Annotated in this window: 46 protein-coding genes (2 of these 46 cut by a window edge); 13 read left to right on the forward strand and 33 right to left on the reverse strand. The window is 46.0% G+C overall.

What is annotated here, in order from left to right; genetic code table 11:
- Both purD and purH read right to left on the reverse strand, forming a co-directional pair.
- Positions 1–7, reverse strand: the 5' portion of a protein-coding gene (purD, locus tag AC5O63_RS16605) for a phosphoribosylamine--glycine ligase (protein WP_494505666.1). Its footprint begins 1,283 nt before the window's first position; 7 of the gene's 1,290 nt are visible here — the first part of the coding sequence; the start codon lies at positions 5–7; its stop codon lies off the left edge, out of view.
- 225 nt (positions 8–232) lie between these two features.
- Complete coding sequence (purH, locus tag AC5O63_RS16610) at positions 233–1,825, reverse strand: bifunctional phosphoribosylaminoimidazolecarboxamide formyltransferase/IMP cyclohydrolase (RefSeq protein ID WP_494505667.1); 1,593 nt, start codon at positions 1,823–1,825, stop codon at positions 233–235.
- Positions 1,826–2,111: 286 nt separating this feature from the next.
- Between purH and zntR the strand changes: the two genes are divergently transcribed.
- Entirely contained in the window at positions 2,112–2,555 is a 444-nt protein-coding gene (zntR, locus tag AC5O63_RS16615; RefSeq protein WP_004742949.1) for a Zn(2+)-responsive transcriptional regulator, read from the forward strand.
- Here the strand turns inward: zntR and AC5O63_RS16620 are convergent.
- The 10 genes from AC5O63_RS16620 to AC5O63_RS16665 form a co-directional block, all read right to left on the reverse strand.
- Positions 2,552–3,532 (reverse strand): sensor domain-containing diguanylate cyclase, encoded by a 981-nt coding sequence (locus AC5O63_RS16620; protein ID WP_494505668.1) that lies wholly within the window; start codon positions 3,530–3,532, stop codon positions 2,552–2,554. The two genes, zntR and AC5O63_RS16620, sit on opposite strands and share 4 nt — an antisense overlap.
- A 177-nt stretch (positions 3,533–3,709) precedes the next feature.
- The gene (gene fis, locus AC5O63_RS16625) at positions 3,710–4,006 is read right to left on the reverse strand and encodes a DNA-binding transcriptional regulator Fis (protein WP_000462885.1); all 297 of its coding nucleotides are present in this window, start codon (positions 4,004–4,006) and stop codon (positions 3,710–3,712) included.
- 71 nt (positions 4,007–4,077) lie between these two features.
- Positions 4,078–5,040, reverse strand: coding sequence for a tRNA dihydrouridine synthase DusB (gene dusB, locus AC5O63_RS16630; protein WP_486786925.1), 963 nt, complete (start codon positions 5,038–5,040; stop codon positions 4,078–4,080).
- 139 nt (positions 5,041–5,179) lie between these two features.
- On the reverse strand, positions 5,180–6,067 hold the full coding sequence (gene prmA, locus AC5O63_RS16635; protein ID WP_494505669.1) for a 50S ribosomal protein L11 methyltransferase: 888 nt from the start codon (positions 6,065–6,067) through the stop codon (positions 5,180–5,182).
- Between the two features lie 128 nt (positions 6,068–6,195).
- A complete protein-coding gene (accC, locus tag AC5O63_RS16640; protein ID WP_171323715.1) occupies positions 6,196–7,539 on the reverse strand; it encodes an acetyl-CoA carboxylase biotin carboxylase subunit in 1,344 nt (447 codons plus the stop codon).
- Positions 7,540–7,554: 15 nt separating this feature from the next.
- Positions 7,555–8,019: an acetyl-CoA carboxylase biotin carboxyl carrier protein gene (gene accB, locus AC5O63_RS16645; protein WP_239826950.1), complete on the reverse strand. Its 465-nt coding sequence runs from the start codon at positions 8,017–8,019 to the stop codon at positions 7,555–7,557.
- 100 nt (positions 8,020–8,119) lie between these two features.
- On the reverse strand, positions 8,120–8,569 hold the full coding sequence (gene aroQ / locus AC5O63_RS16650) for a type II 3-dehydroquinate dehydratase (RefSeq protein ID WP_004742955.1): 450 nt from the start codon (positions 8,567–8,569) through the stop codon (positions 8,120–8,122).
- Positions 8,570–8,870: 301 nt separating this feature from the next.
- The gene (gene acs / locus AC5O63_RS16655; protein ID WP_494505670.1) at positions 8,871–10,820 is read right to left on the reverse strand and encodes an acetate--CoA ligase; all 1,950 of its coding nucleotides are present in this window, start codon (positions 10,818–10,820) and stop codon (positions 8,871–8,873) included.
- A gap of 211 nt (positions 10,821–11,031) precedes the next feature.
- Entirely contained in the window at positions 11,032–11,664 is a 633-nt protein-coding gene (locus tag AC5O63_RS16660; RefSeq protein WP_004742957.1) for a 3'-5' exonuclease, read from the reverse strand.
- 10 nt (positions 11,665–11,674) lie between these two features.
- Positions 11,675–13,501, reverse strand: a complete 1,827-nt coding sequence (locus AC5O63_RS16665) for a DUF294 nucleotidyltransferase-like domain-containing protein (protein ID WP_494505671.1) — start codon at positions 13,499–13,501, stop codon at positions 11,675–11,677.
- Between the two features lie 236 nt (positions 13,502–13,737).
- On the opposite strand from AC5O63_RS16665, the gene AC5O63_RS16670 reads away from it, so the two are divergent.
- Both AC5O63_RS16670 and AC5O63_RS16675 read left to right on the forward strand, forming a co-directional pair.
- Entirely contained in the window at positions 13,738–14,922 is a 1,185-nt protein-coding gene (locus AC5O63_RS16670) for a 3-phenylpropionate MFS transporter (protein ID WP_171323709.1), read from the forward strand.
- A gap of 93 nt (positions 14,923–15,015) precedes the next feature.
- A complete protein-coding gene (locus AC5O63_RS16675; protein WP_494505672.1) occupies positions 15,016–18,444 on the forward strand; it encodes a PAS domain-containing hybrid sensor histidine kinase/response regulator in 3,429 nt (1,142 codons plus the stop codon).
- Between the two features lie 257 nt (positions 18,445–18,701).
- Here AC5O63_RS16675 and AC5O63_RS16680 read toward each other — a convergent pair whose 3' ends face one another.
- The 15 genes from AC5O63_RS16680 to aspA form a co-directional block, all read right to left on the reverse strand.
- Positions 18,702–19,184: a hypothetical protein gene (locus tag AC5O63_RS16680; protein WP_494505673.1), complete on the reverse strand. Its 483-nt coding sequence runs from the start codon at positions 19,182–19,184 to the stop codon at positions 18,702–18,704.
- A gap of 93 nt (positions 19,185–19,277) precedes the next feature.
- The gene (locus AC5O63_RS16685; protein ID WP_004742962.1) at positions 19,278–21,005 is read right to left on the reverse strand and encodes a sodium:solute symporter family protein; all 1,728 of its coding nucleotides are present in this window, start codon (positions 21,003–21,005) and stop codon (positions 19,278–19,280) included.
- 12 nt (positions 21,006–21,017) lie between these two features.
- Positions 21,018–21,281, reverse strand: coding sequence for a DUF4212 domain-containing protein (locus tag AC5O63_RS16690; RefSeq protein WP_004742963.1), 264 nt, complete (start codon positions 21,279–21,281; stop codon positions 21,018–21,020).
- A 216-nt stretch (positions 21,282–21,497) separates the two neighbouring features.
- The gene (locus AC5O63_RS16695; RefSeq protein ID WP_494505674.1) at positions 21,498–22,124 is read right to left on the reverse strand and encodes a MarC family protein; all 627 of its coding nucleotides are present in this window, start codon (positions 22,122–22,124) and stop codon (positions 21,498–21,500) included.
- Between the two features lie 105 nt (positions 22,125–22,229).
- Positions 22,230–22,865, reverse strand: coding sequence for a response regulator transcription factor (locus AC5O63_RS16700; protein ID WP_239826959.1), 636 nt, complete (start codon positions 22,863–22,865; stop codon positions 22,230–22,232).
- 334 nt (positions 22,866–23,199) lie between these two features.
- The gene (locus AC5O63_RS16705; protein ID WP_494505675.1) at positions 23,200–24,993 is read right to left on the reverse strand and encodes a protein-disulfide reductase DsbD; all 1,794 of its coding nucleotides are present in this window, start codon (positions 24,991–24,993) and stop codon (positions 23,200–23,202) included.
- 147 nt (positions 24,994–25,140) lie between these two features.
- A complete protein-coding gene (locus AC5O63_RS16710; RefSeq protein ID WP_171323701.1) occupies positions 25,141–25,629 on the reverse strand; it encodes an arginine repressor in 489 nt (162 codons plus the stop codon).
- 304 nt (positions 25,630–25,933) lie between these two features.
- A complete protein-coding gene (gene pyrI, locus AC5O63_RS16715; protein WP_004742968.1) occupies positions 25,934–26,398 on the reverse strand; it encodes an aspartate carbamoyltransferase regulatory subunit in 465 nt (154 codons plus the stop codon).
- Between the two features lie 17 nt (positions 26,399–26,415).
- Complete coding sequence (pyrB, locus tag AC5O63_RS16720) at positions 26,416–27,345, reverse strand: aspartate carbamoyltransferase (RefSeq protein ID WP_494505676.1); 930 nt, start codon at positions 27,343–27,345, stop codon at positions 26,416–26,418.
- Between the two features lie 557 nt (positions 27,346–27,902).
- Positions 27,903–28,913: an ornithine carbamoyltransferase gene (locus tag AC5O63_RS16725; protein WP_494505677.1), complete on the reverse strand. Its 1,011-nt coding sequence runs from the start codon at positions 28,911–28,913 to the stop codon at positions 27,903–27,905.
- Positions 28,914–29,095: 182 nt separating this feature from the next.
- Positions 29,096–30,007: a carbamate kinase gene (gene arcC / locus AC5O63_RS16730; protein ID WP_004742779.1), complete on the reverse strand. Its 912-nt coding sequence runs from the start codon at positions 30,005–30,007 to the stop codon at positions 29,096–29,098.
- A gap of 58 nt (positions 30,008–30,065) precedes the next feature.
- Entirely contained in the window at positions 30,066–31,289 is a 1,224-nt protein-coding gene (arcA, locus tag AC5O63_RS16735; protein WP_171323699.1) for an arginine deiminase, read from the reverse strand.
- Positions 31,290–32,095: 806 nt separating this feature from the next.
- Positions 32,096–33,544, reverse strand: a complete 1,449-nt coding sequence (locus AC5O63_RS16740) for a YfcC family protein (protein WP_486786916.1) — start codon at positions 33,542–33,544, stop codon at positions 32,096–32,098.
- A gap of 480 nt (positions 33,545–34,024) precedes the next feature.
- Positions 34,025–35,332 (reverse strand): anaerobic C4-dicarboxylate transporter, encoded by a 1,308-nt coding sequence (locus AC5O63_RS16745; RefSeq protein WP_004742782.1) that lies wholly within the window; start codon positions 35,330–35,332, stop codon positions 34,025–34,027.
- Positions 35,333–35,486: 154 nt separating this feature from the next.
- Entirely contained in the window at positions 35,487–36,938 is a 1,452-nt protein-coding gene (gene aspA / locus AC5O63_RS16750) for an aspartate ammonia-lyase (RefSeq protein WP_004742783.1), read from the reverse strand.
- 317 nt (positions 36,939–37,255) lie between these two features.
- Here aspA and AC5O63_RS16755 point away from each other — a divergent pair, with 317 nt between their 5' ends.
- The 8 genes from AC5O63_RS16755 (at position 37,256) to AC5O63_RS16790 (ending at position 49,927) form a co-directional block, all read left to right on the forward strand.
- On the forward strand, positions 37,256–37,771 hold the full coding sequence (locus AC5O63_RS16755; protein WP_004749081.1) for an FxsA family protein: 516 nt from the start codon (positions 37,256–37,258) through the stop codon (positions 37,769–37,771).
- A gap of 315 nt (positions 37,772–38,086) precedes the next feature.
- Positions 38,087–41,062, forward strand: coding sequence for an ExeM/NucH family extracellular endonuclease (locus tag AC5O63_RS16760; RefSeq protein WP_494505678.1), 2,976 nt, complete (start codon positions 38,087–38,089; stop codon positions 41,060–41,062).
- A gap of 352 nt (positions 41,063–41,414) precedes the next feature.
- Entirely contained in the window at positions 41,415–44,012 is a 2,598-nt protein-coding gene (locus AC5O63_RS16765; RefSeq protein ID WP_494505679.1) for an ExeM/NucH family extracellular endonuclease, read from the forward strand.
- 138 nt (positions 44,013–44,150) lie between these two features.
- The gene (locus tag AC5O63_RS16770) at positions 44,151–44,738 is read left to right on the forward strand and encodes an aminodeoxychorismate/anthranilate synthase component II (RefSeq protein WP_494505680.1); all 588 of its coding nucleotides are present in this window, start codon (positions 44,151–44,153) and stop codon (positions 44,736–44,738) included.
- Positions 44,739–45,140: 402 nt separating this feature from the next.
- On the forward strand, positions 45,141–46,355 hold the full coding sequence (locus AC5O63_RS16775) for an aspartate aminotransferase family protein (RefSeq protein ID WP_004745848.1): 1,215 nt from the start codon (positions 45,141–45,143) through the stop codon (positions 46,353–46,355).
- 84 nt (positions 46,356–46,439) lie between these two features.
- Positions 46,440–47,459 (forward strand): arginine N-succinyltransferase, encoded by a 1,020-nt coding sequence (astA, locus tag AC5O63_RS16780; protein ID WP_494505681.1) that lies wholly within the window; start codon positions 46,440–46,442, stop codon positions 47,457–47,459.
- A gap of 35 nt (positions 47,460–47,494) precedes the next feature.
- A complete protein-coding gene (gene astD, locus AC5O63_RS16785; RefSeq protein ID WP_494505682.1) occupies positions 47,495–48,952 on the forward strand; it encodes a succinylglutamate-semialdehyde dehydrogenase in 1,458 nt (485 codons plus the stop codon).
- Between the two features lie 183 nt (positions 48,953–49,135).
- Positions 49,136–49,927 (forward strand): DUF1338 domain-containing protein, encoded by a 792-nt coding sequence (locus tag AC5O63_RS16790; RefSeq protein WP_494505683.1) that lies wholly within the window; start codon positions 49,136–49,138, stop codon positions 49,925–49,927.
- Between the two features lie 198 nt (positions 49,928–50,125).
- Here AC5O63_RS16790 and crp read toward each other — a convergent pair whose 3' ends face one another.
- From crp to AC5O63_RS16820, 6 genes are all read right to left on the reverse strand, one after another.
- Positions 50,126–50,758: a cAMP-activated global transcriptional regulator CRP gene (gene crp / locus AC5O63_RS16795; protein WP_004410522.1), complete on the reverse strand. Its 633-nt coding sequence runs from the start codon at positions 50,756–50,758 to the stop codon at positions 50,126–50,128.
- Positions 50,759–51,000: 242 nt separating this feature from the next.
- Positions 51,001–51,870: a phosphoribulokinase gene (locus AC5O63_RS16800; protein ID WP_171323674.1), complete on the reverse strand. Its 870-nt coding sequence runs from the start codon at positions 51,868–51,870 to the stop codon at positions 51,001–51,003.
- 88 nt (positions 51,871–51,958) lie between these two features.
- The gene (locus AC5O63_RS16805; protein WP_171323672.1) at positions 51,959–52,171 is read right to left on the reverse strand and encodes a YheU family protein; all 213 of its coding nucleotides are present in this window, start codon (positions 52,169–52,171) and stop codon (positions 51,959–51,961) included.
- A 40-nt stretch (positions 52,172–52,211) separates the two neighbouring features.
- Entirely contained in the window at positions 52,212–53,189 is a 978-nt protein-coding gene (locus AC5O63_RS16810) for a hydrolase (RefSeq protein ID WP_494505684.1), read from the reverse strand.
- Positions 53,190–53,210: 21 nt separating this feature from the next.
- A complete protein-coding gene (locus AC5O63_RS16815) occupies positions 53,211–53,690 on the reverse strand; it encodes a TIGR02444 family protein (protein ID WP_004745855.1) in 480 nt (159 codons plus the stop codon).
- Positions 53,687–55,609 (reverse strand): ABC transporter ATP-binding protein, encoded by a 1,923-nt coding sequence (locus AC5O63_RS16820; protein ID WP_494505685.1) that lies wholly within the window; start codon positions 55,607–55,609, stop codon positions 53,687–53,689. The genes AC5O63_RS16815 and AC5O63_RS16820 overlap by 4 nt, the downstream gene beginning before the upstream one ends.
- Before the next feature lie 171 nt (positions 55,610–55,780).
- On the opposite strand from AC5O63_RS16820, the gene kefG reads away from it, so the two are divergent.
- Both kefG and kefB read left to right on the forward strand, forming a co-directional pair.
- Complete coding sequence (gene kefG, locus AC5O63_RS16825; protein WP_239826987.1) at positions 55,781–56,368, forward strand: glutathione-regulated potassium-efflux system ancillary protein KefG; 588 nt, start codon at positions 55,781–55,783, stop codon at positions 56,366–56,368.
- On the forward strand, positions 56,358–57,671 hold the 5' portion of the coding sequence (kefB, locus tag AC5O63_RS16830) for a glutathione-regulated potassium-efflux system protein KefB (RefSeq protein ID WP_004745858.1). The gene runs 483 nt beyond the window's last position; the window shows 1,314 of its 1,797 coding nt (coding positions 1–1,314); it begins with the start codon at positions 56,358–56,360; its stop codon lies beyond the right edge, outside the window. The genes kefG and kefB overlap by 11 nt, the downstream gene beginning before the upstream one ends.

Genomic DNA, 57,671 nt, shown 5'->3' on the forward strand with positions numbered 1-57,671 from the left:
CATTCATTTATTTATCCTTTGATAGCTGCGCCATATTGCTAATCTCTGTGTCGAGCTTGCTCATTTATACTTATAAACTCCGCGAGCTCTCCTTGACCTTATCAATATGGCTTTGCTCTAAAATGAAAGTTTCTAAAACTAAGAGTATTTCAAATTAGCTAAATTAGATTCGTTTTGCTCTTCTCGGAGCGCCGCGGTCCCGTTTCCAGAAGCGAAGCGATCTCGCCTCTATTTAGTGGCGGAAGTGACGCATTCCAGTAAAGATCATCGCCATGCCATGTTCGTCTGCTGCTGCGATAACTTCGTCATCACGCATAGAACCACCCGGTTGAATCACGCACTTGATGCCTGCTTCTGCTGCCGCATCGATACCGTCGCGGAATGGGAAGAACGCATCCGATGCCATCACACAACCTTCAACTTGTAGACCTTCGTCAGCCGCTTTGATGCCTGCGATCTTCGCTGAGTAAACGCGGCTCATTTGGCCAGCGCCAACACCGATAGTCATGTCACCTTTCGAGTAAACAATCGCGTTTGATTTAACGTACTTAGCCACTTTCCAGCAGAATAGAGCGTCTTTTAGCTCTTCGTCTGTTGGCTGGCGCTTAGAAACCACTTTAAGGTCATCTAGGCTTACCATACCTTGGTCACGGTCTTGAACTAGCAGGCCGCCATTAACGCGTTTCACGTCAAAGCCCGTCGTCTTAGTTGTCCACTCGCCACATTCTAGAAGGCGAACGTTCTTCTTCGCTGCAACCACTTCAATTGCTTCAGCTGATACAGATGGTGCGATGATGACTTCAACGAATTGGCGCTCAACAATAGCGGTTGCTGTTGCTGCATCTAGCTCTTGGTTGAAGGCGATAATGCCGCCGAAAGCAGACGTTGGGTCTGTTTTGTATGCGCGGTCATACGCTTCAAGGATGTTACCACCCAGCGCAACACCACATGGGTTAGCGTGCTTAACAATCACACACGCTGGCTCATCGAACTCTTTAACACACTCAAGTGCTGCGTCAGTATCAGCGATGTTGTTGTAAGAAAGGGCTTTACCTTGGATTTGGCGAGCAGTAGAAACAGAGGCTTCTTCTGGATTAGCTTCAACATAGAAAGCTGCGTCTTGGTGGCTGTTTTCACCGTAACGCATGTCTTGTTTCTTGATGAACTGCTGGTTGAATGTGCGAGGGAATTTGCTCTCTTCGTCACCTTCTTTGTTCTCACCGTAAGATGGAACCATAGTGCCAAAGTAGTTAGCAATCATGCCGTCGTAAGAGGCTGTGTGCTCGAAAGCTGCGATAGCTAGGTCAAAGCGTGTTTCTACAGTTAGAGACGTTTCGTTCGCATCCATCTCAGCAATAACGCGGTCGTAGTCGTGCGCGTTAACGACGATAGTCACATCTTTGTGGTTTTTCGCTGCTGAGCGAACCATAGTTGGACCGCCGATATCGATGTTCTCTACCGCATCAGAAAGAGTACATCCTTCTTTTGCCACTGTTTCAGCGAATGGGTAAAGGTTCACCACAACCATGTCGATTGGATTGATACCGTGCTTTTCCATTACGTCGTCATCTTGACCACGACGACCTAGCACACCACCATGTACTTTAGGGTGAAGCGTCTTAACACGACCGTCCATCATTTCTGGGAAACCAGTGTAATCTGATACCTCAGTTACTGAGATGCCTTTTTCTGCCAGTAGGCGAGCAGTGCCACCTGTTGAGAGAATATCAACACCTCGGTTAGCAAGAGCTTGGGCAAACTCAACAATACCAGTTTTGTCTGATACGCTGATTAGTGCGCGGCGAATAGGACGAGCGTTAGTCATGCTTCCATTTCCTCAAAGTCACAGAGTTAATACGTAAGATAAAGATATTTGCCAAAAGTGAACTTGTTCTTATGCTTTGATTACAATCAGGCAGTAAGATATTGGCCAGTTTTGGTAAAGACCTTTCCAACATTTGTTGGTGGCAAACTAGTCTCTGAGTTTGATGGCGCACATTCTAACTAATTTATTACAAAAAAGCTCGCGCAATCGTTTGGCATCTCGAAAATAATTGTGAAAAGCTCAAGTTTAGGCTTAAAACGTAACGAAACAGTTAATAGGAAAAGTTATGTTCCAGATCGGAGAATTGGCTAAGCGCTGTAATGTCACAGCAGATACATTGCGCTTTTACGAAAAGAATCAGCTAATTAAACCTGCAGGTCGCAGTGATTCAGGTTACCGGCTCTATAATGAAGAAAACCAACATCAAGTCAGCTTTATCCTCAAAGCGAAAGATTTAGGCTTGAGCTTGGATGAGATTCGCGAACTTTTAGAGATAAAACTTGAGGCAACAGAACATAGCTGCGCCGAAGTTAAGGCCATCACTACAGCTAAGCTTTCTGTGATTGATGAAAAGATTATTGAATTAACTCGAATTCGCACAGCACTGAAGAAAATTAATGATGCTTGCTGTGGGCACGTAGATGACGATGCTAGCCATTGTTCGATTTTAGGTGCGCTTGCGAGCGAAGCACATCAAGACTCTTGCTGTGAGATAGAAAAGGGCGTTTAAGAGGCGCGGCGGATATTGGCTTTCAACTCAGTAGTTGATTTGATGTCCGGAAGGTTCTCATAGTAGAGAGTGACTTGGTTACGACCGGTTTGCTTAGAGTAATACATCGCTTTGTCTGCTTGGACCATCAGCTCTCTAACAGATGACACATGGCCATTCAACTCGGCAATACCAACACTCACGGTCGGCAAGATGATGTGGTCATCAACCTGACAGGGGGTTGTCTCAATCGAGTGACGGATGCGCTCAGCAATATCGTACGCTTGAATCGCGTTAGTGCGAGAAAGTACCACACCAAACTCCTCACCACCCAAACGGCCAATGTAATCACTGGAGCGAATTAACCCTTGGCAAATATGCGCAACTTGAACGATGACTTCATCACCGGATAAGTGGCCCACTTGGTCATTAATTTCTTTAAAGTGGTCGATATCAATCATCAAACAAGAGAGGTGCTGCTTGGTTGGACTATCGAACTCTCGTTCCAGTCTTAGCATAAAGGCACGGCGGTTTAATATGCCAGTCAACTCATCGGTTTCAGCCAGTTTCTTTAATTCAACTTGGTGAAGGTGAGCTTTGGTGATCTCTTTCTCTTGCCACAGAACATATTTGGCGCCACTTGCCAATGTGATGGGCTTGAGAGAGACTTCAAACCATCTTTCGTCGACGCCATTCCAAGCTTCAAGCTCTTCGATAGAAAGCAGCAGCTGTTGGCAAGGGGTCATTGAGTATTGCAGAGTTTTACGTTGACCTGAGGTTAACACTTGCTTGAAGTGTTGCTCCAAGTTCTCAGCAAGGTTTTCTGGAAGGATCTCGCTAAACGTACGGTTGAGGTACTTATTGGTTAATTCAGGATCTGATTGAGTTGCTTCACCAAAGCTATCCACGATACGTCCGTGCTCATCAATGATCAGCAGACGATCAGGTAGCTCGGAGAGCATAAGACTCAGCCATTCCTCCCTTTGCATATCAACCATGTAGATTAGTCCGAACGTAAACGTAATTGATTATTATATCGACCACTTTGAGGTTAGCAATCGCAATAGATCACAGATCGTTGAATATTCGTGCAACTAACACTGGCTCTAGTGTTAAAAAAACCGGAATTACTGACGTAAGCCCGGCTTCTTAAAATCAAAATATCGAATGAACGATTAGTTCATGCCGTATTTTTTAAGTTTCTTGCGAAGAGTACCGCGGTTGATACCCATCATAGTTGCTGCGCGAGTTTGGTTACCGCGAGTGTACTGCATGATGGTATCTAGTAGTGGCTGTTCAACTTCAGCTAGAACTAATTCATATAGTTCTGTTACTTCTTGGCCATTTAGTTGAGCCAAGTAGTTTTTAAGAGACGCTTTAACAGAGTCACGTAGTGGCTTCTGAGTAATCTGGTCCTGTGACGTTACTGTAGTTACTGTTAATGCTTCTGAAGTCAGATTTTGTTCGAACATATTCGGTCTAGCTCTTCTCTTAATTATGATGCAACGTTTACCTGTCGTAGTTGGGGCGAAAGCACAACTAGTTAGGCTTTATCAAAATACTCTTCAAGCGCTTCAAGCTGCAGCTCAGCTGCCTCAATGGCGTTGAAGGTACGGCGAAACTCACTTGCTTGTTCATGCTCTTTTAGGTACCAACCTACGTGCTTACGCGCGATTCGTGGACCTAAATACTCTCCATAGAAAGCATGCAGTGCATTCACATGGCCAAGCAGGATGTCTTTCACTTCCGAATAAGGAAGCTCAGGCATCGTGGTGCCGTTTTCCAAAAAGTGTTGGATTTCCTGAAAAATCCACGGACGACCTTGGGCAGGGCGTCCAATCATTAAAGCGTCAGCACCGGTATATTCCAGTACATGCTTGGCTTTCTCTGGGCTATCGATATCACCGTTAGCGATAACCGGAATTGAGATAGCTTGCTTGACCGCTTTAATGCTGTCGTATTCGGCCTCACCTTTGTACATACACGCTTTTGTTCTGCCATGCAGAGCAAGGGCCTGAATGCCGCAGTCTTCGGCTAATTTAGCGATTTGGACACAGTTTTTGTTATCTGTATCCCAGCCAGTACGGGTTTTCAATGTCACAGGGACATCGACTGCATTGACCACAGCCTTCAGAATATCTTCAATGATATCTGGATACTGAAGCAGGGCAGAGCCAGCTAGCTTCTTATTCACTTTTTTGGCTGGACAGCCCATGTTGATGTCGATGATTTGCGCACCGTTTTCAACACTGAACTGAGCAGCATCGGCCATAAGCTGTGGATCAGCGCCCGCAATTTGTACAGAGCGAATGCCCGATTCGCCTTCATGTACCATGCGTTGCTTTGATTTGGACGTTTTCCATAGCTTTGGATTGGATGACATCATTTCACTGACGGCCATTCCAGCACCATAGCGGAGACACAACTCACGGAACGGTCTATCAGTCACACCTGCCATAGGGGCAACGATGAGATTATTCTTAAGTTGGTAGTTTCCGATTTTCAAAACGTCTTCACAGCTTAGTACCAGCAAGGGCGCGCATTTTACGCATTTTTTAGCGCTGTGAAAAGACTAATATTTGAGCATTTACAAATTGTTTTCGCAAAATGCCCAAAAATCAGTCAATTAGCTCGCAAAGTCTTGTCTAGCCTTGCTTTCGACCAGAGATGCGACACCATTCACTTTGCTCTTTGATAGGATCAATGTGAAGCTCATCACGGTAATAGTTAGCCACATCTTCAGCTTGAGTATCAAGCACACCTGACATCGCAAGCTCACCGTTTGGCTTAACTAAAGACTTAATGATTGGTGAAAGTTCGCGTAGCGGACCTGCTAAGATGTTAGCAACCACCACGTCAGCAATTAGACCTTCAGGCTGATCTTGAGGAAGGAATACTTCTAACTGGTCGGCAACACCGTTACGCTCAGCGTTGTCTTTAGAGGCAAGCAGTGCTTGAGGATCAATATCGATCCCGATAACTTTTTCCGCGCCCAGTTTGATCGCAGCGATCGCAAGAATGCCAGAGCCACAACCAAAGTCGATCACGGTTTTGCCCGATAAATCTAAGCCTTCTAGCCATTCAAGACATAAAGCGGTAGTTGGGTGGGTACCAGTGCCAAAGGCAAGGCCCGGATCCAGCATCACGTTCACAGCCTCAGGCTCAGGGATCTCACGCCAGCTAGGGCAAATCCACAAACGCTCGCCAAACTTCATTGGGTGGAAGTTATCCATCCACTCGCGTTCCCAGTCCTTATCTTCCAACTGCTCGACTTTATAAGCGAAATCATCCGCCAGTAGACCGCTGAGTTTGGATTGCTCAATGATAAAGTTAGTATCCGCTTCCGCGTCATACAGCGCTAGGATATCCGTATCACCCCAAAGACGAGTTTCACCAGGTAGAGGTTCGAATACAGGTGTATCCTGCGCGTCTAAGAAGGTCACAGACAGCGCACCAGTCTCTTCCATTAGCATGTCGCCGATCTGTTCAGCGTTTTCATTGGTCGCATTGAGTTTGATTTGAATCCAAGGCATGAGTATGAGCTCTTTACATTGATTGATGTGATTTGGCGCAGAGTGTAGCAGAAAAGGCTAACAAGTGCGCGAAAACAAAAATGCTCACCGAAGTGAGCATTTTTTATTATGACTAAAGCGGAAATCGCTTATTGCAGACCTAGTTTCTTCTCTAGGTAATGAATGTTGGCACCACCGTGTTGGAAGTTTTCATCATTCATAATGCTTTCTTGTAGAGGAACGTTAGTCTTGATGCCTTCAACGATCATCTCGCCTAGCGCGTTCTTCATACGTGCAATAGCTACATCGCGATTCTCCCCGAAAGTGATCAGCTTACCGATCATTGAATCGTAGTGAGGAGGCACTGTGTAGCCTGTGTAGATGTGCGATTCCCAGCGAACACCCATGCCGCCTGGGGCGTGGAAGCGTTCAATCTTACCTGGTGAAGGTAGGAAGCGCTCTGGGTCTTCTGCGTTGATACGACATTCGATAGCATGGCCGCGGATCTTGATGTCATCCTGAGTGAATGACAAAGGTTGACCTGCTGCAACACGCAGTTGCTCTTTGATTAGGTCTACGCCCGTTACCATTTCAGTTACTGGGTGCTCAACCTGAATACGAGTATTCATTTCGATGAAGTAGAATTCGCCGTTTTCGTATAGGAACTCAAACGTACCTGCGCCGCGGTAACCGATTTCTAGACATGCACGTGTACAACGTTCACCGATGTACTTACGCATCTCTTCAGTGATACCTGGTGCTGGCGCTTCTTCAACAACCTTCTGGTGACGACGCTGCATAGAACAGTCACGCTCACCTAGATGGATAGCACCGCCTTGACCATCAGCAATAACCTGAACTTCAACGTGACGAGGGTTCTCTAGGAATTTTTCCATGTAAACCATGTCGTTGTTGAACGCTGCCTTTGCTTCAGCACGCGTCATAGCGATGGCTTCAATTAACTCGCCTTCAGAGCGAACAACACGCATACCACGACCGCCGCCGCCGCCAGACGCTTTGATGATTACTGGGTAACCAATACGCTTAGCGTGTGCTTTGTTTGCCTGCTCGTCGTCATCTAGTGGGCCATCAGAACCCGGTACACAAGGTACGCCAGCTTTCTTCATTGCCGTGATAGCAGAAACCTTGTCACCCATGATGCGGATTGTTTCCGCTTTAGGACCAACAAAGATAAAGCCGCTGCGCTCAACTTGCTCAGCAAAATCTGCGTTTTCAGATAGGAAACCGTAACCCGGGTGGATTGCCACCGCGCCAGTCACTTCCGCCGCTGAAATGATGCGTGGAATATTTAGGTAGCTATCGATGCCACGTGCAGGACCGATACAAATCGCTTCGTCTGCAAGTAGTACGTGTTTTAGGTCACGGTCAGCAGTTGAGTGAACAGCTACTGTTTTGATGCCCAATTCTTTACATGCGCGAAGAATACGAAGTGCAATTTCACCTCGGTTCGCGATGACTAATTTATCTAGCATAAGAGAGAGCCTCTATTATTCGATAACAACAAGTGGTTGGTCGAATTCAACTGGTTGGCCGTCTTCAACTAGGATAGCGGTTACAACGCCAGACTTGTCTGCTTCGATTTGGTTCATCATCTTCATCGCTTCAACGATACATAGTGTGTCGCCAGCGTTTACTGCTTGACCAACTTCAACGAAAGATTTCGCGTCTGGGCTTGGAGAACGGTAGAAAGTACCTACCATTGGAGAAAGAACTTGGTGGCCAGCTGGAGTTGCAGGAGCCGCTGCCGCTTCTGGCGCTGCTGCAGGAGCAGGTGCCGCTGCTGGTGCAGCCGCTACAGGAGCTGGAGCTGCTGCGTATTGAACTGGTGCTACAGGTGCAGCAGTACCGTTACGGCTGATGCGTACCGACTCTTCACCTTCAGAGATTTCTAGCTCAGCAATGCCAGACTCTTCTACTAACTCGATAAGCTTCTTGATTTTACGGATATCCATCTTTTCTTTCTCTTTTATCTTGTGAATAAGACAGCTCAAAACGAGCTGCAGAGTGTTTATTTACGTTGAGCATCTGCGAAGGACTTCAACGTCAGTTGGGTTACTTTGCCTGCAGCTTATTCAGCGCGGCAGACAGAGCGAATTCGTATCCTTGCGCACCTAAACCACAAATCACGCCCTCAGCCTTATCTGAGAGATAAGAGTGATGACGGAATGGTTCACGAGCATGCACATTGGATAAATGTACTTCGATAAACGGGATAGCCACACCTAATAGTGCATCTCTAAGTGCAACACTGGTGTGGGTAAAGGCGGCAGGGTTGATGATAATAAAATCCACTTTGTCGTATGCCGCATGGATAGCTTCGATCAGCTCATACTCACGATTGGATTGAAGATGTTGGAGTTCAACATTGGCTTCATTCGCTTGCTTAGTTAATGTGTCGATAATCTGTGGTAGTGTTGACGAACCGTAATGTGCGGGTTCGCGTAGACCTAACAGGTTTAAATTTGGACCATTTAAGACAAGAATGCGTGATTTTGCTGTCATTGTGCTGCCATCTTCCTACTTCATGATATGAACTGGAATATTCCCATATTATCTCGGATTCATCATGCAGTTTTTACTAAAAATAGCAGTGAATCTTTGAAATAGACCCAGATTATAGCTAATTCAGCGCATTTAGCAGCAATTTACTGGTCTAATCTCCCAGCTTGAAGCCGGATTTTTGTAACCGAGGTAACATTTTTTGCTCAATAAGAAAGGGCGAGAGAGGAGTACTTTAGACGGTAAAAACAAAAAACCGCCACATAGTGTGACGGTTTGAAGTTCTACATAGTGGTGCTGATAATTATGCTAATTCCGCTTTTTCTGCAATCAGCTTATCAACCACACTTGGATCCGCTAGGGTTGAAGTATCGCCTAAGTTGCTAGTATCGCCTGTAGCAATCTTACGTAGAATACGGCGCATAATCTTACCAGAACGAGTCTTAGGTAATGAGTCTGTCCAGTGCAGTACATCAGGTGTTGCGATAGGGCCAATTTCTTTACGCACCCAGTCTTTCACTTCTTTATGCAGTTCTGCACTTGGGAACTCACCGTCATTGAGCGTGATGTAAGCGTAGATTGCTTGGCCTTTAATATCGTGCGGGATACCAACAATCGCTGCCTCAGCAATCTTATCGTGAGCGACGAGCGCCGATTCGATTTCTGCGGTACCCATACGGTGACCAGAAACGTTTAATACGTCATCCACACGACCGGTAATCCAGTAGTAACCATCTTCATCGCGACGCGCGCCGTCACTGGTGAAGTACATGCCTTTAAACGTAGAGAAGTAAGTTTGCTCGAAGCGCTCATGGTCGCCATATACTGTGCGCATCTGACCTGGCCATGAATCAAGGATGACTAGGTTACCGTCAGTCGCACCTTCGATAATGTTACCCATGTTATCAACCAGAGCAGGCTGAACACCGAAGAATGGGCGAGTCGCAGAGCCTGGTTTAAGGTCTGTTGCGCCTGGTAGTGGAGCAATCAAGATGCCGCCTGTTTCGGTTTGCCACCAAGTATCCACAATCGGTGAATCTTCATTACCGATGGTTTTGTAGTACCACTCCCACGCTTCAGGGTTAATAGGTTCACCTACCGAGCCCATAATACGTAGGCTGCTACGTGAAGTGCCTTCTACGGCTTCATTGCCTTTCGCCATAAGGGCACGAATCGCTGTTGGTGCCGTGTATAGGATATTGACTTGGTGTTTATCCACCACTTGGCTCATGCGGTTTGTGCTTGGGTAGTTAGGTACGCCTTCGAATAGGATTGTTTTTGCACCGTTAGCCAGTGGGCCGTAAATCAGATAAGTGTGTCCGGTAATCCAACCCACATCGGCAGTACACCAGAAGGTTTCGCCTGGCTGATAATCAAATACGTACTTGAATGTCATGGTAGCGTAGACAAGGTAACCGCCTGTGGTGTGGAGAACACCTTTTGGTTTGCCTGTCGAGCCAGAAGTGTAGAGGATGAAAAGAGGGTCTTCTGCTTTCATCTCTTCTGGTGGGCAGTCAGCAGAAACATTTGCGGTTGCTTCATGCCACCAAACATCACGATGCTCATGCCAATCAATGTCACCGCCCGTACGTTTCATGACGATGACTTTATCGATGGTTTTTACTTCCGGATTAGTCAGTGCTTCATCGACATTCTTTTTCAGAGGAACGGCACGACCACCACGCACGCCTTCGTCAGCGGTAATCACCACTTTAGCGTCTGAATCAATAATACGACCAGATAGTGCTTCTGGAGAGAAGCCTCCGAATACAACAGTATGTACCGCACCAATACGGGTACAGGCTAGCATAGCAACCGCTGCTTCAGTCACCATCGGCATGTATAGACAAACCACATCGCCTTTACGCACGCCTTGTTCTTTCAGTGCGTTAGAAAACTCACACACTTCTTTATGCAGTTGGTTAAAGGTCAGTGTTTTATCGTCGTTTGGATCATCACCTTCCCAGATGATGGCGACGTCATCACCACGTTCAGCAAGGTGACGGTCAATACAGTTTGCAGATACGTTTAGCGTGCCGTCTTCGAACCAACGGATATCAACGTGACCGGTATCAAAGGAAGTGTTCTTTACTTGAGTGAAAGGCTTCATCCAATCGACGATTTTTCCGTGCTCACTCCAGAAACCAACAGGGTCTGTCACCGACTGTTGGTACATAGCTTGGTAGGTATCGTTATCCGCGTGGGTATTTTTTTTGATGTTTTCTTTTACCGGATAAATATGGGCTTCACTCATTGCTTATCTCCTTGTGCTTAATTCCTTGTGAATTGAGCAAGTGTCCGTTTAAAACGATAAGGTCACCTGACCCTGACGTCGTAAAATCCCTATACCCATAACTTTCAAGCACAGGCGAGAATTCGACAATTAGACTTTAGGATGAGAGAGATAGATCTGCTTTGAAATGAAGGAATTAAAACGCAAATTGAGAACTTGGTCGTAAGTTAGGTTAGCGGGTATAGGGCAGATTTAAGCTAGGGAGGTCACCTTTTGTTAATCGAACAAACACTAAGGCGGCGGAAATCGCATCTTGTAGGGCATCGTGTTTGTCTTGCAAAGGCAAGTCGAGATGCTTACAAATGGCATCCAAGCTGAGATCAAAGTAGGCGTTAGGCAGATGCTTTTCTAGTTTGTCATGATAGATCTGGCTGACTTCGATTAAAGGGTTGGGTAGAGGAAAGCCCAGTTGTTTGCGACAAGCGAGATCGAGAATTTTTTTGTCATAGCGAATGTGATAGCCGACTAATGGACGATTACCTATGAACTCCAGCAGTTGCATCAAGGCTTGTTTTTCATCGATACCATCAACGAGATCCTGATGGCGGATGCGGTGGATTTTGATTGAGCCAGAGTCCAGTGATTGCGGGGCTCTAAGCCTGACTTCAAACGGTTTGCTGGTAATAATTCGATTGTCGATGATTTTGGTCGCCGCAATGGTAACGAGTTCGGCACGATTAGGGTCGAGGCTGGTGGTCTCACAATCTAACGAGACGTACTCACCTTTTTGCACCGAGGCAAAAAGAGGCTGGTAAGGAGATCCCTTGAGTTTGTAAAACCAATAACGGCGTTGCAACCAATTCATACACCAGCCTCTAATCTCTTATCTGATAATGATAGCCCAAGAACTGCTTAAACTTTTTCACTACATGCAAACTATGACGTAGTAAATCTCGCTCGGTACGCTCTATCTGTTTCAGGTCGATGCGATTGTGGCTGTGTTGATTTGTCAGTTGTTGATTGAGGCGCAGCTTGAATAGCAACTTAAGCGCTTCACTGAGGTTGTCGGCGGTCTCTGGTTCAAGTATCCGTTTTACTCTTAAAGCTTCTATGCGTTCAAAGGTGTTTTTCTCTTCAATGCCATATTCTAGCGACAAGGTACGGATCCCATGAACGATAGGGAAGATGCCGCCACTTTTTACGTCGACACCTTGTTTGTCTTTCTTAACATTGCCAAATAGCGTCAATGGTAGAGAAAACTGTAACGCAGGGCGTGAGAAGTCTTGCAGCGCGAGCATATTGTTCAGCATGGTTTGCTTAAGATGTTGCGTGATGGGGTCGAGTAACGATTTGTTGCCCGCGACTGCATGAGCATCGGTGAAAATCGCTAGGTCCATGACGTTTTCTGCACTACTAGGTTTAGACCATTGGCTGATCGTGCTTTTCCACTCTGACTGAGTCTTGACCCATTTCGGGTTATTGACCATGACATTACCAGGGCAAAGTGGGTAGCCAAGTTGCTGTAGCGTATGGGTTAGCTGACCCATAACGGTTTCACATTGGTGCCAATGAAGACCATCTTTGATGATCAATGCGTTGTCTTGGTCAGTTTTCAGTATTTGTTCCCCACGCCCTTCTGAGCCTAGAACGACCAAACAACAGTGATCGTGAAGGGCAGGAGGAACAATCAGTTCAAAGGCTTTCTCTATGATCTGCTCGTTGACCGCTGAGATCAGTTCCATGATAAAGCGGGTGCGAATGCCGTTGTTAAGTAGACTTTCGACTAAGTTTCGTTGCCTGTTCGAGGCGAGAGCCAACTCTTCAATACTGGTCGAGCGGGCAATACTTAACGTTAATACGTGCGAGTGGGTAGAGAAAGCACTGAGGATCTGGGTCATATCGAGCATGCCGACCGCTTCTTTACCATCGGCGACCATCACGCGTTTCATTCGGTGACGTGTCATTTTAATCATCGCATTAAAAAGAAACTCACCGTCCTCTACATGCACCACAGGGAAAGTGGCAATTTTGCCTACAGGAGTGTCGAGTGGATGACCTTCAAGCATAACGGCATGCAGCATATTGGTTCGAGTAATGATCCCATACGGCATTGAGTGCTCATCTTCGACGAGGCGAACGTCAGAGTCGTTTAATCGCACCAACGCAGAGTCGATACCATTTTGCTTGAGTGTCTGCGTGACTTCATTCAGTGGTTGCTCGGGAGAGAGTATCATCGGCGGGTGATAGATCTCTTTGTCGACCTTGGTCAGGATAAACTCGGCCAGGTTTTGCTGTTGCTGGGCCGCATCGATCAGCTCTTGGCGCTTGGCAAGGTTGTTGTCGAAATAGGCGGCAAACTGACCATTCTCGTTATATAGCTCAATGAAAACTGATTTGGGCAATAGGTAGCAAAGGGTATCTTCTAATGCGATGTAGCGATGCTTTACCGTCTCTTCAAATAGAGCACGCACATCAAACAAATCATCATTAGCGTAGTGAGCAAAGATTTCTTTGTCGTCTTCTGAGCGCTCTTCGACTGCTCCCTTGATCAGGATGTGCAGGTGCTGACTCTGTGTACCGGGCTGAAGTAAGGTTTCTTTGGCACGGTAATAAGCGACATCCAATGAACTACGCAGCCGGTTCTGCTGCTGGCTGTCCAATCGATCAAACGGTGGGGAGTGCATATTAAATTTATCTGGCATTGCGGAACCCTACTTCATTGCCACTCTATAGGTTAAGTGTGCAGGATTGGCATAATTGTTCCAGACGACTTTGGTCGAATCTATTAATGAAACAAGTCCGCTTATTTCGTTGCTAATGATGAAAATAGTGAGAATAGGGAAACGCAGTTGTGACGATTATTCCCTTTTTATTCTCAGCAAAGCAAACGATAATATCGCCGCTTTGTTCCAATTTATTCACGCATTCAGAGGTAATGATGCTCACCCCATCTCCATATGGCTGGATTTCCCAGTATTTTGTCGGTTTCTTTTTCGCTTATGGTGTTTATCTACCATTTTGGGCGTTGTGGTTTGAAGAGCAAGGGGTATCGGCAACAGATATCGGATTACTGGTCGGTATTGGTTTTGCGACCCGATGTGTCGCCAACATGGTGTTAACACCACGTATCCATAAAGTCGAACACTTGATGCCAGCACTGCGATGGCTCAGCTTCGCCTCTATTCTTTTTGTTGGTTTCCACTTCTTTACAGGTGGTAGTTTTTGGTTAATGGCATTGGCGACTGTGTTGTTCAACTTGTGCTGTGGCCCTATTGTTCCCTTGTCTGATGCCATGGCGAACTACTATTCACGTTTGCAAATGCTGGATTATGGCCGCACTCGCTTGTGGGGTTCGATTGCCTTTATTGCCGGTTCAACGGTGGTTGGCTTCTTAGTTGCGCAGTATGGCAGTGACATGATTATCTTCACCGCGCTGGCTGGTGTGGTTGTGGCTTTGTTGTTCTCGATGCGCAACATCAATCCAATGCCCGTTACGACGGAAGATGAAGATGCCGAGCGGCCTAAGTTGACAGAGCTGCTGCGTGAACTTCCCGTGGTGAAATTCCTGATTTTGGTTTCTCTAATTCAAGGTAGTCACGCTGCGTATTACAGCTTCAGTTCGATTTATTGGAAAGAGGCGGGCTACTCTGAAGATATCATCGGCTATCTCTGGAGCTTAGGCGTCGTGGCTGAAGTGGCGATTTTTGCGTTGAGTAAACGTCTGTTCTCGGGTTGGACGCTTCGAGCGCTGTTTATGGTTGCTGCACTTGGTGTGGTGGTACGTTGGGGTTTGACTGCTTCCACAACAGCATTAGTGGCATTGGTGATGATCCAGCTTCTACACGGCGTGACTTTCGCAATCGCACATATTGCCGCGATTCAATATATCCAACACTCTGAGCAAAGAAAAATGGTGGCGCTGCAAGCACTGTACAATGCGATTCCTTTAGGGGCATTCATTGCCTTGATGACAACCTTAAGTGGCTGGGGCTATGAAAACTGGGGTGCAAACGTATTCTGGGCGATGGCTGCTATGGGTGTATTGGCTCTATTTATCAAAGTTGACCCTCAAAAACATCAAGTTAGTGATATGTCGAAAGCGGAGCCTAATGCACAGAATTAAGCCTAGCTGATTGAGTTGATAGCATATCCTTAGTTAAATGAAACCTCTCCAGTATGGAGAGGTTTTTGTTTTGGCGCATGATAAGGATATCTGATGCAAGGCTGGCTAGTGATCACCGTATCACTGATGTATCTCGGACTACTGTTCCTCATTGCTTGGTATGGCGATAAACAGCATAACTGGTTGGCAAAATGGCGACCTTGGATTTACAGCCTTTCTATCGCAGTGTACTGCACATCGTGGACATTTTACGGCACCGTCGGACAGGCCAGTAACAATCCTTGGGCATTCTTGCCTATCTACATTGCTCCAATACTCGTCTTTACTCTCGGTTGGCGAATTCTGGCTCGACTGATTATTACCGCCAAACGAGAACATATTACCTCTATTGCTGACTTCATCGCTGCGCGTTATGGCAAATCCCAAGGCTTAGCTGTGGTCGTTACCTTGATTGCCGTGGCTGGTATTTTGCCTTACATCGCACTGCAATTGCGCGGTATTACCATGGGGTTAGAGATCATTTCACCTGAACTGCCGCGAAGTTTCGAAGGCTCAAGCCTTGATGTGTCTTGGTTCGTGGTCGGAGCATTGGCCATTTTTACCATGCTGTTTGGTACTCGCCATATTGATAATACTGAGCATCACCGTGGCATGATGATGGCGATTGCGTTTGAATCTATTATCAAGCTGGTGGCGTTTCTTGCCGTTGGTCTGTTTATTCTGTTCTTGGCGCTTAATCGCAATGACGTTGAGCTAGCACAGATTGCGCGTCAGACCTACCAATCACCGAACATACCGACTCTAGTTATTCACACCGTGCTAACCATGTTGGCGATTGTCTGTCTGCCACGTCAGTTCCATACCATGGTGGTAGAAAATGAGCGCGCGCAAGATTTGCATACTGCGCGTTGGTTATTTCCCGTATATCTGATTTTGATGGGTATTTTTGTCTTGCCGATTGCTTGGGTCGGGCAATCTCTGCTGACCGACGCTAGTCCAGATACCTATGTAATTAGCTTACCTATGGCGGTTGGCGCGCAGGATATTGCTTTACTCGCTTTCCTAGGCGGCACGTCTGCGGCCAGTGGAATGGTGATTGTTTCAACCATCGCTTTGGCAATCATGGTTTCCAATGATTTAGTCATGCCATTGCTGTTGCGCCGAATGCGACTCTCGCAGCGCAATCATAGGCACTTTTCTGGTCTGCTGTTGATTATTCGCCGCGGACTAATATTGTTGCTACTGCTCGGAGCTTGGGGTTTTTATCAAGCTCTGGGTAACATTCACTCCCTTTCTGCGATTGGCTTCCTCTCCTTTGCGGCTATCACCCAGTTTGCCCCAGCTTTGATAGGTGGCATGTATTGGCGTCAGGGTAACCGCAAAGGGGTATACGTTGGTTTGGCGGTAGGCTTTACCTTGTGGTTGATTACCTTAATGAGCCAAACCGATATGTTGGCGGGTAGCGCGCAAGACAACTTCCTATTGTGGATGATCACTCCGCCTGAATGGCTGCAGAATCTCAATGTCAAAAATTCAGACTGGGGCATTGTACTCAGTGTTGCGCTCAACACCCTTTGTTACGTCGTTGTCTCGCTGCTTACTCGCGCCAGTCTAAGTGAGCGCTTACAGTCGGCTTCGTTTGTGGGGACGCCTCTACCTGAAAGTGAAAACATGAGCTTGTATCAAAGTCGTGTCACTGTGGGTGAGTTAGAGATGCTGGCGTCGCGTTTTGTTGGTAGGCAACGGGTGCGAAGTGCATTCAGGCAATATTGGCAACAGCAAAGAGAAACCTTACTGCCCAACCAACAAGCACCTTCTACTTTAATTCGCCATACCGAAAGGGTGTTGGCTGGGGTTTTTGGTGCCTCATCGGCTAAGTTAGTCCTTACTTCTGCGCTACAAGGTAGAAACATGCAGCTGGAAGAAGTCGCTACCATTGTTGATGAAGCTTCAGAGCTGTATGACTTTAGCCGAGGACTACTGCAAGGGGCAATTGAACATATCGGGCAAGGTATTGCAGTGGTCGATAAGCAGCTTCGTCTTGTGGCGTGGAACCAGCGTTACTTAGAGCTGTTTACGTTTCCGGCCGGCTTGATTCAGGTGGGGAGGCCGATTGCCGATGTGATACGACACAATGCTGAGTGCGGGTTGTGTGGCCCGGGTGACCCTGAGGAGCATGTGCGCCGACGGGTTTATCACCTAGAACAAGGAACACGTCATACTTCTTCGCGTGTACGACCTGATGGTCGAGTGATAGAAGTGCAGGGCAACCCAATGCCAGGTGGAGGGTTTGTGATGAGCTTTACCGACATCACCGTCTTCCGCGATGCTGAACAAGCCCTAAAAGATGCTAACGAAACCCTTGAAGAGCGCGTCCAAGAGCGTACTCAAGAGCTAGAGCAACTGAACAAAAAACTGGTCTCAGCCACCCAACGCTCTGAACATGAATCACAATCCAAATCGCGCTTTTTAGCCGCAGTCAGCCATGACTTAATGCAGCCACTCAATGCTGCTCGCCTGTTCGCCTCATCTTTGTCTGAAGTTGCAAAAGAGCCTGAAACTAAACAGCTTTCCCAACATATTGAGAGTGCCTTAGGAGCCGCCGAAGATTTGATTGGCGATTTACTGGATATCTCGCGTCTAGAATCTGGCAAGCTAGATATCAACGTACATGGTTTTGCGATTAACGATGTTTTATCCAACCTCAATGCGGAGTTTAGTGCGCTTGCTAAGCAGCAGGGTATTGAGTTCACCATGATTCCGAGTCAGCTATTGGTTCAGTCTGACCCGAAACTCTTACGTCGTGTGGTACAGAACTTCTTAACTAATGCGTTTCGCTACAGTCCAAAAGGTAAAGTGGTTCTCGGTGTAAGGCGAGTGGGAAGCCAAGCACGTATCGATGTGTGGGACAATGGTATGGGCATTGATGAGGACAAGCAGCAAGAGATATTTGAAGAGTTTAATCGTGGAACTCAAGTCCGGTCTGATCAGGGCTTAGGACTTGGCCTGGCGATTTCTAAAGGGATAGCTCATGTTCTTGGTCACCAAATCACTATGCGTTCATGGCCGGGTAAAGGCAGCGTGTTCTCGATTACGCTCGCGCGCAGCGAAAAAGCCCTAGAACCAGTAAAAGCTGTACCGACAAGCTCTACTTCAGACTTGAGTCATTTGAAAGTTCTGTGTGTGGATAACGAAACCGATATCTTGGTTGGTATGGAAACCTTGCTCGGCCGCTGGGGGTGCGACGTACGAACCGCTGTGGACTTGGTTAACAGCTTGCAGGCAATAGAAGAAACCTGGGTGCCGGATGTGATTTTGTCTGATTATCGACTCGACAATGGACGCACAGGATTAGAAGTGCTTCAGCAATGTCGCCTGCGTCTAGGTGATAGCTTTATCGGCGTCATTATTAGTGCAGACCGCACTGACGATATGCTAGATGGTATCAAGTCGAATGGATTTAGCTTTATTCCCAAGCCTGTCAAACCGCTAAAACTCAGGGCGGTTTTGAATCGGGTTTAGAGGAAACAGAATCGGGAACGGGCTGCGCCCTATGGAACGCTCCGCTAGAGAACGGACTTCGTCCTTCGAGAGGGATAGTTGTTAGTGGGTTGGCAACTTTTGATAGTGCCTGCTTACTAGGAGCGTAGAATGAGCCGTATCCCGTATCCCGTATCCCGTATCCAACGAAAAGGGTCGACGCAAAACGCCAACCCTGAAAAATTCTCCAGCTCTCCAGCTCTCCAGCTCTCCAGCTCTCCAGCTCTCCAGCTCTCCAGCTACTCCGTAAACAAAGTCTCGTATTTAACAAACGCAGTTTGAGTTTCGCCGTAATACAAGGTTCCTTCAGACTGAATCGCGACGCGTAGCCAGCTTTCAGCCGATGTTGGTTTCGCTACAGAGATTGCCCAGTGTTGGCCTGTGCTGTCTGTTGGCTGCATATCCAAAGGTTGAGCACTTTGTTCTTGGTTATCGACAATGGATAGCTTTACACCCTCTAAAGGGAAAGCGGCTTTTAAAGATAAATCCAAACCGTTGGCGGTTAGTTTCTCGGAACGAAACTGCACTTTAAAGTCGCCGTTGGCCATATCACACAGTCCGCTGGTGTAGCGGCAGTTAGACTTGGCGGCTAGCTTATAGGTTTCGCCTTCTTTCGCGGCATGAGGCTTTTCACTCAGCGCCATATCTGTACCAAAGTAGGCAATCAGAGAAAGAATTGGGGCGATCAATAATGCGATTAGAAAGTGCTTATTTTTGAACATCTTGCGTCCTTGCTACAACGTTAAAGGGCTAAGTTAACTCAATTTAGCGAATAAAAAAGCCCCCGAGGGGGCTTTTGTGGCTTAGGTATTATTTTAGTGGTCTACTGCACCGCCAGCACCTGCTGGTACACGTACGTGTTCAACCAAGTCTTTCACTTCTTGTGGTGTTTCCGCTGTTACTTTCGATACAGCGAACGCGACTGCGAAGTTAAAGACTGCACCAATTGCACCGAATGCGTTTGGCTCAATGCCTAGGAACCAGTTGCTGCCCCAGCTTTCTAGGTAAGTCCAGTCAGCAACAAACAGGATGCCTTTGTGCTGGAATACGTAGAATAGAGTGATACTGATACCTGCAATCATACCTGCGATTGCGCCTTCCTTGTTGATACCTTTACTGAAGATACCCATCATCAGTGCCGGGAAGATTGAGGACGCCGCAAGACCAAATGCCAGTGCTACCGTACCTGCTGCAAATCCTGGCGGGTTGAGGCCGAGATAGCCTGCCACCGCAATCGCCACCGCCATGGAAATCCGACTGGCGAGCAGCTCTTTCTTCTCGGATATATTCGGATTGATGACGCCTTTGATTAAATCATGGGATATCGCAGAGGATATCGCGAGCAATAGACCTGCCGCCGTTGATAGTGCCGCTGCCAGACCACCGGCTGCCACCAAGGCAATCACCCAGTTTGGAAGCTTAGCAATCTCAGGGTTAGCCAATACCATGATGTCACGGTCAACTTTCAGTTCGTTAGTTGCTGGGTTTGACGTGTATTCAATCAGACCATCGCCGTTCTTATCATCAAAGCCTAGTAGACCTGTTTTCTCCCAGTTTTTGAACCAGTCAGGGCGCTCATCATAAGCAAGGTGCTGACCTGGAGCTGGATTTACGGTATCCATTAGGTTTAGACGAGCCATTGCCGATACAGCTGGTGCAGTTGTGTATAGGATAGCGATGAAGACTAGTGCCCAACCTGCTGAAGTACGTGCATCACGCACTTTAGGTACCGTGAAGAAACGGATGATTACGTGTGGTAGACCCGCAGTACCGATCATTAGCGACATAGTGTAAACAAACATGTTGAGTGTATCGCCACGGACTTGAGTGGTGTATTCACTAAAGCCGAGTTCGGTGACCACTTGGTCGAGCCTATCGAGTAGATAGACGTCAGTGCCTTGGATGGTACTACCGAGACCAATCTGAGGAAGAGGGTGACCAGTTAGTTGCAGAGAGATAAAGATTGCAGGAATAGTGTAAGCTAAAATGAGTACGCAATATTGAGCAATCTGCGTGTAAGTAATCCCTTTCATGCCACCCATTACAGCGTACATGAATACGATACACATACCGATCAGAAGACCAGTAGAGTAATCAACTTCTAGGAAACGACCGAACGCAACACCAACGCCTTTCATCTGACCGATAACGTAAGTGACCGACGCGATGATAAGACAGACAACTGCTACGATACGTGCTGCGTTTGAGTAGAAACGCTCACCTACGAACTCTGGTACAGTAAACTTGCCGAACTTACGTAGGTAAGGTGCAAGTAGTAGTGCAAGAAGTACGTAACCGCCAGTCCAACCCATTAGGAATACCGAACCGCCGTAACCCATAAAGGCAATCAGACCTGCCATAGAGATAAATGATGCGGCTGACATCCAGTCTGCTGCGGTTGCCATACCGTTGGCGATTGGGTTTACACCACCGCCTGCAACATAAAACTCTTTAGTTGACCCAGCACGTGCCCAAATCGCAATACCGATGTAAAGGATAAAGGTCGCACCAACAACGAGGTAAGTGATAGTTTTCAAATCCATCTGAGTTACTCCTTACTCATCTACGCCGAATTCACGGTCGATTTGGCGCATTTTCCACGCGTAGTAGAAAATAATACCCAGGAAGGCATAGATTGAGCCTTGTTGAGCAAACCAGAAACCAAGCTTGTACCCGCCTAGTTGAAATTGATTGAGTTCATCTACAAATAAAATGCCGCAGCCGAAAGAAACGACAAACCAGATAACCATAAGGCTAATCATCAGTTTTACGTTCTTATCCCAGTAGGCTTTGGCTTTATCCTGACTTTCAAACGCCATTGCCGTCTCCTTACGTGTTCGTTGTTAAGAAAATGTTTCAATATCTACATTAGCAAGGGTGGGACAAGAACTCTTTTCAACTTTAGTCGCGGTGAGAAAAACAAAAAGCGCCTAAAAATAAGGCGCTTAAGGATTAATGATAGATTTTTGTGATGTTAATGGTGTGTTAAATTAGCCTAAAGTCTAACGTTTTATTGTTAGTCTTATCTATTTTAGTTATCCGGCGTAAAAATCTTTGATCCCCATCAGCAGGTTGCTTACTGCCACGGCCGCAAGAATAAGCCCCATCACACGACTGATAATGGCGGCACCGACGTTGCCAATCCACTTCTGAATATGAGTCGCACCAAGGAGTAACAATAGGGTGATAAGTAAAACCGTCACCATGACAGCGGCAGTAATTCCCTGATCGATAAGTGCGTATCTATGATTGTCCGTCAGCATGACAATCGCCATCATTGCTCCCGGTGAAGCGATAGAAGGAATAGCTAAAGGGTAAACCGCCAAATCAGCGAGATCGGAATGGCTCACTTCTTCAGAAAGCTTGGTTTCTTGTTCAGGCTTAGACTCACCAAAGATCATGGTTAGGGCAAACAGTAGTAGCACTAAGCCACCTGCCGCCTGAAATGCTGGCAAAGGTATCTGCATCGCTTCAAGGAGCAACTGACCTGCGACGAGGAAAAACAGCAGTACACCCGTTGCAATAGCCACAGCTTTTAACGCAACCAAACGGCGCTGTTTAGCAGTGAGATGCTGAGTTTGAGATAAGTAAACCGGGACTGAGCCAATAGGATCGATGACAGCCCACAGGACGACGAATTGAGTAATTAGAACGCTTAGCAAGAGAAGTACTCCCAGAGTTTGTTGAACAGAGGGGTAAATCAGATTGTTGCCTGATGCCTCAAGTGTAGCAATTTTCTAGGAGTACTTGTGTCAGAAACTGGTGAGTTAAGCTTCTGATTCGAGTTGTTGAAGTAAAATAACCGCCTGAGTGCGATTTTTTACACCTAACTTACGGAATATCGCCGTCATATGAGCTTTTATTGTCGCTTCTGATACATTTAATTCATAAGCAATCTGCTTGTTCAGTAAGCCATCAGATAGCATTCCTAAGACTTTGTATTGCTGTGGAGTCAAAGTGGCAATTTTTTCTGCTAAATCATTACATGCTGCGTTGTTGGTAATGGAACCTTCAGGGAAGAAAGGTTCGCCATTGAGCACCTGATTGAGAGCACTGACGAGCTCACGCATATCACTGGACTTGGGAATAAAACCGAATGCGCCATGACTCTTAACCTGAGTCACTACCGACGGTTCTTCGCTAGCCGAGACAACCACAATGGGTAAATCAGGATATTCAGCACGCAGTTGAATCAAGCCGGACATGCCGTTTGCTCCAGGCATCTTTAAGTCGAGCAGAAGTAGGTCTGGTTCGTCTTCTTTAGCGAGCAGGGTAAGAAGGGCATCTAATGAGTCGGCTTCTAGCAGATTTGCGCCACTCACCGCCATATGCACCGATTGGAACAGAGCATTGCGAAACAGCGGATGATCATCCGCAATGATAATGGTGTAGGTCGAATCCATGACGTTAACTACTTATGACGGTTTAGTTAATAGAATTATTGTCATCTTTGCGATTGTGGACAATGTTTATCCGCTAAAAGTCTGAACTGTATCGGGTTTTATTAGCGAAATTGCATATAGATACCAGCCAAAGCAAACAAATGCCCATTTCTGCTGGTTAAAATTGCTTATAACGTCGTTATGGCTTTTGAAGTTAGACCCGCTAGCTCGCTACAAGCCATGCCTAGTTCTAAGCAATTTTTCCTACGCAGTTTATAGACATTTGCTCACTTTAGCTGGTATTTGGTTGCTGATTACAAAAGCACTAATGAGTAACCGGTGCTGTTTGAATAGCTTAAAGGTTATGGGTGTCCAAATGCTGTAGGAATGTCTCTGCGTTCATAAAACCAGTAATGCGAGCGTTTGAAACGGACTCTCCATTAGTATCCCAGAACTCGATAGTCGGAAGCCCTAGCACGCTCATCTCTTTCATTAAAGCAATGTCTTGTGGTTGGTTTCGAGTTACATCCGCTTGCAGTAACACAAAATCCTTGAGGCGCGACTCAACGTCAGGCTGGTGGAAGGTGTATTTCTCGAACTCTTTACAGGCCACACACCAGTCAGCGTAGAAATCGAGCATGACCGCTTTACCATCCGCTTTTGCTTTAGCAAGTTGTGTGTTGAGCTGCTCAACATTGGCGATCCGGATAAATTCTATCTGATTTTGTTTCTGTTCTGTGCTGATCGCGCTCTTACCAAAGTAGTGGTTCAATGCAGGTTGAGCTGAGGCAAATAGACCCAGTACAGCAATGATTCCTACCACGCTTTGTTTCCAACCACCAAATGGCAGTGAATTTTTGACATGGTAGAGCCAACCAAACGCAGCGATGCCGAGCACTGACCATAGTCCAGTCGCCCACACCTCAGGCAAGATGCGCTCAAGTAAGAATATTGGCGCAGCCAGTAGAATGAAGCCAAACAGAGTCTTGACCCGATCCATCCAATTGCCCGCTTTTGGTAGCAACTTGTTGCCAAAGACAGCGACTAGCATCAATGGGATGCCCATACCTATAGCTAATGCGTATAGAGCGATACCACCAGTGAGTAGATCGCCACTTTGAGCTACATACAGTAGAGCTCCAGACAGTGGTGCTGTAGTACAAGGTGAACAAACTAAGCCAGAAATCGCTCCCATGGCGAACACGCCCAGTGAGCTTCCACCTTGCTGTTTATTGCTTAAATTGTTCAACCACGTCTGAACGCTGCTAGGCAGTTGTAAGCTATAGAGACCAAACATGGAGAGTGCCAGAGCGACAAATAAAACACTTAAGCCAATTAAGACATAAGGGTGCTGCATAGCCGCTTGAAATTGCATACCTGCTGACGCAACAACTAGTCCGAGTAAGGTATAAGTCAGTGCCATGCCTTGCACGTAGATAAAGGCCAACCCTAGGGCACGTCCATGGCTAAGCTTACCGCTACCCAAAACAATACTGGTTAGAATTGGGTACATTGGCAGTACGCATGGTGTAAAGGCGAGACCAACCCCTAAGGCCAAAAATAGTAGAGGCGTCCACCAGTTGTCACTGAGCTTAGAAGCAAGGTTTGACTCGCTTGAAGCGGGTGTTTGCTTTGTTGCTGCTGTTGATGCGGTTGGTTCTTTTTGAGTTGGAATGACAGCATTCGTTTCTTGGAAGTCGAAGCTAGTGACATCGATAACTCGGGTTTCTGGTGGGTAGCAAAAACCGGCTTTGGCACAGCCTTGGTATTGAACGATCAGGCGCGCCCCATCTTGGTAATTTGCGAGCGGAACTTCGACAAATAGCGGTGTCGTGTAAATATTTACCTCGCCAAAGAACTCATCTTTGTAAGGTTCTCCATCTCGCATTTCAATATCACCCAGAGTGACATTTTCGCCACTGACAGAAATACGATGTTGATAGAGGTAGTAATCTTCTTTGACTTGCCAATCGAGGAAAACGCGATTCCCTTGTTGGAAAGAATTGAATGGGAAAGCTTGGTCTACCGGAACAAAAGTATTGTTGTTAGAACCAAAGCTTGGCGCAGAGTTTGATTGCTCAAAAACGGCCAAAGCAGGTGCAGAAACAATAGAAAAACACAGCAGAATTAGAGATAAAGCGAAGCGCATAAAAGAGTCACTTAAGTTAAATTTTCATCATTTTAACTCAATCAGACAGAGGAAAGGGGGAATAAGTTTCAACTTGCTATCATTTAGAACATTTTTTGTGTGATTCCTCCCCAAAGAAATGGGGCTCTTCGAGGAGGCAATAAAGTACTAAGCGACACCTAATCGCGCACGAACCACACGCTCACACGCATCAATGTTGTCGGTATCTTTAGGGATGACAAGTACAGTGTCGTTACCGCCAACCGTGCCTAAGATCTCGGTATGAGGATCAATGTCGACTAATCGAGCGACAAGTTGCGCGCTACCTGGGTGGGTTTTGACCACCACCATGGCTTGGTTATGAGTAATGAATTCTATCTGGGAAGAGATAGAAGACTCGACACGTACCGGAGCCGTTTCAACGGTAATGCAGTAAACCTTCTTACCGCACGCATTCTGGACTTTCACTACACCTAACTGAGACAGCAATCTAGAGACGGTAGATTGACTGATACCTTCGAAACCAATATCTACCAAGGCTTCACGGAGCTCATTTTGAGTGCTAAAACTTTGCTGTTGCAGCAGACGTTTGCATGCCGCAGTTAGCGTTTTGTCTTCACTGTAGTCAATAGTGGTTGGGTTTAGAGTTTCACTCATGGGAACTCCTTAAAAAACATGACGTAGGGATGATTCGTCCATGTAACTATCAGCACTTAACTCCATCTAGGTGCCGTACCATTTGATTGAGCGGTCACTTCTTTTTTTGGTGACTTATATTTGATGCGATCATAATACCACCAAAGTATATGTGGCTTTGTGAGAATGATCGCCAAATAAATAACTGCTTTAACGGATGTTTTTTGGAGAAATGTTCTGGTTTGAAGTGGATATTTATTCCTGATTGGGAATAAATATCCAGCTTAATTTTAGAGGGAGCGTAGCGAGATTAAGCACTGATTGCTTAGCGCGCTTCCGTCATGATTTCGCGTGAGAATACTTTTTCACAGTAATGGCATTTTAGCTGCACATTCTCTTTCTTTTGCTGCACATTAAAGCGACTTTCTACCGGTTCTCCGTGTGAAATACAGTTGCTATTCGGGCACTCAAACACACTTTCAATGCTTTCTGGAAGCACAAGATTAAGCTTGTTGACTACCTTGTATTCTTCAATCTGATTCACTGTAGCCTTTGGTGCATAAAGCGCCAGTTGGTTCGCTTGCTCTTTAGTCAGGTAGATGTTTTCAATCTTGATCAGGTCTTTGGCACCTAGCGCTGAAGAAGGCAGGTTTAAACCTATCGTAATACGCTCATTTGACTTGTGCATCTTGAACAGTTTCAGCACCTTGATGCCGATGTTTGCAGGAATATGGTCAATGACAGAGCCGTTGCGAATCGCTTCTACTTGTAGTTGAGTTTCTTTTACCATGATAGTTCTCCTGCGGATTAAAGAGTTTCGTTCAAGACTAGGGCTAGCAGAGCTTCGCGCGCATAAACGCCATTTTCAGCTTGCTCGAAGTAGTAAGCGTGTTTGGTCTTATCGACATCTGTGGTGATCTCGTCAACACGTGGTAGTGGGTGAAGCACTTTTAGGTTGTCGCGCGCGCCTTCTAGGGTTGCTGCTGTAAGGATGAAGGCTGATTTCATGTGCGCGTACTCTGACTCATCAAAGCGTTCTTTTTGCACTCGCGTCATGTAAAGCACATCGAGCTCAGGTACCACTTCTTCAATGTTGTTGTGCATGCTGAACTTGATACCCACTTCCTCTAACTCTTCGCAGATGTAGTCAGGCATAGCCAACGCATCTGGCGCGATAAAGAAGAAACGTACATTGTTAAATTTTGCCAGTGCTTGAGTCAGTGAGTGCACAGTGCGGCCATATTTTAGGTCCCCAACGAAAGCAACGTTGAGGTTATCAAGCGTGCCTTGCGTTTCGTGGATAGAGAATAGGTCGAGAAGAGTTTGGGTTGGGTGTTGGTTTGCGCCGTCGCCACCGTTAATGATTGGCACACCATTAGAGAACTCAGACGCTAAACGCGCAGCTCCTTCTTGAGGGTGGCGCATCACAAAGGCATCAACATATGAAGCGATGACTTGAACCGAGTCAGCCAAGGTTTCCCCTTTTTTAGCCAGAGAGGTGTTACCCCCGTTATCGAAGCCAATCACGCTGCCGCCTAAACGCTCAACGGCGGTTTCAAACGACAGGCGGGTACGCGTCGATGGCTCGAAGAAGCAACTCGCCACGACTTTGTTTTTTAGTAGCTCAGGGTTTGGTTCTGCTTTTAAGCGTGCTGCAGTATCGACGATAAGTTCAAGCTCGCTGCGGCTGAGCTCAGGGATGGAGATGATGTGCTTGTTAAATAACGAATGCGCCATAGCTGTATTTCCTCGCCTCATAGATGACAGACAAAAAAAAGCCCCCTAACAATAGGAGGCTGATAAAGGATCGATGGAGACCAAAAATAAAACAGCTGACGTCCCTGATTCAGGGCGCGTTTTGTAGCAACGATGGGTTACTAGTGGCTGAAACATTTTGTACTCCTTAGACAAATTGCGGAGGATTATACGGACAAAATCACGCGACGCAAGCGTTTGCGCAAAGTATCCAGAAATTGGATTTTTATGCGAAATTGACTGTTTTTGATGGGGGTTTCGCAGCCGTTGGCAGAACTTGCTTGGAGGGTGATTGCGAGTTTATTTGTAGTAAGTGCGATGAAAAAAAATGCGGGCTTTATTCAGCATGCTTTTTGAAACATGGTGAACGCCACCCGCATTTCCCTGCAAAAAATACTCTGCATATTTGGAACTGTATCTGCGTTAACTGCATTTCCTCCCTCCAATCACTTAGCGGACTAAGCTCATGGAGAGTCGTAAATTTGTCGCCTTGTTACAGCTCCAACTATTTTGAGTATTATCACTCTTAGTAGGAGATATTAGTCGCCTAGTGTTGCTACCATCACTGCTTTGATAGTGTGCATACGGTTTTCTGCTTCATCGAAGACGATAGAGTGTTTAGATTCAACAACTTCATCTGTCACTTCTACGCCATCTTTAAGTTGTGGGTACTCAGCCGCTAGTTGCTTACCGACGGTAGTGTCTTCACCATGGAATGCAGGTAGGCAGTGCATGAATTTCACATGTGGGTTACCTGTCGCTTTTAGCATTTCCATGTTCACTTGGTAAGGCATCATTAGGTTGATACGCTCAGCCCATGCTTCTTTCGCTTCACCCATAGATACCCATACGTCTGTGTATAGGTAATCACAGCCTTGAACGCCTTCTTGTACGTCTTCAGTCAGAGTGATTTTCGCACCGGTTTCTTCAGCGATTTCGCGACAAATCGCTACTAGCTCTTCTTCTGGCCAGAACGCTTTAGGAGCCACTAGGCGGATGTCCATACCCATCTTCGCCGCACCAACCATTAGAGAGTTACCCATGTTGTTGCGAGCGTCGCCTAGGTAAGCGAACTTCATTTCATGTAGCTGTTTACCACGGCCGTGTTCCATCATAGTTAGGAAGTCAGCGAGGATTTGCGTTGGGTGGAATTCGTCTGTTAGGCCATTCCATACAGGAACACCAGCGTATGCGCCTAACTCTTCAACGATTTCTTGACCAAAGCCGCGGTACTCGATGCCGTCGTACATGCGACCAAGAACGCGAGCAGTATCTTTCATTGACTCTTTGTGACCGATTTGAGAACCCGATGGGCCTAAGTAAGAAACTTGAGCGCCTTGGTCAAATGCTGCAACTTCAAATGCACAACGAGTACGAGTAGATGTTTTCTCGAAAATTAGGGCAATGTTTTTGCCTTTTAGACGAGGTTGTTCATAGCCGTTGTATTTCGCTTTTTTAAGTTCCGCAGATAGATCCAACATGTGTTGAATTTCACGTGGAGTAAAGTCTAATAGTTTTAGGAAGTTACGGTTGCGTAGGTTAAAAGCCATGATGTTTTCCTTCTTTGTTTTGATTGCGCTCTCTTGGTTGCAGGGAAAGAGGTAAGAAAGCGCATAAATAAGTAATGTTTGTATAACTTCTGCTTCCACAGTGGGGAGCGAGATATGAATACCTTAAGTTCAACGAGGGTCTGGTTATTCAATCTCGCTCCAGTTGTGGAGTAACGAGTCGGTTAGCCTTTGGTGATATTGGTACCCGCAGTGCCTTGAAGAATGCGTAAACCATCTTCTAGAGAACCAATGCCGACCACTTTGCCACCTTGTTTAATGAACTCGCATGACGCTTCGATCTTCGGTCCCATTGAGCCAGCATCAAATTGGTATTGAGCCAGTTCAGATGGGTTAGTGCTGCGTAAAGCATGTTGAGTTGGTTTGCCCCAATCTAGGTAAACTGCATCAGCGTCAGTCAGGATAAGTAGCGCATCTGCGTCCAGTTGTTTTGCTAGGAATGCAGCAGACATGTCTTTGTCGATAACCGCTTCAACACCAACTAATTTTCCGTTTTCACGTTTGACTGGAATACCGCCACCGCCAGTACAGATAACCAAGTGGCCTTGCTCGATCAGTGCGGTAATCGCTTCATGTTCAATGATGCCTGTAGGTTGTGGGCTTGGGACTACGCGGCGGAAGTGTTGGCCGTCTGGCTTGATTGTCCAACGGTACTTCTCTGCTAGTTCACGCGCTTCTGCTTCTTCGTAAATTGGGCCGATAGGCTTGGTTGGATCGGCGAATGCAGGATCGCTTGGGTCAACCGTCATTTGAGTCAACATGCAAGTCGCGTTGACGTTAGGCATTTGGTTTTTAAACTCTTGCATCAGCATATAGCCGATCATGCCTTGAGTTTCACTGCCCAGTACATCGAGTGGGTACGGAGCGACTTTCTTGTATTCCAGACCTTGTAGAGCAAGTAGGCCAACTTGTGGGCCGTTACCGTGCACAAGCACTACGTTGTACTCTTGTGCGATTTCAGAAATTGTCTTAACCGCAATCTCAATGTTTTGGCGCTGAACTTCAGCTTCTAATGGCTCGCCGCGGCGAAGTAGGGCGTTACCACCAAGTGCTACAACTACTGTTTGTTTAGTCATTGCTTTAATCTCTCTGCAGGGGGCAGGAGCAAAGGGCTCCCGCCAACTAATCACTTACTTAAATACCGTCACGCTCGATTGGGCAGCTCATGCAGCGAGCGCCACCACGACCACGGCCTAGCTCGTCACCTGGGATAGGTAGAACAGTGATGCCCGCTTTATCGTATTTCTCGTTGGTGTAAGTGTTACCTTCGTAGCCAACAACCACGCCTGGTTTCACAGTCAGTACGTTGTTTGCGTCGTTCCACTGCTCGCGTTCTGCGTGGAAGTTGTCACCACCTGTAGTGATTAGGTTTAGCTTGTCTACGCCTAGTGCTTTCTCGATAGCTGTTACGAAGTAGCCCTCTTCTTTCACATTAACCGCACCAGACTCATCGCCAGTTAGGCTCCAACATTTCACGTCTTTACGCACCACTTCTGGGTAAACAGAGAAGGTATCTTCGTTCATGTGAGTCATAACGGTGTCTAGGTGCATGCAAGAGCGGTGTTTAGGTAGCTCCATCGCAATGATTTGTTTCGCTTGGCCGTGCTTGAATAGACCAGAAGCTAGGTGCTCAACACCTTGTGCGGTTGTACGCTCAGACATACCGATAAGTACCGTGCCACGACCAAGAACTAATACGTCGCCGCCTTCGATAGTCGAGTTGTCGTAGTTGATTGTCTCTTCGTCGCCGAAGTACTTAATGAAGTCTTGACCTGCGAAGGTTGGGTGCCAGCGGTAAATCGCACGAACATGGTTTGTTTCACGTTGACGAGCAGGTTTTGCCATTGGGTTGATTGATACGCCACCGTATACCCAGCAAGAAGTGTCACGAGTAAATAGGTGGTTTGGTAGAGGCTCAATGATGAAATCAGTTGGAGCGTGCAGACCTTGCATCATTGAAGAAGATTTCATTGGCATTTCAGCGTAAGAAAGGCCACCAGTCAGAATTTTTGCTAGCTCTAGATTAGGTAGGTCACCTAAGTAGCAGCGTACATCGTTAGCGAAGGTTTTGCCTAAGCGGTAATCTGATACTTGGCGGCTAAGTAGCCAGTCTTTTGCTTCTGGAACAGCAAGCGTGTCTGCAAGTAGGTCTGTAAGAAGTAGCACTTCCACACCTTGATCACGCAATGTTTGAGTGAATACGTCGTGCTCTTTACCTGCACGCTCAACTGCCAATACGTCATCAAATAGCAGATCGTGACAGTTAGAAGGTGTCAGGTGAGTCAGAGCTCGTCTAGGGCGGTGAACAAGAACGCGACGTAATTGACCGATTTCAGAACCTACGTATAACTTACTCATGATCGTATCTCTCTTATATTTTAATTAGTCTTAATATTTAAAAACTAATATTTAATTTGTAGGGAATAGAATCGTGAATTTATTTATTCACTTATTTTGTTTCTGGAACTCATATTACGCCTGTTGGCGGGGGAATCTTAGAGGTCAATCACAGTTCGATTTTTATGCTCCAGGCCTTGATTTACAAGGGTTTTAACAATATCTATGCAGTTGTTATTGAGCTGTAACACCCCTAATTAGCCACTCAGTGTGGAACTTTATGCAGGTAAATATCCAAGATGCTAGATAAACAATAACTAGTCGGAAAAATATGCACTAAAAATTTAGTGACAATAAATTGAATAAAGCGGAAATATGCAATGAATCTTTCTAGATAAGTGCTTTTGAGGTGTGAATTAATCGTTTTATAACAAAATATTTGGTAATAATTGTTGTGCTGATCACATATTAATATTTGCACCGATTTAATTAGAGGGATTTATTTAATTAATAAAGTTTATTGGTTGGGATACTTTTTCTAATTAAAAAATAGTATTGAGATCAGACTTCGTCTTCTAGAACGCTTCGCTGCGGGAACGGGCTTCGCCCTATGGAATGCTTCGCTACAGGATCGGGTTTTCCCTATGGGAAGACTAGGACTGGAGCAAGTAATTAAGTGTCCCAGTCTAGTTCTCCGTAGAACGAAGTTCGTTCCCACATCCTTCCTCTGTAACGAAGTGTTCCCAAAAAAAGAAAAGCCGCACTAAGGCGGCTTTGAGGGCGGCTCACTTCCTGTGAGCCAGGGTAAGGAAAAGAAGGTTTATCAATTAGATAAGTGCACCAATACTTAGAACCACGATGCAGAACAGAGTTAGAATCGCGAGTAGCGGTGCGACCCATTTCACCCAGCGCACGTATGGGACACGTGCGATAGCCAAACCACCCATAACCACAGCTGAAGTTGGTGTAATTAAGTTAACCAAACCTGACGCTGATTGGTATGCAGTGATAACGAGTTCACGACCAACACCTGCAAAGTCTGCGAGTGGTGCCATGATTGGCATAGTAAGTACCGCTAGACCTGATGTAGAAGGTACAAGGAACGACAGTAGAATTTCGAGGAAGAACATCACGTTGATAAACACCACAGACGATAGACCCGTCACCATTTGTTCTGCTGAGAACAAGATAGTATCTGTGATCATACCGCGGTCCATTACCACGACAATACCACGTGCGATACCGATAATCAGTGCAACACCAAGTAGGTCACGAGCGCCATCAATAAAGCTGCTTGTAAACTCTTCTTCACTCATGCGTGCGACTAGGCCAACAATGATAGTGGCTGCTAGGAACATTGCAGAGATCTCTGCCATCCACCAACCTGCAACCGATACGCCGTAGATCATCACACCAAACGAGCCACCGAAGATAGTTAGGATAATCTTACGAGTAGTCGTGAACTCCATTCCTTCTTCAGATTGGTTACCAAGGAAGTGAGCTTTGTTTTCTTCGTACTTATCGTAAACGATAGATTTAGATTGGTCGGCGCGAACCATGCGTGCATAGCGCATAACGTAAGCAACACAGATAGCGTAACCAATCACTAGCATGATAACGCGCAGCATGATGCCGTCAGTGAATGGAATGCCCGAAGCGTTAGCTGCGATAACCGTTGCGAAAGGGTTAATGGTTGAACCGAGTACACCGATACCTGCGCCTAGTAGTACCGTAGCGGCTGCAACTAATGGGTCAAAGCGCGCTGCCATCATCACAGGAACAAGCAAGGTGTAGAAAGGTAGTGACTCTTCCGCCATACCGTAGACAGTACCACCTGCAGCAAACAGTGCCATCAGGATAGGTATCATCATCTCTTCACGCCCTTCAAGGCGATGGGTTACACGCTCGATACCCGCGTCAATCGCTCCGGTTTTGGTTACTAGACCTAAGAAGCCACCGATAACAAGGATAAATAGCGAAACGTCGATAGCGGCTGCTTCATAGCTGTTGTGGTCGTAGAAGCCATCAATTGGCGCGAGCAGAACATCAATCACGCCTTGTGGGTTGCCTTCAACTGCTTGATAAGTGCCTGTTACAGGAACTTCACGACCGAGATCTTCGTTCATTGCTCGGTCGTATTGGCCAGCAGGAACTATCCAGGTCAGCATTGCTACAAGTGCAATTAAGACAAAAAGAATCGTATATGCGGAAGGGAACTTAAAGTTGGCAAAGAAGCCGCCTTTTTTTTCTTCAGTCGGTACAGTTTGGGTTGTCATGGCTATCTCCTTACTTTTATTTATATACCAATAAATAAAAGTGAATCAGCGACTCATAGTTATTAGGAATTAAATAACTTATGTAGGGTAAGTTATTGGTATTCGATTTATAGATTGGGCTTCACTGTCAAATCCGCCCTTTGACGCTATTTTAAAAGCACTCTTAACGACTAACTTTGGGGATCTTCACAAAATAAATCGATAAAAAAATAGGGGTTATTAAGTGAAAGTAATTACCCGATTAATTGTTTGAAAAGGGTGGATTAATATTCTAGAAAAATAGGATGAGATGAGGAGTAATCAGGTGAAATGGCAATGGTTTTAATTTGATGGGAATTTTATTCAAACGTTGGGATTAAAATGCATAAAGAGTTTTTGAACACTTTATTGACTAAAGTCAAAAATAAAATGTGAGCTAGATTTTTTACACGAGATAAAATAAAAAAGGGAGCCGAAGCTCCCTTAGTTTTAATATGGTTTTTAGATGAATAAACCGCCGAATGTAAAGCCCAGCGCTACCGCAGACGAGATAGTCACCACACCAGGAATAAAGAACGGATGGTTGAAAACGTATTTGCCGATACGTGTTGAGCCAGTGTCGTCCATTTCAACTGCTGCAAGCAGTGTTGGGTAGGTTGGTAGTACGAATAGCGCACTTACTGCGGCGAAAGATGCAACGGCTGTGAGAGGCGCGACACCAATAGCCAGTGCAGCTGGCATCAGTGCGACCGTAGTTGCCCCTTGTGAGTAAAGCAACATTGAAGCAAAGAACAGCACCATAGCTAGCATCCATGGGTAATCTGAAAGCAGTGCACCCGCCACTTCTTTAATGCCGTCTACGTGTGCGTTAACAAAGGTTGAACCAAGCCAAGCAACACCAAGTACACAAACACACGCTGTCATACCCGAGCGGAAGGTTGCCGCTGAAGGGATCTTAGATGCATCAATCTTAGTCACGAGAACGATGGCTGCCGCTGCTGCCAGCATCACTGTCATGATCGCTTCATTTCGGCCTAGAGCCGGATCCTTGATAAGGCCAATCGAGCCGGAAATTGCTGCAGCGTAGCAAACAACAAAACCGATCGCGGCAAGAAAGATGTAAGTCGCAGTTTTTGCCGTAGGCAGAATTTCACGCTGCTTTTCAGTTGCCAGTTTGATTAAGCCTTTTTCCAGACGCTCTTGATAGATAGGGTCATCTTTTAGCTCGCTGCCCATAAAGTTGGCAACAAATGCACCAATCATACATGCGATGAAAGTGGTTGGAATACAAACTGCTAACAGAGTTAGGTAATCAACCCCCATAGGCGCCAGCATTGCAGCAAACGCAACAACAGCCGCTGAAATCGGTGAAGCGGTAATAGCAATTTGTGAAGCAACAACTGCAATAGACAGTGGGCGCGATGGACGTACTCCTTGGCCTTTTGCTACTTCAGCGATAACAGGCAGAGTCGAGAACGCAGTGTGTCCTGTTCCTGCCATTAGCGTCATTAAGAAAGTTACAATCGGCGCATAAAAGGTGATGCGCTCAGGGTGTTTACGCAAAAAGTTTTCAGCCACTTGTACTAACCAGTCCATGCCGCCAGCAACCTGCATGGCTGCGATCGCGGTAATGACCGACATAATGATAAGAATAACGTCTACTGGAATAAAAGCTTGGCTAGTGGGTACACCAAGTACCAAAGAAAGTGCGATAACACCTGCACCACCTGCTAAACCAATGCCAATACCACCAATTCTTGCTCCTAAATAGATAAAGAGCAGAACGACAAAGAGTTCGACTGCCACCATATTGATACCTCATAAAGTTTATTTTGATTCTGATTATCTAACGACTCAGCGTCTAAATAGTTAGATAATAGGAATGAAGAGAGACCTTGATAAAATTGTGGTTAACCGTATTGAGTGCCAAAAAAGGGCTCCGAAGAGCCCTTTCTTACTGCGATTATTCGTAGCGTTTCGCTTTATACGTTGGGTGCATAAAGTTTTCAACACAAAGAATCTCATCAAGCTCTTCTTCGGTTAGTAGACCGCGCTCAAGCACGACTTCGCGAACACTCTTACCTGTTTCCGCACAGATCTTACCGACGATGTCACCTTCGTGGTGGCCGATGTAAGGGTTTAGGTAAGTCACGATACCGATAGAGTTGTATACATAGCTTTCACACGTCTCTTTGTTGACTGTGATGCCATCGATACATTTGTCACGCAGGTTGACACATGCGTTGGATAGGATTGAGATCGACTCAAACATGCTTTGAGCAATCACAGGTTCCATCACGTTAAGCTGAAGCTGACCGCCTTCTGCTGCAAACGAGATAGTGTTGTCGTTACCTAGCACTTTGAAACAAACTTGGTTAACTACTTCTGGAACTACTGGGTTTACTTTCGCTGGCATGATTGACGAGCCTGCTTGAAGCTCTGGCAGGTTCAGTTCGTTCAGGCCTGAACGAGGACCAGATGAAAGCAGACGTAGGTCGTTACAGATCTTAGACAGTTTAACCGCTAGACGTTTTAGTGCGCCGTGCGTCATTACGTATGCACCACAGTCAGACGTTGCTTCGATCAAGTCTTCTGCAGGAACCACTTCTAGACCTGTTACTTCCGCTAGGTGTTTCACAGCTGATGCTTGGTAACCTTGCGCTGCGTTTAGGCCTGTGCCAATTGCTGTTGCACCTAGGTTGATTTCTAGTAGTAGTTTTGATGTGTACTCAAGTGCACGAATTTCTTCGTTTAGAGTGACTGCCCAAGCATGGAACTCTTGACCGACTGTCATTGGTACAGCGTCTTGAAGCTGAGTACGACCCATCTTCAATACATCTTTAAACTCTTGGCTCTTAAGCTCAAAGGCACCTTTTAGGTATTCAATCGCTTCAATCAGCTTCGCTACGCTGTTGTATACCGCAATACGGAAGCCAGTAGGGTATGCACAGTTCGTTGATTGGCTCTTGTTTACATGATCGTTCGGGTTAACGATGTCGTACTGACCTTTTTCTTTGCCCATTAGTTCAAGAGCAACGTTAGCAATCACTTCGTTGGTGTTCATGTTGACTGAAGTACCTGCACCACCTTGGAATACGTCTGATGGGAACTGATCCATGCACTTACCTGTTTCAAGGATCAAATCACACGCTTCGATGATGTAGTTAGCAACATCTTTAGGGATAACACCTAGCTCTTTGTTTGCTAGTGCAGCGGCTTTCTTTGTCATCACCATACCGCGTACAAATTCAGGTACGTCAGAGATGGTCATGTTAGAAATATTGAAGTTTTCAATCGCGCGAAGAGTATGAATGCCGTAGTAAGCGTCAGCTGGTACGTGGCGCTCGCCGAGTAAGTCTTCTTCGATACGGGTTGCTTGGTTAGCCACTTGAGAGGTTTCAGTTAGGGTAGCCATACAGGATCCTTAGATATTTATTCTGATAATAAAGTTGCTTTATAGCCAATCTGTAGTCTAAGAATCCATTCGACAGAATTTTTGGCTGTATAATCCGTCCTGACTTATGTGGCACATGATACTGTACCTGCGGTATAAAAATAGTAAGTGGATCACCTTTTTTGCTTTTGTTGAGTTAAAGTTTTGTAAGATATGAATAGGTTATTAATAACCCTTTAGTGGTAGGGTTTTATTGAGTGTTTTATCACGATTTTTTACAGCTTCAATTTGAGCTAAAACCGTGGAACACGTACACTGAACCCAACAAAGGAGGGCGTGTGTTTCCTATCTTATTATTGCTGTTTATCTTCGTTCCTATTATTGAAATAGGCCTATTTATTCAAGTCGGTGGTTTTCTGGGTTTGTGGCCAACCATCGGCTTGGTACTGATCACCGCATTTGTTGGTGCCTCGTTAGTACGTAGCCAAGGACTGCAAACACTGATGTCAGTGCAAAACCGCCTTCAGCAGGGAGAGTTACCTGCTCAGCAGATCTTTGAGGGCGTGATGTTGGCAGTTGCCGGCGTGCTGCTTCTTACCCCAGGTTTTATGACCGATGCATTCGGTATGCTGGTTTTACTTCCAGCTCCTAGGGCGGTTATCGCTAAGTACTTGATGAGCAAAATGGTGGTGAAATCAGTGGGTGGTGGATTCCAAGGTGGTTTTCATGGCGAGCAGTTTGGTCAGAACCCATTTGAACAAGGTCCTTTCCACAAAGGGGACTCTAAGCAAGGCTCGACTTTCGAAGGGGAGTTTGAGCGCAAAGATGATGATGACCAAAACCGACTAAACTAATCCGTTTAACTCTTTTTAAAGGCGCTATCACAGCGCCTTTTTCTTTTTAAACACCAAACTTACGAATTAGCATATACAGGGTTCTGATATTCAATTCTGTGATCGTTGAGTAATTGCTCTATGTTTTTTGCTAAAAATATCAATAGGTAAGGAAAAGTGTTGAAAGATAAATTAACTTCTATTTATCGTGTTAATGTATGAGATCTGAATCGCAATAGAAATGAATGTAAATTTACATCTCGACATTGCAACGTGATATTTGCCACAAAACGTCAACAAGTGAATGTAGACAAAATAATGATATGTGGTGAAACAATGAATAGTAAATTTTATCCCAAACTTCTTGCCTTATGTGTATCGAGCGCGATTTCTAGTGGCGTGAATGCTGATATTTTTATTTCTCAGTACGTTGAAGGTGGAAGCTACAACAAAGCTGTAGAGATTGCGAACACGGGCTCCTCTCAGATCGATTTAACAGGTTATAAGTTGGCCAACTCATACAATGGTAGTGGCAACTGGGACAACAAACTCTCTCTTGACGGTCTTTCAATTGCCGCAAATCAAGTGATTGTCATTGCCAATACGAGAGCAAGTGATGCCATTAAAGCGTTAGCAGTAAAGCAAGATTCTTCAGTTGTAAATCACAACGGTGATGATCCCTTAGCAATTCTAGATGCTAGCGATCAAGTGGTGGATATGATCGGTGTTATGGGGGATGTTGATTGGGGGAAAGATATCACTCTTGTTCGCAACTCTAATGGTCAGGCGGCGAGTTCAACATACAATAACAAGCACTGGAACAGCTTGGTAAAAGATGACATTACAGGGTTAGGCCAGCTTGATGTTCCCGCAGCACCTGAACCATTTAATTGTCAAGTCGATGGCAATTCACCAACCTTTACTAATATTGAGGCGATTCAGGGGAGTGGTGAACGCTCACCTCTTTTAGCTGATGGCACATACATAGGTACAGATGATGTTTATGTACAGGGTATTGTTTCTGCGGTCACTACTGGTCTAACAAAAGGCTTTTATCTGCACGCCCAAACTCCAGACAACGATCCTGCAACTTCAGATGGTTTATTCATATCAACGGGAGAAGGAACCTCAGAGCTAAAAGCTGGCGATGTCGTATGTGTGAAAGGTAAAGTTCAGGAATATTACAACAATACCCAATTGGCTTCGAATGGCGACAGTTATATTAAAACTGGAACTGCAGAAGTCCCACACGGTGCGAAATTTGTTGTGAATGAAGGTGAAACTTTGCGTCAGGCTCTGGAGCGCTATGAAGGTATGCTGCTAGAGCTAGATGCTGACAGCAAACTGTTTGTTACGCGTAACTTCTCATACGACTATGACAGCAAACGCAATAACATGCTTCTTTCATATAAAGCACCACTATTTAAGCCAACTCAGTTGTATGCGGCAGAAAGTGCTCAAGCGGTAGCGCTGGCGGATCAAAATAGGAATAGTCGAGTGTTCCTTGAGTCAGATGCCAAAGCTCCAAGTGGAAAGATCCCTTATTACCCAGATTTTGCCAAGGATATAGACCAAGATGGTTCCTCTGAATATCACATACGCTTGGGTTCGCGTCTGGAAGGATTAAAAGCAGTCGTAAACTACAGCTTTAATGAATATCGTCTTATTGCCACAAACGAGCTGACAAATAGCAACTTTGTGACTTCTGGAAAAGGATTTGACGTTTCTCGAACTTCTGCCCCAAGCATTGCCAAATCGGACCTGAGAGTTGCTAGCTTTAATGTGCTCAATTACTTTACTTCGGTTGCGGCAAGTGGAGATGCTAACCCGACGGGACAGAACAGAGGTGCAACCAAAAATGAAGAGTTTCTAATTCAGCAAGCTAAAATTGTGGCTGCGATGACGAAGATGGATGCTGACATTATTGGCTTGATGGAAGTAGAGAACAATGGCTTTGGTGACGGGAGTGCGATTAAGAGTCTTACTGATGCACTAAACGCAAAGATTACCAATACCGAAGACCATTACAGCTTTGTTGAAATTGCTAAGGCAGACAAACATCAAGATGCGTACTTTGGTACAGATGCCATCATGGTTGCTATCTTATATCGTGCATCAGAAGTGACGCCTAAACAGGCAGCGCAGGTCATTGTTACTCCTGAACAGCATGTCGCCGAAAGCACCGTCACGCGTAGTGATGGTAATGGAGGAACTGAAACTAACAATCCTGCTTACGACAAGTACCAACGTCATAGTTTATTGCAAACGTTTACGCTTAAAGAAACTGGAGACGATTTATCTATCGTAGTCAATCACTTTAAATCAAAAGGCTCGAACTGTATTGAAGAGTGGATTGATAGAGCAGATAGAGAGCCAACGGATCTACAAGGAAACTGCAATAGATTCCGTGTCTCAGCAGCCAAAGCCGTAGGTGAAGCACTGAAAAACCTTCAAGGTGATGTATTAGTCATGGGAGATATGAATGCCTATGGCCTAGAAGATCCTCTGTTAGTTCTTACCGACTACAGCCAAGAAAAATATGGTCGAGAGGTGTTTACTGCAGGTTATACTACCCTAGGGAAAAATGCTGATGGTAGTAATGCTACTTATGAGCAAACGGGGTCTAAAATTATCCAAGGGTACGGGTATATTAATCTAGCGACTGCACTGCACGGCACTCACACATATTCATACACTTATGGAGGTGAATTGGGTAATTTAGATCATGCATTGGCAAACTCCAGTCTTGCGAATAAAGTTGTTGCAATTGAAGATTGGCATATCAACTCGGCAGAAACCAATATGTTTGAGTACAGCAGTAAGTACACCGCGGACATGCCCAAGTATAACGATGCCTACTCTGCGTCTGATCACGATCCAGTTGTCATTGCCATTGATCTACCGGATAAGAAAATTGAATTGCCTACGAATGGTGAGAAATTAACGGTTAATGTTACTCTACCCTTCAGCGCAAAAGTTGATGACGTAGTAACAGTGACATTGACCCAAGAGAGTTCAGTAGCAGCGTCAAGGTCAGCAGCACTGACTCAGGCAGGTGTGACTTACTCAGCTTCGGCTAAGGTAACTCAGACTGATTTAGATAAACGCAGCGTTGCTGTGAAATTTGATAAAACGCCAACGGCGGGTAGTTATAAAGTAGAGCAGAAGCTTAACGATACCGTGCTATATACTGGCAATGTTACCATTGCTGAATCATCGGCTTCATCTACAACAAATACCGACGGTGGTAGTGTTGGTTTAGGCTTCTTGATGTTCCTATCAGGGCTGACAATGTGGAGACGCCGTAAGTAATCCCTCTATATAGAAAGGCCAGTTTGACTGGTCTTTCTATAATTGCCTTTCTTGTACTTGAAAAAGTAATCAGTAGCTCAACAGGCAGCTATCTTCTTCTTTCTCTGGTTGTTTATGACTTGTGTCTCAAGAGTGAGGTGTGTGTTATCGCTATGTATTGAAAATTTGACGACGCTTCAATTATTCATCATGTCTATGAGATCGAAATCTCACTGTCACTGAATGTAATTTTTAGTTTCATAAAAAACATCAACACTGGACATGATTTATTAAAAAGTAGTCACGAAAAAAGTGATTTGGAACACGCTTTCTCGTTGTGGAGCAACATTGAAAGCGATGCATGGTGGATAACATGAAACAAAAACTAACCCCAACGCTACTTGCAGCAGTGGTAGCAGGTGCTCTGTCTTCTCCAGCAATGGCAGACATTATTATTTCTCAGTATGTAGAAGGTGGCAGCAACAACAAAGCAATCGAGATTGCTAACACAGGTGATGCTTCTGTCTCTCTTGATGGCTATGAGCTAGCCAAATCAACCAATGGCAATGGTGAGTGGGGCAGCAAGCTGTCACTCAACGGCCAAGTGCTGGCAGCGAAAAGCGTACTGGTTGTTGCTCATACTAGCGCCAGCGACGACATTAAAGCGGTTGCGGACATCCTTAATGGCTCAGTAACGGGTTTCAATGGTAATGACCCAATGGCACTGCTGAAAGATGGCAGTGTGCATGATCTGCTAGGTGACATGGGTGGCTCTGACTTTGCAAAAGATACCACTTTAGTTCGCAACTCAGATGCGATGACACCTTCTACAGCGCATAATGCTGCACAGTGGTCTTCACTGCCGAAAGATAGCATTGAAGGGTTAGGCACGTTGGATGGTGGCACAGCTCCAGAGCCATTCGCTTGTACTCAAGATGGCGCAGCGCCAACCTTTACTTCTATTCAAGAAATCCAGGGTGAAGGTGATACCTCTCCATTTATTAATGGCTACCCATACATCACAGACGAAGACTTCTTTGTTAAAGGTGTGGTTAGCGCCGTGACGACGGGCCTAACCAAAGGTTTCTACCTACAAGCACTGACTGATGACTACAACCCACAAACATCAGAAGGTTTGTTCGTTCACACTAACCAGTCAAGCTCAGAGCTAAAACCGGGCGATGTCGTGTGTGTGAAAGGTAAAGTTCAAGAATACTACAACCACACTCAGCTAAAGACAGAAAACAACAACTGGGTTAAGCAAGGCGAACAAGCAGCGCCAACGGCGACGGATATCGAGATCCTACCAACAGATAAAAACTTCGATCGCACGCTAGAGCGTTACGAAGGCATGCTAGTCAGAACAACTGAAGCGCTCGATATGCGTGTGACGCGTACGTTCGGCTACGACTACGCTGCGCGTCGTAACAACATGGTACTGGCGCAAGGTCGTATCAGCATGCAGCCAAACCAAAACTTTGCTGCAGGTTCAGAGCAAGCGAAACAGCAGAGCATCGAAAACGCGGAGCGTCGTCTATATGTAGAATCTGATGCCAAAGCGCCAAACGGCTCTATCCCTTACTACCCAGATTTTGGCCGCACTGACGCAGACCAAGATGGTTCAACAGAGGATTACATCCGCGTTGACGATACGATTGTTGGTCTAGAAGGTGTGATCACCTACAGCTACGGCGATTACCGCCTAATACCTACCAACACGCTAACTAGTGAAAGCTTCGTACGTAACGACCCACGTACTCAAGATATCGATATGAAAGAGGGCGACCTACGTATCGCGACTTTCAATGTCTTGAACTACTTCAACTCGCCGTTTGGTGGTGACACTAACCCACATGGTAACAACCGTGGTGCGAACAACTTTGAAGAGTTTGAAGTACAGCAAGCGAAAATCGTCAATGCGATTCTACGTCTAGACGCTGACATCATCGGCCTGATGGAAATCGAGAACAACGGCTTTGGTGAAAGCGGTGCGATTCGTCAGCTTGTAGATCAGCTAAACGCACGCATTGAAAACAAGAAAGATCGTTACGACATCGTCGCTATCGACAGCAATGGCGATAAAGTGACAGATGAAAATGACTACATCGGCACCGACGTTATCACAACGGGCGTTATCTACCGTCCTAAAGTGGTTAAGCTAAAAGAGTCTCGCGTTATCGCAATGCCAAGTCAGCAAGCGCCTGAAGTGGTTGATGAAAACGGTAAAGTGATTGAAGACGGTAAGAACTACCAGCGTGATTCTCTAGCACCAACCTTTAAGGTGAAAGGGACCAAAGAGAAGATCACAGTGGCGATTAACCACTTCAAATCAAAAGGTTCTAAGTGCTGGGAAGATGCAGCACCAGTTGAGCAAGGCGGTCAGGGTGGTCAAGACCTAGATAAGCAAGGCTCATGTGAAAACTTCCGCGTTGCAGCGGCAGTGGCACTAGGGGATGCGCTGAAAGAGATTAAAGGCCACAAAGTTATCTTGGGTGATATGAACTCGTACGGCATGGAAGATCCAATGCTTGTTCTGACGGATTACAGCCAAGAGAAGTACGGTAAGACAATCAAAGCGGCGCGTAACACATACATCGGCGGTGAAGTTCAGTACGGTGATGACGGTGCAGTGATTAATCACAACTACGGTTACATCAATGCCGTAGCGAAAGCGCATCCAAACAGCTGGAGCTACTCGTTCAATGATGAAGTGGGCGCACTTGACCACCTATTGATCAGTCCAAGTCTAGAGAAGCACTTTGTTGACGCAACAGACTGGCACATCAACGGTGGCGAATCGACGCTGTTTGATTACAACGATGAGTACAAAGGTGACCTACCTAAGTACCAAGATCACTTCCGTTCTTCTGACCACGATCCAGCAGTTCTAGAGCTAAATATGGCAGGCTCTTTCAGCTTCGGCGCAATGATGTCTCTGTTCGGCCTAGCGCTATGGCGTCGTCGTAAGTAATAACCCTCAAAAAGTACTGTAAACTAATAAGGTCGGTGAAAGCCGACCTTATTTTTAGCGTTTGCTCTTGCCTTTCTTGCCCTGTATTGCACAATACCGCCCCTAACCAAGAAATTTATCAACGCTAGTCTCCGAGTAATGCTGTTAATCATCGATAATTACGACTCTTTTACCTACAACCTGTACCAGTATTTTTGTGAGCTGGGCGCAGAGGTTAAGGTAGTGCGTAATGATGAAATCACGCTTGAAGAGATAGAGGCGTTGAATCCTACCCATTTGGTTATCTCTCCGGGGCCCTGTACGCCCAATGAAGCGGGTATTTCGTTAAGTGCGATTGAGCATTTTGCGGGAAAGCTGCCGATTCTTGGTGTTTGTTTAGGCCATCAGGCGATTGCACAGGTGTTTGGCGGAGAGGTGGTACGTGCTCGACAGGTAATGCATGGCAAAACATCCCCAATTCGCCACAATGATCGCAGTGTGTTTGCCACGCTCAATAATCCGCTGACGGTAACGCGTTATCACTCGCTTGTGGTTAAGAACGACTCTTTGCCAGATTGTTTTGAGCTTACTGCTTGGACAGAGCTTGAAGATGGCTCGATGGATGAGATCATGGGCTATCAGCACAAAACCTTGCCGATTGATGCGGTGCAGTTCCATCCTGAGTCGATTAAAACAGAGCAAGGCCACCAGATCCTCGCTAACTTTTTGGCTCGCCAGCCACTTTAAAACGCTCTCTTTGACCGTCTTCTGTCTGGTTAAAGCCTGACTTAGATCACTATTTTTAACATTTCCTTCATAATTCACCGTGCGGATATTTTGTGAAAAAGTATGCGCAGAGTTTGTTGCGCCTACGCTAGAGCCCTTATCCGGACTATGATTAACCATAGCTTATCTTAGCTATAAGAATATATTGCTTCATAAAAGTAGAAGCGTGATGCATAAATACTCAGAGGTAGTGACTATCAGACTCCACAGTGGGCACTAAAAAGAATAAATCACTATTGAAATGGTTAATTAAATGTAAATACAATGCCGTGATTGCTTAATAGCAAAACAATATCTTATTTCATTGAATAGAAGTAAGGACACCATATTCGCTATGCATGCGGTATCAAGAGGGAATGTGCAATGACTGTAGAAAATAACGTAGAACGCGGTTTGTTTGATGAGGTAATGGTACCTTGTTATAACCCAATGGAAATGATTCCAGTAAAAGGCGAGGGTGCTCGCGTTTGGGATCAGCAAGGTAAGGAATACATCGACTTTGCTGGTGGTATCGCCGTGAGCTGTCTAGGTCATTGTCACCCTGCAATGGTGAATGCGTTAACTGAACAAGGTCAAAAGCTTTGGCATTTAAGTAACGTAATGACTAACGAACCAGCGCTTCGTCTAGCGAAAAAGCTTACTGAAGTCAGCTTTGCAGAGAAAGTGTTCTTTGCTAACTCAGGTGCAGAGGCAAACGAAGCGGCTTTGAAACTGGCGCGTCGTTATGCAGCTGATAAGTTTGGCCCAGAAAAATCTGAAATCATCGCTTTTAAACAAGGTTTCCATGGCCGTACTTTCTTCACTGTAACTGTCGGCGGCCAAGCGGCTTACTCTGATGGTTTTGGTCCTAAGCCAGGTGATGTCACTCACTTACCATACAATGATGTTGAAGCACTTCGCGAGCATATCTCAGATCGCACTTGTGCCATCATGATGGAACCACTTCAGGGCGAAGGCGGCATCATTTCTCCAACTGACGAATTTGTTCAGACAGTTCGTGAGCTATGTGACAAGCATAATGCTCTACTGATTTTTGATGAAGTACAGACAGGCAATGGTCGTACTGGTCAATTTTACGCATATCAAGGTCTGGGTGTGACTCCAGATATTCTAAGCACAGCTAAGTCTCTAGGTGGCGGTTTCCCTATTGGCGCAATGCTAACTACTACTGAGCTATCTAAGCACCTGAAAGTCGGCACTCATGGTTCGACTTACGGTGGTAACCCACTAGCGTGTGCGGTTGCTGAAGCCGTGGTTGATGTTGTAAGTGCACCAGAAACATTGGCTGGCGTTGCAGAGCGTGAAGCCCTGTTCCGTGAAGGCCTAGCTAAACTTAATGATAAGTACAACATGTTCGCGGAAGTTCGCGGCAAAGGTCTTCTTTTAGGTGCTGCGCTTAACGATGAGTGGCAAGGCCGCGCACGTGATGTGTTAGTCGCTGCAGGTAAAGAAGGTCTGATGGTTCTAGTGGCAGGTGCAAACGTAGTTCGTTTCACACCATCACTAGTGATCAGCACGGAAGAAATTAACGAAGGACTTGCGCGACTAGATAAAGCTCTAGCGACGCTAGTTAAATAACTAATAAAGCTCTATTAAAAGAGCAAGAACGGGGCTAAGGGCTTAGATGGCACTTAGTCCCCTTAGTATCAGGAGGGAGTTTTGATGCTGGTTGTTCGCCCTATCGCAATGTCGGATTACGATGCGCTGCACACATGCGCAGTGGAATCGGGTCACGGATTTACATCTCTACCGGTTAACGAAGAACTGTTAACCAATCGCATTACCCATTCAGAATATAGTTTTACCAAGCCGGACGTAAACGAGCCGGGTGATGAAGGCTATCTCATGGTTGGCTTTGATAATGAGACTGGCGAAGTCGCTGGTTGTACCGGGATTGAAGCATCCATTGGTTGGGATGTACCTTTTTATTCTTACCATATCAGTACGGTTGTTCACTCATCGCCAAAATTGGGTGTGAATAACGTGGTTAAGCTACTGACTTTCGGTAACAACTACACTGGTTGTAGTGAAATTTGTACTCTGTTCTTAAGACCTTCTTTCCGTCAGGGCTTGAATGGCCGCTTGATGTCGAAGTGTCGTTTTCTAATGATGGCGGAGCATCCTGAAAGATTCTCGAAAACGGTCTTTGCTGAGATGCGCGGCGTTTCTGATGCTGAAGGTAACTCACCATTCTGGCAATGGCTGCAAGAGCATTTCTTCTCGATTGATTTCACTATGGCAGATTACCTCACTGGTATCGGCAAGAAAGGCTTTATTGCTGACCTGATGCCTAAGCTACCAATCTACATCAACCTCTTGAGCAAAGAGGCTCAAGAAGTGATTGGTCAAGTGCATGAAAACACCAAGCCAGCGTTACGCCTGTTGGAAAAAGAAGGTTTCACTTGTCGTAACTATGTCGACATCTTTGATGGCGGCCCAACGGTTGAGTGTGATGTACGCAATATCGAGTCGGTTCGTCACTCATTTAGAGCAAAAGTCACTATCGCGGAACACACCAGTTCTCAAGACTACTTGATTTCAAACACGTCGTTTGAAGACTTCCGCGCAACTGCGGCGAAAGCGGCTTACGATCAGGCTTCAGATTCAGTGATTTTGTCTCCTGAAGTGGCGAATGCCCTCAAAGTTAACGAAGGCGAATTCGTTCGCATGTTGGCTCAATAGAGCTTTGTATTAAGGAAAATGTGAAGGAACAAGCTATGACACATTGGATTGCTGGCGAATGGGTTGCAGGCCAAGGTGAGTCGATGAACTCACAAAGCCCATACAACAACGAAGTTATCTGGCAAGGCGACAGCGCAACACCGCAGCAAGTTGAGCAAGCGGTATCAGCGGCACGCAGTGCATTCGTTGGCTGGAAAAAATTAAGCTTTGCTGAGCGTGAAGCGATCGTTCTTGCTTTTGCTGAAAAGGTAAAAGAGAACAGCGAACAAATCGCAGAAATCATCGCTAAAGAAACCGGTAAGCCAATTTGGGAAACTCGTACTGAAGCAGCGGCAATGGCAGGTAAGATTGCGATTTCAATTCGAGCTTACCATGACCGTACTGGTGAAGCTCAGCGTGAAGCTGCGGGGAACCAAATCGTGCTTCGTCATCGCCCATTAGGTGTAATGGCAGTGTTTGGTCCATATAACTTCCCAGGGCACCTACCAAACGGTCACATCGTACCTGCGCTACTGGCAGGTAATACCGTGGTATTTAAGCCGTCAGAGCAAACGCCGCTAACCGGTGAGTTTGCCATGAAGCTGTGGGATCAAGTTGGTCTGCCGAAAGGGGTGATCAACCTAGTGCAAGGTGCTAAAGAAACCGGTATTGCACTGGCTGATTCTAAAGGCTTAGATGGCGTGCTATTCACAGGTAGCGCGAATACGGGTCATATTCTGCATAAGCAGTTTGCCGGTCAACCGGGCAAGATGCTGGCGCTAGAAATGGGTGGTAATAACCCAATGGTGATCTCTGAAAATTACGGAGAGTTGGACGCGACCGTCTACACCATCATTCAATCAGCGTTTATCAGCGCAGGTCAACGCTGTACTTGTGCTCGCCGTTTGTATGTTCCAGTTGGTGACAAAGGTGACTTACTGGTCAACAAGCTAGTGGAAGCAACCAATAAGATTCGTGTCGATCAGCCTTTTGCTGAGCCAGCACCATTTATGGGCCCTCAGATCTCTAAAGCGGCTGCTGACTTTATTCTTGCTGCTCAAGCAAACCTACAAAAGCTAGGTGGCGAGAGCTTAATTGAAGCTAAAGCCGGAGAAGCTGCATTTGTAACACCAGGCATTATCGATGTTACCGCGATTGCTGAGCTACCAGATGAAGAGTACTTCGGCCCACTACTACAAGTGGTGCGTTACCAAGGTCTAGAGAAAGCAGTTGAGTTAGCCAATGACACTCGCTTTGGTCTATCCGCAGGCTTAGTTTCTACTGACGATGGTGAGTGGGAATACTTTGTTGACCATATTCGTGCTGGCATCGTAAACCGCAATCGCCAGTTAACTGGTGCAAGTGGTGATGCGCCATTTGGTGGCCCGGGTGCGTCAGGTAACTTACGCCCAAGTGCTTACTACGCAGCAGATTACTGTGCTTACCCTATGGCTTCGATGGAAGGAGGAGAAACACTTCTTCCTGCCACGTTAAGCCCAGGTGTTGAGCTATAAAAAACGATAAATTTTAGGGTATTCCCTTCTTGCCTCCCTGAGCCGGGAGGCATTTGAAACGTCACAGGCTGAAGGCTATCTGATCAAACTTTCTGGACACATTTGGTTAGATGGCCTTTTTTATAATTAAACAAATAACTACTCATACTCCATTTACGTAAACCACCCCTACAAGGAGGCGTTATGACGCCAGATGTTTTATTCCAACAGTTATGGAATGACTATATTCAACGCTTATGTCCCTCTGCTGAACAAGTCCACCAACTTCTGCAAGAAGACGAAGCGCTGATCAATGACCACATTGCTCTGCGCACTTTCAATGTAGAACCTCTGGGCATTGCGACCCTTGCACAACCATTCTTAGACGTAGGCTACAAGCCATGCGGTGATTATGTGTTTGAAAGCAAGAAGCTTGTTGCTAAACATTATGAGCACCCAGACCCAAAACAGCCTAAAGTGTTTATTAGTGAACTGAAGGTTGAAGAGTGTTCTGCTGAGCTACAAGCTATTGTCGCTAAGCTTGTCGAGCAATTGGACACCAGTAAGCTAAAAGGTCATGAGTTCTTGTATGGCGGTCGTTTGTGGGACATTAGCTTTGCTGACTTCCAGACGTTAGCGAAAGAAAGTGAGTACGCTTCTTGGCTGGCAGCACATGGTTACGGCGCTAACCACTTTACTGTTAGCGTCAATCAGCTCAATGCATTTGAAGAAGTGAAAGGCGTCAATGACCACCTACGCGAGTCCGGCTTTACCATCAATGAGTTTGGTGGCGAAGTGAAGGGGTCTCCTGATGTGCTGCTAGAGCAATCTTCAACGATGGCGGATAAAGTAGCGGTAACCTTCACGGAAGGTACAGAGATTATCCCGGGTGGTTTCTACGAGTTTGCTAAGCGCTACCCAATGAGCAACGGTGAACTTTATCCAGGGTTTGTTGCAGCCTCTGCTGATAAGATCTTCGAGAGTACTAACGGGTAGGAAGAGCTGAGAACGGGCTGCGCCCTAGAGATGCGGGAACGCTGCGCTTCGAGAGAGTTTGATCTCGGATGTGGAAAGGTGTTCTATCTCGAAGGACGAAGTCCGCTCCGTAGCGTTCTCGATTCTCGCATCCGATATAAACAAAAAGCCACCAATGTTTCCATTGGTGGCTTTTAAAATTTTAACGGTTAATCGAAATTAACGAGTACCGTAAACCACGATAGTTTTACCGTGTGCAGAAATTAGGTTCTGCTCTTCTAGCATCTTCAAGATACGACCTACTGTCTCACGAGAACAGCCAACGATTTGACCGATTTCTTGACGAGTGATCTTAATCTGCATGCCATCTGGGTGAGTCATCGCATCTGGTTGCTTCGCTAGGTTTAGTAGCGTTTGAGCAATACGGCCAGTTACGTCTAGGAATGCTAGGTCACCTACTTTTTGGCTAGTCACTTGTAGGCGGCTTGCCATTTGCGCAGATAAGCGCATTAGGATGTCTGGGTTCACTTGGATAAGCTGACGGAATTTCTTAAATGAGATTTCCGCAACTTCACAAGGAGATTTAGCACGAACCCATGCTGTACGCTCTTGGTCTTCTTCGAATAGACCAAGTTCACCGATAAAGTCACCTTGGTTTAGGTAAGAAAGGATCATTTCCTTACCTTCTTCGTCTTTAATAAGAACCGCTACTGAACCTTTTACGATGTAGTACAAAGTTTCAGCTTTCTCGCCCGCGTGAATTAGCGTGCTTTTTGAAGGGTACTTATGAATATGACAATGTGAAAGAAACCACTCTAATGTTGGGTCGGTTTGAGGTTTACCTAGAACCATAATATCTCACTTCCTCTGCAGGGTACGCTTGCCGCTTTCCATATTTTAGCTAAGCCTTAATCAAGACCTACTAGGATAAGAGCACTTTACAAATGCTGCAAGCCAACTTGTGTTTCGGTAAGAAATAGTATCCTTTTTCGAAAACGATTTCTTGATTTTAATCGGGTACAACTGGGGTTTTAGTACGCAAAACTGTGCACATGATCACGGTATGAAAAGTAATCGTGTTCTAGCTGTGGGTATTAACCAATTTTGCCCGTTTCGATGAGCTGTTGAAGTATCGGTTTAACGATTAGCTCCATGGCAAAACTCATCTTACCGCCAGGGACAACAATCGTGTTGTGACGCGACATAAATGCCCCATCAATCATTGCCAGTAGATATGGGTAATCTACGTTTTTAATGCCTCGCAATCGAATAACAACAAAACTCTCATCTAAACTCGGAATGCCTTTGGCGTTAAGCGGGTTAGATGTGTCGACGGTAGGGACACGTTGAAAGTTAATATGAGTACGAGAAAATTGGGGAGTAATGTAGTTCAGATAGTCATCCATTGAGCGGACGATAGAGTCCATCACCGCTTCACGCGAGTGACCACGATCGCGGGTATCACGAACGAATTTCTGAATCCATTCAAGGTTCACGATAGGCACCATGCCAATCAGAAAATCAACATGCTGTGATACGTTAACCTCGCCATCGACAACACCGCCATGTAGACCTTCATAAAATAGGACGTCGGAGTTTTCTGGCAGATCTTGCCAAGGTGTAAAGGTGCCTGGCATTTGGTTGTATGGAACGGCTTCATCGAACGTATGCAGGTAACGGCGGATTTGACCGACGCCTTCTTGACCGTACTTGCGGAAAAACTCTTCAAGTCCATTGAAGTCGTTCGCCTGAGGGCCAAAGTAACTGATATGGCGGCCTTGCTCACGTGCCTTACGGATTTCAACGTCCATCTCAGGGCGCGTAAAGCGGTGGAAGCTATCGCCTTCAACCCATGCGGGTTTGACGTTCATCATATTGAACATCTTACGGAAAGCTTCAGAAGTCGTTGTGGTACCAGCTCCAGAGGAACCAGTGACCGCAATAATCGGGTGTTTTGCTGACATGACAAACCTTGTCGTAATCTAATCCTTTAAACGAAAACCACTATAGCACGCTTTAGTGGTCAGTCACTGTATGCGATGCGCTAAAGTACTAAAACTTTCGTTTGAGTTGAATATCGACGGTTTCGTGCAGTTCAGAGAAGACAACAACCGCTTCCCCTGATTCCAACTGGGTACGTATTTGATCGACTTTGTCTTGCAGCGAGATCTCGACATCCCCATAGTCTGTCCCTTCACGCAGGACAAATTCCCGAATGAGATTTTCTAGTGTTGCTGGCTCGATTTGTTGCCATGGAACGATCATAAATACCTCTTTATTTTATGATTTAGGCCAAGGTGATTGGCTACGCAGAGAGAGCCAAACTTTCATAGTATGCAGGTAGTGCCTCTTCGAGCCAAAACCTCGGTTTTAACGCACTGCCGGTGACAAAACCAACATGCCCACCTTGTTCAAACAGTCGGTAGTCAATGTTATCAGGCAAGACATATTTTGGAATCACAGCATCAGTCATGAACGGATCGTCTTTCGCATGGATGATCTGTGTGGGTAGAGTGATTTCTTTTAGGCGATGGATGCCCGAGCAGCGCTGATAATAGTCTTCTGCGTCCTTGAAACCATGCAGCGGGGCGGTGATTAGGTCATCAAACTCGTACAGTTTAGTTACGCGTTTGATGTTTTGATAGCTCAAGCCAAGCTCTCCTTTCAACAGTTGGTGCTTTTGCAGTGCACTTTTCTTCAATGATGACAGGAGATAGTTTTTATATAGCTTGGAAAAGCCTTGTTCGATGCGCTCAGAGCAGGCAGACAGGTCGAGTGGCGCAGACACTATGGTGGCGGCATCAAGCAAAGGATTTTGATTGTACTTAGCGAGGTAGTTGGCCAGCATGTTGCCACCAAGAGAAATTCCTACCGCGACTTTAGTTTGGTGTGGGAACAGCGAATCTAGATGTTCAAGGAAGAAACGGGCGTCTTCCACTTCACCTGAGTGATAGGCGCGAGCAAGTTTGTTGGGCTTACCGCTACAGCCACGAAAATGCATCATCACCGACAGCCAGCCTTGCTTAGCAAAAGCATCCATTAAACCATTGGCGTAGGGGCTGTAGAAGCATCCTTCCAAACCGTGGAATAAAACAAAAATCGGCTTGTCTTTGACTGACTCGTCATTGATATCTTCACTCCAAGCGATATCGAGGAAATCTCCATCAGGAGTATCTAAGGTTTGCCAAAATGGTTCAAATAGGGCTTTTTTGCGAATAAAACGCGGAGCAAGCGTTTGTAGATGCGGGTTGGCTAATCCTTTAGCGGCAACAAAATGAGTCATAACGGTTCCAAAGCTTAGGGCTTAGAGATTGGCGATATCATCGATAGGTTCAGCAAAAGCCTCATACAGCTGCTCACCGCCTAACTGGCGGCAGTAACGTAAAGTAAGGGGCTCTGCGTGATTCACTGTAAGTTCAATACTGTTGATGCAATCGACCAGATCAGATTGCTGCTGCTTTTCTAATTGCAGCTCAAATTGCAGTGATTCACGATACAAGGTATCTGGGAGGTGGAGCTTGAGTTTTCGTCTTAGCTCGCGGTAACTGTGCAATAAGGCTTCTGAGCGCCCTAGGCATTCTTCAACTTTGTGCCAGTCTTGCTCCTGAAAGCAAACCTGCTGCTCGTCGAGCCATTTAAGCAGCAGGAGTAGATTGACGTTACCTTTGAAATGATTTTGCAGATGGAGGCACGCCTCTTTTACTTCTCGCACACTGTAGTACTGCAAGCTAAATTGCCACAACCGTTCCAGTGTTAAAGAAATAGCGACGTGCTTTGAACTCATTGGCTATTGAACTCCTGCTCCATATTCTCTAGCTCTTCTTGCAGAGCCATCCATTCCATTTCGACATCTTCTAGCTCACCTTTGCTATTGGCCTGAATAGCTAACACTTCGTTAAGTTTAGCTTTATTTTCGGCATCATAAAGTGAGTTATCTGATAATTGCGTTTCTGCTTCCGCAAGTTTAACGCCCAACTTATCCATTTTTTCTTCAAGTTTTGTCAGGTTTTTGCGAATTGGTGCCGTTTGCTTGCGGAACTCGGCTTCACGACGTTTTTGATCTTTCTTTGCCGCCGCGCTATTCACAGAGCTCTTTTCAGGTTGCTGAGCTTGAGCCTCTCGGCGCTCGGCTTTTTGTTGTTCCGTCAGCCACTTGTAGTAGTCAGCTAGGTCGCCATCAAATGGTGCAACTTGGCGGTCATGCACAAGATACAGATCATCTGTGGTTGCACGTAACAAGTAGCGGTCGTGCGAAACAATCACCATGGCACCTTCAAAGGTTTGCAGAGCCATCGTGAGCGCTTGGCGCATATCCAAGTCAAGGTGGTTAGTTGGTTCATCGAGGAGCAGCAGATTAGGCTTTTGCCACACGATTAAAGCCAGTACTAGTCGCGCTTTCTCACCACCAGAAAACGGTGCGACTTTTTCTAGCGCCTTTTCGCCTTGGAAGCCAAAACTGCCTAGATAGTTACGCAGTTCAAGCTCGTTCTTATCAGGGGCGATTTGCATCATATGCTGCAGTGGCGTTTCTTCAGGGTGCAGCGTTTCCAATTGGTGCTGAGCAAAATAGCCAATCTTGACACCTTGTGAGTAGGTTAAGTCTCCGCCCTGAGGAATAAGTTCACGCGAGAGCAATTTGATGAGCGTTGATTTACCTGCACCATTGCGACCGAGAAGACCAATGCGACTACCAGGGACTAGGTTAAGGCGAATCTTTTCTAAAATCAGATTGTCACCATAGCCCGCCGACACTTCATCCATCATGATGATTGGGTTTGGCAAGGCATCGGGATCGCGGAACTGAAAACTGAACGGGTTATCAAGCTGAGCAGGTAGCACTTTTTCCATACGCTCAAGGGCTTTAATACGGCTTTGTGCTTGGCGAGCTTTTGAGGCTTTATAGCGGAAGCGGTCGATATAACTTTGCATATGCGACATTTGCTTTTGCTGCTTTTCAAATTGAGCTTGCTGCAAGATAAGTTTTTGTGCGCGCTGATCTTCAAACGAAGAGTAGTTGCCTGTGTACTCATTGAGTTGCTGGTTTTCGACATGAATAACACGACCCACGATAGGATCTAGGAAATCACGGTCGTGAGAGATAAGGACAAGCGTGCCAGGGTAGTTCTGTAGCCAGCGTTCGAGCCACATAACAGCATCAAGATCTAAGTGGTTGGTTGGCTCATCGAGTAGCAAAAGATCGGAGCGACAAAGCAGTGCTTGTGCAAGGTTAAGGCGCATACGCCAACCACCAGAAAACTGAGTGAGGTTCCAGCTCATCTGATCTTGGCTAAAGCCTAAACCATCGAGTAGCTCTGCGGCGCGTGCGCGAATACTGTAGCCACCAATGGTTTCAATCTTGCCATGGATTTCGGCGACCAAAGTGCCTTTATCCTGTTGCTCTGCCGTCTCCAGTTCTGATTCTAAGCGGCGGTATTCACGGTCACCATCAATGACATACTCAATCGCACTGCGCTCCAGTGCAGGGGTTTCCTGTGCCACCCAAGCCATTTCCCAGTGTGCCGGCTTACTGAAGTTACCCGCGTCAATAGAGAGTTCGTCTTTGATTAGGGCGAATAGGGTTGATTTACCACAACCGTTTTTGCCGACTAGACCGACTTTATCGCCTGGATGAATGGTCGCCGAAGCTTGATCTAAAAGTGGTTTGCCACCTCGAAGAAGCTGGATGCCAGAGAAGGTAATCATAATCTTTTGCTTTGTCTTTGCTCGTATTGCGACGAATAGTAGGTTAGTTAACGAGTTATGTCGATCGTTGCGTTATTGCCACTAACAACGTATAACAAACTGATAACGATAAATGACAATAAAAACAGTCATAATTGGCTATTCATAACATTAAGGATTGCTGTCGAAGGAATGCAGACTTTATCATCCGACAAGCCTAAAGTGTTGGTGCTTTATGCCCACCCAGAGTCACAGACCTCTGTGGCTAATCAAATGATGATCAAGAAGATTGAATCGCTTGATCACGTCCACGTGCACGATCTTTATGCACACTACCCAGATTTTTTTATTGATGTTCCGGCTGAGCAGCAATTGCTTGAAGAACACGATGTGATTGTGTTCCACCATCCTCTTTATATGTACTCTTGCCCCGCTTTGCTTAAAGAGTGGTTCGATCGCGTTCTCGGTAAGGGATTCGCCTACGGTAAGGGGGAAGCGCTGAAAGGAAAATACTGGCGCAGCGTGATTACCACCGGAGGCAAAGAGGAAGCTTTTGGTCGCTCCGGTTACAACCGCTATCCGCTCGATGAAATTTTGCAGCCGTTTGAGCTAACAGCGGCGCTGTGTCAGATGGAGTGGATTGAGCCTTTGGTGCTCTATTGGGCGCGTAATGTCAGTGAAATGGAACGCTATCAACATGCAGAGACCTATCGTCAATGGCTGAATAATCCATTGCTAACCTATACTGAACAAGTAGTAGGGGGTGGGAATGGCGCTTGAAAGTGATTTTCTCCAGAGTAGTGTGATCTTTCTGACGGCTGCGGTAATTGCCGTGCCGATTGCTCAACGATTGGGTCTTGGCTCAGTGCTGGGCTATTTGCTTGCGGGCGTTGCTATTGGTCCTTGGGGGCTAGGGTTAATCCGCGATGTAGAAGCCATTCTCCATTTTGCTGAGTTTGGTGTCGTCCTGCTTCTGTTTCTGATCGGTTTGGAACTGAATCCGAAAAAGCTCTTACAAATGAAAGGCCCGATATTAGGGCTTGGCGGGGCGCAAGTTGTTGTCACTACTTTAGTTTTGTCATGTGTGGCTTATCTGGCAGGAACATCTTGGCAAACCAGTCTTGTGATTGGCATGGGCTTAGCACTTTCTTCTACGGCCATTGCCCTACGAGTCATCGAAGAGCAAGGGTTAGCGGGTGGCGAGACCGGACAGTCTGGTTTTGCGGTTCTGCTATTCCAAGATATTGCGGTCATTCCTATGCTCGCGATTCTTCCGGTTTTAGCTGGTAATACGGCAGGTAACTGGCTCGATGCGTTGTGGATGCTAGGTGGTGTCGGCGGGTTGTTGGTTGGTGGTCACTTCCTACTTAGACCTCTATTTCGTTATGTGGTGCTGAGTGGCGTTAGAGAGCTCTTCACAGTCGCGGCACTGTTGTTGGTCATTGGCATTGCACTGTTAATGAAACACCTTGGTCTATCCATGGCACTTGGTACCTTCTTGGCGGGCGTTTTACTAGCAGAAAGCGAATATCGTCATGAGCTTGAAATTGCCATCGAACCATTCAAAGGCTTACTGCTTGGTCTTTTCTTCATTGCCGTCGGTATGGCGGTCAACTTGGGACTATTGGCTTTAGAGCCTTTCACTGTATTAGCTGCCGTTGTCGGTTTAGTTATCGTTAAGGGATTGATTCTTTATCTTCTGGCACGACTTGCGGGCAGCAGCGCTAAAGCTCGCAGTAAGATGGCAGCAATACTTAGCCAAGGTGGTGAGTTTGCTTTCGTTATATTTACTGCCGCAAGCAGCGAAGGACTAATCAACCAAGAGCAAACCGCATTTTTGTTGGTGGTAGTGAGCTTGTCTATGGTCACGACGCCGTTGCTACTGATGGCACAAAACAAATGGTATGCCCGTGGCTTAAACGCAGAATCAGTTGAGGCTCTGCGCAGCGATGTTATTAATAAGCAGCCAAGAGTCATCATCGCAGGCTTCGGTCGTTTTGGTCAGATCATTGGCCGTTTGATGTATGCCAATAAGATCAAAGTGACCGTGTTGGAAAGTGATGCCAGCCAGATCCAGTTGCTG

The organism is Vibrio sp. SCP2, assembly GCF_059295395.1.

What these genes read in the sequence shown, in the direction of transcription:
- AC5O63_RS16700 (WP_239826959.1), bottom strand. Translation starts at nt 22,865, where the DNA reads ATGGATTCGACCTACACCATTATCATTGCGGATGATCATCCGCTGTTT.
- AC5O63_RS16740 (WP_486786916.1), bottom strand. Translation starts at nt 33,544, where the DNA reads ATGACAACCCAAACTGTACCGACTGAAGAAAAAAAAGGCGGCTTCTTT.
- kefG (WP_239826987.1), top strand. Translation starts at nt 55,781, where the DNA reads ATGCAGACTTTATCATCCGACAAGCCTAAAGTGTTGGTGCTTTATGCC.
- AC5O63_RS16770 (WP_494505680.1), top strand. Translation starts at nt 44,151, where the DNA reads ATGCTGTTAATCATCGATAATTACGACTCTTTTACCTACAACCTGTAC.
- AC5O63_RS16660 (WP_004742957.1), bottom strand. Translation starts at nt 11,664, where the DNA reads ATGAATTGGTTGCAACGCCGTTATTGGTTTTACAAACTCAAGGGATCT.
- AC5O63_RS16745 (WP_004742782.1), bottom strand. Translation starts at nt 35,332, where the DNA reads ATGGTGGCAGTCGAACTCTTTGTCGTTCTGCTCTTTATCTATTTAGGA.
- crp (WP_004410522.1), bottom strand. Translation starts at nt 50,758, where the DNA reads ATGGTTCTAGGTAAACCTCAAACCGACCCAACATTAGAGTGGTTTCTT.
- prmA (WP_494505669.1), bottom strand. Translation starts at nt 6,067, where the DNA reads ATGCCTTGGATTCAAATCAAACTCAATGCGACCAATGAAAACGCTGAA.
- arcC (WP_004742779.1), bottom strand. Translation starts at nt 30,007, where the DNA reads ATGACTAAACAAACAGTAGTTGTAGCACTTGGTGGTAACGCCCTACTT.
- AC5O63_RS16775 (WP_004745848.1), top strand. Translation starts at nt 45,141, where the DNA reads ATGACTGTAGAAAATAACGTAGAACGCGGTTTGTTTGATGAGGTAATG.
- AC5O63_RS16675 (WP_494505672.1), top strand. Translation starts at nt 15,016, where the DNA reads ATGCAAGGCTGGCTAGTGATCACCGTATCACTGATGTATCTCGGACTA.
- AC5O63_RS16790 (WP_494505683.1), top strand. Translation starts at nt 49,136, where the DNA reads ATGACGCCAGATGTTTTATTCCAACAGTTATGGAATGACTATATTCAA.
- AC5O63_RS16685 (WP_004742962.1), bottom strand. Translation starts at nt 21,005, where the DNA reads ATGGATTTGAAAACTATCACTTACCTCGTTGTTGGTGCGACCTTTATC.
- AC5O63_RS16760 (WP_494505678.1), top strand. Translation starts at nt 38,087, where the DNA reads ATGAATAGTAAATTTTATCCCAAACTTCTTGCCTTATGTGTATCGAGC.
- AC5O63_RS16820 (WP_494505685.1), bottom strand. Translation starts at nt 55,609, where the DNA reads ATGATTACCTTCTCTGGCATCCAGCTTCTTCGAGGTGGCAAACCACTT.
- aspA (WP_004742783.1), bottom strand. Translation starts at nt 36,938, where the DNA reads ATGGCTACCCTAACTGAAACCTCTCAAGTGGCTAACCAAGCAACCCGT.
- AC5O63_RS16710 (WP_171323701.1), bottom strand. Translation starts at nt 25,629, where the DNA reads ATGAGTGAAACTCTAAACCCAACCACTATTGACTACAGTGAAGACAAA.
- AC5O63_RS16665 (WP_494505671.1), bottom strand. Translation starts at nt 13,501, where the DNA reads ATGCCAGATAAATTTAATATGCACTCCCCACCGTTTGATCGATTGGAC.
- fis (WP_000462885.1), bottom strand. Translation starts at nt 4,006, where the DNA reads ATGTTCGAACAAAATCTGACTTCAGAAGCATTAACAGTAACTACAGTA.
- purH (WP_494505667.1), bottom strand. Translation starts at nt 1,825, where the DNA reads ATGACTAACGCTCGTCCTATTCGCCGCGCACTAATCAGCGTATCAGAC.
- AC5O63_RS16705 (WP_494505675.1), bottom strand. Translation starts at nt 24,993, where the DNA reads ATGCGCTTCGCTTTATCTCTAATTCTGCTGTGTTTTTCTATTGTTTCT.
- AC5O63_RS16620 (WP_494505668.1), bottom strand. Translation starts at nt 3,532, where the DNA reads ATGGTTGATATGCAAAGGGAGGAATGGCTGAGTCTTATGCTCTCCGAG.
- aroQ (WP_004742955.1), bottom strand. Translation starts at nt 8,569, where the DNA reads ATGACAGCAAAATCACGCATTCTTGTCTTAAATGGTCCAAATTTAAAC.
- astA (WP_494505681.1), top strand. Translation starts at nt 46,440, where the DNA reads ATGCTGGTTGTTCGCCCTATCGCAATGTCGGATTACGATGCGCTGCAC.
- astD (WP_494505682.1), top strand. Translation starts at nt 47,495, where the DNA reads ATGACACATTGGATTGCTGGCGAATGGGTTGCAGGCCAAGGTGAGTCG.
- accB (WP_239826950.1), bottom strand. Translation starts at nt 8,019, where the DNA reads ATGGATATCCGTAAAATCAAGAAGCTTATCGAGTTAGTAGAAGAGTCT.
- AC5O63_RS16800 (WP_171323674.1), bottom strand. Translation starts at nt 51,870, where the DNA reads ATGTCAGCAAAACACCCGATTATTGCGGTCACTGGTTCCTCTGGAGCT.
- AC5O63_RS16810 (WP_494505684.1), bottom strand. Translation starts at nt 53,189, where the DNA reads ATGACTCATTTTGTTGCCGCTAAAGGATTAGCCAACCCGCATCTACAA.
- AC5O63_RS16805 (WP_171323672.1), bottom strand. Translation starts at nt 52,171, where the DNA reads ATGATCGTTCCATGGCAACAAATCGAGCCAGCAACACTAGAAAATCTC.
- pyrB (WP_494505676.1), bottom strand. Translation starts at nt 27,345, where the DNA reads ATGGCGCATTCGTTATTTAACAAGCACATCATCTCCATCCCTGAGCTC.
- AC5O63_RS16765 (WP_494505679.1), top strand. Translation starts at nt 41,415, where the DNA reads ATGAAACAAAAACTAACCCCAACGCTACTTGCAGCAGTGGTAGCAGGT.
- accC (WP_171323715.1), bottom strand. Translation starts at nt 7,539, where the DNA reads ATGCTAGATAAATTAGTCATCGCGAACCGAGGTGAAATTGCACTTCGT.
- AC5O63_RS16670 (WP_171323709.1), top strand. Translation starts at nt 13,738, where the DNA reads ATGCTCACCCCATCTCCATATGGCTGGATTTCCCAGTATTTTGTCGGT.
- AC5O63_RS16680 (WP_494505673.1), bottom strand. Translation starts at nt 19,184, where the DNA reads ATGTTCAAAAATAAGCACTTTCTAATCGCATTATTGATCGCCCCAATT.
- pyrI (WP_004742968.1), bottom strand. Translation starts at nt 26,398, where the DNA reads ATGGTAAAAGAAACTCAACTACAAGTAGAAGCGATTCGCAACGGCTCT.
- AC5O63_RS16690 (WP_004742963.1), bottom strand. Translation starts at nt 21,281, where the DNA reads ATGGCGTTTGAAAGTCAGGATAAAGCCAAAGCCTACTGGGATAAGAAC.
- acs (WP_494505670.1), bottom strand. Translation starts at nt 10,820, where the DNA reads ATGAGTGAAGCCCATATTTATCCGGTAAAAGAAAACATCAAAAAAAAT.
- zntR (WP_004742949.1), top strand. Translation starts at nt 2,112, where the DNA reads ATGTTCCAGATCGGAGAATTGGCTAAGCGCTGTAATGTCACAGCAGAT.
- AC5O63_RS16725 (WP_494505677.1), bottom strand. Translation starts at nt 28,913, where the DNA reads ATGGCTTTTAACCTACGCAACCGTAACTTCCTAAAACTATTAGACTTT.
- AC5O63_RS16815 (WP_004745855.1), bottom strand. Translation starts at nt 53,690, where the DNA reads ATGAGTTCAAAGCACGTCGCTATTTCTTTAACACTGGAACGGTTGTGG.
- arcA (WP_171323699.1), bottom strand. Translation starts at nt 31,289, where the DNA reads ATGAGTAAGTTATACGTAGGTTCTGAAATCGGTCAATTACGTCGCGTT.